This is a genomic window from Bradyrhizobium sp. MOS002, from assembly GCF_003020115.1.
In the GTDB taxonomy this organism is placed as follows: Bacteria; Pseudomonadota; Alphaproteobacteria; order Rhizobiales; family Xanthobacteraceae; genus Bradyrhizobium.
On the sequence record NZ_PYFX01000004.1, the window covers coordinates 559,009 to 615,885 of the forward strand.

The following is a 56,877-nucleotide window of genomic DNA, read 5'->3' on the forward strand; positions in this document are numbered from 1 at the left end:
AGCTGATCGTGACCGGATGCTTCGGCCTTTGTCCGAAACAATCGATCGTGATCGCGAGCGGCGCGAGCTTGGCGCGGCAGGAATATGTGCTGGTTGCGGATCGCGATCAGGTGCCGCGGGCGCTCGCGCTGTTGGATGGCAAGCCCGGCACGTGACGGTCGCGCTGCGCCGACACGACGGGACGGCCGGCATCGGTCATTCCGGCAAAGCTTGATTGCAAATTCGCTTGCCTTGCCTGGCGTCCTTTTGCACTCTGGCGGGAAGGAGACCAACGCATGAAGATCATGACTGTCGCGTGTTCGCTCGGAACCGCCCTGGTGCTGTGCAATCTCGGGATATCGGATGCCGAAGCCCGGACGCGGAAGGCTCGAGTGGTGGATGAACAACGGCTGAGGGTGGATGTCCCCGTGCTCAGGCCGACGCCGTGGGATTACAATATCGTTCCGCGCTATCGTTATCGCCCGGAAGACGACCGGGTCGATCCCTACGGCCCGCCTTTGGTGTCGTCGTATGTCCGCTATGAGGGCTGGCGCTGGCCGTATTGGTGGTGAGCTGACGCGGGACTGATGGGCGTCCGTAGCCCGGATGGAGCGAAGCGTAATCCGGGGCCGGACCATCCGCATCGCGTGACCGCCTGCATGGCACGAATCCCGGATTGCGCTTCGCTCCATCCGGGCTACTTTCTCAACCGCCGTCATCCGCAGCCAGCCGCACAAACTGCCGCTTCATCGCGTTGACCCTGGCGACGTAGCTCGCGACCAGGTGATCGCCGCAGCGCTCGTCGGCGATCATCGCAAACTTGCGGCGTGCGTAGGCCGTGGCGGGACCGGCGCCGCAGAGATGGATGAAGGCGGCGAGATCCTGCCTCTCGCGCGCACCCGCTTTCACATCGCCCGCGCGGGTTAAGACATCAGCGACATTGCGGTCCAGATACACCGATGCCAGCTCGATGGCGTGGCTCGGGATCGCGCGGACATAGAAGAAGTGAGAGCCGCAGCCGGCCTCCGTGACCGCGTTGCCACGAATACAGAACCGCGCGGCGTCGGCGTAGGCCGCGTCCAGCATCTGGAACAGGCCGACGGCGCTGGAGGCGGGCCGGTAGATCGCGAGCGGATTGAGGCTCCATCGCCAGCGCCAATAGGTGCGCGCGAGCGGATTACCCGCTGTCTCGACCTGCGCCAGCGCGGCCAGCAATTCGGGCGTGATCGTCGCCGTGGAATGCTTGCGGAACAGCGGCCCGTATTGCCGCCACGTCTCCGATGGATCCTTGTCGAGGGCGTGGCCGACCAGGACGAACAGCTCGGTCGGCTTGCGCATTGTTTGATAGGCGATGTTCACGAGCACGACGATCGCAAGCAGCATCGCCGCGCCGCCCGCGATCCGAACCATCCGCGGTGCACGTGCGAAAGTCTTTCGCACCCACCGCGCGCGGCGTAGGACCCTGCGAAGACGAGGGAGGGGGCGCTTGCTTCTTCCTGGCATCGGTCTTGTGGGAGTGCATTGCGGAGGCTTTGCAGCTGGTTAACGCGGTCTCCAGGGCTGAAATCCGGCTTCTTTTCCCTGTTGGCGCGTCTTTTCAGATCGCCGCTCCGTCCTCCCACGGCAGCTCGCATCCTTGATGGAAATAACCCGAGGTTGTAGTGTGCGCCGCAACAGGGTTAATTTTGTGTGAATGGATCGGCTGGAATGACCGTAATCGAAGGCGTGATATCGGCGGAAGCTGCGGAGCGGAAAATGCCGCCGGGCGTGCTGGTCGAAGGGCCGGTGGTCGACGCCAAGTTTCGCGATTCCTACATCTCCTTCGTCATCATGATCGGCGGTTCGATCGCGGCACTGGTCTGGGCGTTCTGGCAGGGCATCGGCTGGGTGGAGGTTTCGGTCTTCGCCGGCACCTTCGCGCTCTCCACGGTCGGCATCGGATTCATGCATCGCTATTTCGTCCACCGCAGCTTCCGCTGCGGTCCGGTGATGCGGACGCTGTTCGCGGCCATCGCCACCATGGCGGTGCAGGGCTCAATCCTGAAATGGGTGAGCAATCATCGCCGGCACCATCTGCACTCCGACAAGCCCGGCGACGTCCACAGCCCTTACTATGACGGCGACGGCAATCCCTATGTCACTTTCGCCAAGGGCATGATGCATGCGCAAGGCGGCTGGGTGTGGGACCAGGCCACCACCGATGCCGGATATTACGCCAAGGATATTCTGGCCGATCCGATCGCGATGTTCTTCACGAGGACACGCTGGTACTGGTACGCGCTCTCGGCGGTGATCATTCCAGGCGCGATCGGCTACGCCTTCGGCGGCGTGCACACGATGACCGGCTGCATCCTGTTCTCCGGCCTGTTCCGCAGCTACCTCATGACCATGGCGACATCGATGGTCAACTCGGTCTGCCACAGCGACGGCCGCTACGGCTACCGCCGCTTCCAGCTCGATGACGGCACCACCAACGAGTTCGTGACCACGATCCTCACCTTCGGTGAAGGCCTGCACAACAACCATCACCGGTTTCCGCGCGACGCTTACATTTCGCACGCCTGGTACGAGATCGACATCAACGGCCTCATCATTCTGGGGTTGGGGAAGCTCGGGTTGGTGCACGACATTTTCGCGGCGGGAAGCCGGACGCCTCGCTCCGGAGATTCGGAGGACGGGAAGAGTCCAGTGGCAGATACCGAAGCGATGGTCTGACGGGGGCCTGTAGCCCGGATGGAGCGTAGCGCAATCCGGGACCAGACCAGCTTCGCGCGAGATCCCGGATTTCGCTGCGCTCCATCCGAGCTACGGTCCTTAACCACCACAAGCCGCAGAAACTGCCGCTTTATCGCGTTGACCCGCGAGCCGCGTTCAATTTTTTTGACGGACGCCATCGGTGAAATCCAGACATAAGTTGTGTTCGGAGGGAACTCTGGCCGAATGGGGCCGTTAACCCATTGATCCCCGAGCGTAGCGAGATCGAACCTCCGATCCTCGTCTGAATAAAGACCGCAGTCGCCTTGTGAGAGCGGCTCGGCGCGAAGCGTACTCCGTGCGTATCAACCGGAAACCTTCATGAACAGCCCCGATGTTCGCAATGCCATTCAGATCGACCGCGGCTCCAGCCTGGCGATCTCTCATGAAATAGCAGACCGCCTGCGGATCAAGCTTCGCGGCGAACACGACCCATTACCGCAACATCTGAAGGCCCTGGTCGAGCGGATTGCGCAGATCAGCAGGCATTCGAACCAAGCGATCGAGGTCACAAAATGAGGATGTCCGGCGAAAGCCTTTTGGTCATCTTGTTTGTCGGTCTCGTCGCCGGCTGGTTGGCGGGCCAGATCGTCCGCGGCACCGGCTTTGGGATCGTCGGCGATATCATTATCGGAATCCTGGGCGCGTTTGTCGGCAGCTGGTTGTTGCCTCAACTCGGCGTGCATCTTGGCAGCGGCATGATCAGCGCGATCGTCAACGCGACCATAGGCGCCATCCTGCTGCTCTTTGTCGTCCGGCTGGTCCGCGGTGGCGGTGGATGGGGAAGCAGCTGGCGCGGGAGCTGGGGCCGACGCTGGTGACCCAAGCGCTGGTGACACATGCGCTGGTGACACTTGCGCACGCAGCGGCAACAGGCGCCGCTGAGACGCCGACGACAAAGACGCTCATGATGACCTCCGGATCGGATCCAGCATGTTAGACTTTTCGAATGCATCTTTTACGCCTGAAACCATCGGCCTGATGAAAACTGCGCTGGACACGGCGGTTGCGTCACTGCCGGCCCCGGTCAGCTCTGCGCATGTCCGGTCGATCGCGGAAACAATTCTTCGCACGGCGAAGGAGGGCGAGCGAGACCCCGCTGTCCTGGAGCGCATGGCGTTGATGGAGCTTCAGATCTCGCCGCGTGATTGATGCCGGTCCGCAAGCTTGCGTGCCGGCGCGCGTGCCCGCGTTGATTGCCTTGCCCCGATGCTCGACGGAACTCTGGGGCCGCGGAAGCATTCACATCTGCAGCCGCGATCACGCGGCTCCTGGAGAATCCCCAACATGATACGTCATTTGTTGATCGGCGTTGCCGCGTGCGCAATCGCGGCAATGTCGACACTATCCGCGTCTGCCATGCCCCGGGTTGCGGCGGAGACGTTGGTCGCCGGCTCCGACAGTCCGGTGATTCTCGCGCGCGGCGGTCATGGACACGGCCACGGTCACATGGGACGTGGCGGCCACGGTCATCACTATGGCTGGAGCAGGGGCCGTCATCGCGGCTGGCGCTAACCGCAAACCCGCGCAACATCCGGAGCCGCCTTCGGTTGGCAGCTCTGTAGAGGCCGGATCGATCATCTGGAAGAGGCCGACGGCGCTGGAGACGGGCGCCGATCGAGGTCAAAAGGCTGGCGGGAAGCGGGCAGCTCGCCAGCGAGCGGCGGGCGGCTCATGCGCCCTGTGGGCTCACCAATCTTGATCGGGATCAATTCCGTCCGCGCGCACTGGCCTACGCTTGCGAAGCTGCCAAGCAATGGCGAGGTGTGGCTATGTCGCGGAGCATTCGCAGGTATGTCGGCCTCGCCATCCTGATCGCGTTGTCGGGGCTGTTTGTCGTCATGATCGTCCACGGCGCCGGCGGAGCATCCAGGGCCGCCGTGCGCACGGCATCGGAGGGGCATCGTCTTGCGCAAGCGTGGTGCCAGACGTGTCACGCGGTCGAGCCCGGCATGGCCGGACTGTTCGATACGGCCCCGAGCTTCGAAGCCATCGCAAAGCGCAACGGCACCACCGCGCTTTCGCTGAAGGTGTTCTTGAAGACCAGCCACCAGAACATGCCGAATCTGATCATCGCGCCCGATCAGGCCGATGCGCTGGCGAGCTACATCCTGAGCCTGAGGAACGACTAGCCGCGGTTGACAGGTGTCGCTTCGCTCCATGAGCCTCGAGATTTGAGGCCGTATCGCGGATTGCGGCGATGTGCGTCGAAGCTACATCGGCAAGTTAAGTGCACTGGCACCGTAATCGCCGGCCATCAATAGCGGTTGCCGTTGCCCTTTTGTTGCGTGATCCAGTCCGACAATGTTCTTTTCGGTGTCGATCCCGCAGTCCGGCCCGGTGATGCCTTCGAATTGTCGCGAACGCCTTTCGTCGGACGAGTGCGCGGCGCTTCGGTTCCGTTGACGCTCTTCGAGCCAGCCGTCGATGCTTCCGCGGCTTCCTTCTCGAGGCGCAGCTGTTTCAACCGCGCCATCTTGATGCGCTCGGCCTCGACTTCGGGTCGTTCGGACAGCAGCGGCCTGTGTTGAGCAAGCTCGGCCGGGACGATGACACCGATAATGGTTGTCTCACCGAGCGCCTTGCTGGCCTCTAACCGATGCAGTCCCTCGACCAGAACGAGGCGGTCTCCGTCGGGCCGAACGGAAATGGGCGTCTGTTGTCCGATGTCCAGCATACTTTCCGCGATCTCCCCGACGATCTCGGGCTTGATGGCTTTCCTCATTTTCGTGGGAACAAAAATCTTCTCGATCGGGAAGCTCTCGGGTGTTGGCATATTTTGACTCCGCGTCTACCAGGCCCGTCGGAACCCATGCCGGTGGTGTCGGGAGTTTAGAAGGGAAGGGCTCGACCGCAAAGGCAATTCGGTGACAGGGTGTTGATGAGCAGCGAAGCTGGGCTCACCAATCCGGATCGCCGTAGTAGGGATCGACCATATAGGGCGGTGGCATCCAGGGTCCTCGCGGCGGCGGCCTGGGCCGCCGGGGTGCGGCCGCTTGCATGTGCGGCCGTGCAGGCGCAGCCGTATCGTTGTTGATCACGCTCCGCACGACGGGTTTCGCGGGTGCAGACGCTGATGAAGCCGTCAGTTGCGTTTGCAGCGCCTGGACCTGCGCGGCGAGGCGCGCATTGGCTGCCGCATCCTTCTCCTGCGCCGCCTTGAGCTGTTGAATGGTGTCGGACTGCTCGCGCAGCGTCTGCTCGTTGCGGCTTTTCAGTTGCTCGAGCTTTCCGTTGATATTCGCGAGTTCGCTGGTGATGGTCTTGAGCGATTGAGCGAGATCGGACGACGACGGGTCAGGCGCTGTGGCGCCAGGTCTTGATGCGTCAGGTCTTGACGCATCGGCTCTTGGTGCGTCGGGTCTTGAAGCGTCAAACCCTGCATTGTTCTCCGTGTCCTTGCCGACCGGCGGCGCGGGCACCGTGCCGGGCTCATCGGCGGCAGCCAGTCGCACGGCCGGCGGTTGCGCCGGACTTTCAACCGCGGACGCTTGCGGAGGTCTGGCGGCCGGCGGAGCCCATCGCGCCATGATCGACTTGGTCATCGACTTTGTCATCGACTTGGCCTCATCGCGATAGTGCGAAGCGAAGGCGGCTCCCAGGATGCCGATCGCCAGCACGAGACCAATCAAGGCGCGCCGCATGGTCCGATTTCCGTTCAGGCCCTGATCGCGAACCTTGCTATCCGGCGCCGGCGCCGCGGCCTTGGGGGTCTTGTCCTCAGGCGTTTTGTCCTCAAAGGTCTTGTCCTCAAAGGTCTTGTCCTCGGAGGTTTTGGCTGCCTCCGCCCCGGCGCTTGCTCGCGAGGCCCGTGGGCCTTCGCTGCCGCGTTCCATTCCGGAAACCAGCCGGTCCAGCCGCGCAAGGTCTTCTTCCGCGCTCTTGATCTGGCCGTAGGCCCGCGCCAGCCCGCCATCGGCGCGCCCCGCATCCGGCTTGGGGGCGTCAGGCTCGCGGTCAGCAGGATTGTGGTCGTCAGGTTTGGGGTCGTTCGTCTCGGGCACCGATGCGCTCTCGATCCAGTCGGCGTCAATGGGAGTGCGGCAGTCCGATCGCTGGAACGATAGGCCGCGCCGCTGTCCCACACAACGCGCATGCGAAGGAGAAATTATGGCGTGCCCGGGAGCGGGGCGGGTCGCGGGGAATGCAACGGGCCGCCTCTTGATCTGGATCAAGCATGCAACCCCCGACCGCTTCCACCGTGCAGACATTCATCGGAAGGAAAACATGATTCAGACAAGAGCGATCGTCCTTGGTGCCTTCGCGGCCCTGCTGCTGACCCTGCCGGCCAAGGCCCAGGTGCTGGTCGACGTTTCCAAGATCAGCTGCGACCAGTACATCACCCAGCGCATCACCCACACGCAGACCGTGAACGTCTGGCTCGCCGGGTTCTACGCCGGCCGCCGCAACAATCCCGTCGTCGACACGCAAGCGCTGAACAAGAACGGCAACAAGCTCTCGCGCTTCTGCGAGTCGCATCGCGAGATGCCGCTGCTGGACGCGGTAGAGGCGAATACGAAGTAGGGGCGGGGTTGCCTAGCCCTGTTCTATTTCGAATTAGGGTGACAGACCGAGCCGAGCAGCTCGTAGGATGGGTTGAGCCCTTGCGAAACTCATCATCGTTTTTGAACGACTGATGATGGGTATCGCTTCGCTCCACCCATCCTACGAGCTAATCGATATCTTTAATTTGAACACCTCAACAAGTCACGGATGCGGCTTCGCTCATCCGAGCTGCCACTGCTAAATGGTTGAACTGGGTCGTCATCCAACGACTTTGTTCATATTCCAAAGCCTATCCTGAACGTTGTTTTCGAGTGAGATCATTATGTCTTTCGCTTCGGCAAGTGCGTTGTGAGCCTTGCGAAGACGGGGGCGAATCTCTTCGCGTTCGTTGAGTTCGTATTCGATGAGCGCTTCGTAAGTCAGCTTATCAAGTTGGACGAACTGAGATTTGATCGGCTCAGGGATGAATATGCCGTTCTTGCGAAAATAGACGTGAAACTCGCGGCATGCCTCTCTCCCTTCGGTAACTTTGTGCCAAGTGAGGGCCTTCCGATAATAATCGGTCTTCTTGTCTGTAAGGCGAATTTCTTCTTTTTGCCATTTGGCCATAAAGCTGTCTTGGAGGAATTCGTCGAGTTGAGGTTTGCCGATTCGATCGAGATCTGGATACTGCTGAAATGCAGAAGTGATAGCTGTGACTACTCCGCAGGAGGTGTTGAGCTTGCCCCACGATTCCGGGATCACATCAAACTCTTTCTGATGGAGTTTTACGGTGCGGTCCATGAGCGCGTTAATCCTGTACCGCAGCTCTTCCAGTTCCTTTCCTTGAGCATGTTTAAATGCCGCCAGTCGTTCTTCGAACTTGGCGTTCATCCATTTCTCGCCGAAGAAACGGAGCAGCGCATAAGCAACAACAGCAACTCCACCGCCGGCTCCAAAAATTAAGCCGACGAACGTTAGAAGGGACCTCGCCGCTTCCTCCATTGTTGCCTTTCAGCCTTGTAAGAAGCATCGGGCCGCCCATGCGAGCGGCCCGTGCGTTAATAAGCGCTAAATCTTCGATGACTATCAGCTGCACCCCGTCGTGCTGCCGCAAGTATCGCACTTCATGCAGGTGCCATTCCGCACCAGCGTGAAGTTGCCGCACTCGCTGCACATCTCGCCTTCGTAGCCCTTGGCTTTGGCTTCCGCGCGGCGCTCGGCCTTGCTGGGCACTGCGACTTGCGCGCTGCCGGCCTTGCTCCACTGCAGCGCCTCCAGCTTCTCGGTGGGCGAGAGGTCGTGGGCCACGTCCTGCTTCAGCGCGACCGCGCCTTCCAGGACGTCGCCGGCGCGGACTGCGCCGTGCGAGGCGAGCGAGGTGACCTTGCTGCCGCCTGATGGTGCGCTGTCGTTGCCTTGGGCGACCGCGGTCGAGCCGCCGCGCATCACCACGAGGTTGTCGGTGCGGGAGCGGGTGAGGCCGCGCGACACCAGCTTGGAGGCGCGCTGGCCGTGATCATCCGGCTCCTTGCCTTCCTCGACGCCCTTGCCGAGCACGTCGAACCCGGTCTCGCTGGGATCGACATGGGCGAGGTCGAAGCGGCTGAGATAGCTCACAGCCAGTTCGCGGAAGACGTAGTCGAGGATCGAGGTCGCGTACTTGATGCTGTCGTTGCCCTGCACGGGGCCCGCCGGCTCGAAGCGGGTGAAGGTGAAGGCGTCGACATATTCGTCGAGCGGCACGCCGTACTGGAGGCCCAGCGACACCGCGATGGCGAAGTTGTTGATGAAGGAGCGCAGGGCCGCGCCTTCCTTGTGCATGTCGATGAAGATCTCGCCGATGCGACCGTCGTCATATTCGCCGGTGCGGAGATAGACTTTATGTCCGCCGACGACCGCCTTCTGGGTGTAGCCCTTGCGGCGATCCGGCATCTTCTCGCGCTCGCGCATCACGATGATGCGCTCGACCAGCTTCTCGACGATCTTTTCCGAGACCTGGGCGGTACGCGCCGCCATCGGCTTGTCGTAGAGATGCTCGATCGCATCGTCCTCGTCCTCATCGTCGCTGATGAGCTGCGAGTTGAGCGGCTGGCTGAGCTTGGAGCCGTCGCGATAGAGCGCGTTGGCCTTCAGCGCCAGCTTCCACGACAGCATGTAGGCGGACTTGCAGTCTTCCACGGTCGCGTCGTTCGGCATGTTGATGGTCTTGGAGATCGCACCCGAGATGAAGGGCTGCGCCGCCGACATCATGCGGATGTGGCTCTCGACCGAGAGATAGCGCTTGCCGACCTTGCCGCACGGATTGGCGCAGTCGAACACCGGATAGTGCTCGGCCTTGAGATGCGGAGCACCTTCCACCGTCATCGCGCCGCAGATGTGGACGTTGGCCGCCTCGATCTCGCGCTTGGTGAAGCCCACGGCCTGGAGCAGGTCGAAGCCGGGGGTCGCGATCGCCTCGGCGCCGATGCCGAGCTGGTCGCGAATGAAGTCCTCGCCGAAAGTCCATTTGTTGAAGGCGAACTTGATGTCGAAGGCGGTCGGCAGCGCCTTCTCGACCTTGGCAATGGCTTCATCAGTGAAGCCCTTGGCCTTCAGCGTCGAGGCGTTGATGCCGGGCGCGTTGGAGAGCGAGCCGTGGCCGACGGCGTAGGCCTCGATCTCCGCGATCTCGCTCTCGCGATAGCCGAGCGCGCGAAGTGCTGCCGGGACCGCGCGGTTGATGATCTTGAAGTAGCCGCCGCCGGCGAGCTTCTTGAACTTCACCAGCGCGAAGTCGGGCTCGATGCCGGTGGTGTCGCAATCCATGACCAGGCCGATCGTGCCGGTCGGCGCGATCACCGTGGTCTGGGCGTTGCGATAGCCGTGCTTCTCGCCGAGCTCGAGCGCCGCATCCCAGGCGGCTTGCGCATGGGTGACGAGGTCGGTCTGCGGGCAGGACACCAGGTCCATCGGCACGGGATTGACGCTCAGCGCCTCGTAGCCGTTGGACTGGCCATGGGCGGCGCGGCGGTGGTTGCGGATCACGCGCAGCATGTGCGCGGCGTTCTTCTTGTAGCCGGGGAAGGTGCCGAGCTCGGACGCCATCTCGGCCGAGGTCTTGTAGGTGATGCCGGTCATGATCGCGGTCAGCGCGCCGGCGATGGCGCGGCCTTCCTTCGAGTCATAAGACAGGCCCATGGTCATCAGGAGGCCGCCGATATTGGCGTAGCCGAGGCCGAGGGTGCGGAACTCATAGGAGAGCTCGGCGATCGACTTCGACGGGAACTGCGCCATCATCACGGAGATTTCGAGCACGACGGTCCAGAGCCGGCAGAGGTGCTCGTAGCCATCGACGTCGAAACGCTTGGAGGGGATGTCGTAGAACGTCAGCAGGTTCGCCGAGGCGAGGTTGCACGCCGTGTCGTCCAGGAACATGTATTCCGAGCACGGATTGGAGGCGCGGATGTCGCCGGACGCCTTGCAGGTGTGCCAGTCGTTCATGGTGGTGTTGAAGTGCAGGCCCGGGTCGGCCGACGCCCAGGCGGCGTAGCCGATTTTTTCCCAGAGGTCGCGCGCCTTCAGCGTCTTGGTGACCTTCTTCGTGGTGCGGCCCACGAGATTCCAGTCGCCGTCGGTCTCGACCGCGCGCAGGAAGTCGTCCTTCAGCGAGACCGAGTTGTTGGAGTTCTGCCCCGAAACCGTGAGATAGGCTTCCGAATCCCAGTCGGTGTCATAGACGTCGAACTGGATGTCCTTGTAGCCTTGCTTGGCGAACTGGATGACGCGCTTGATGTAGTTGTCGGGCACGAGGCTGCGGCGCGCGAGCTTGATCTCGCGGCGGAGCGCCGGATTCTTCTCGGGATCGAAGCAATCGTCGCCCGAGCCTTCGCAGTTGACGCAGGCCTTCAGCACGGCCTTGAGGTGCTTCTGGTTGATCTTGGATCCGGTGACGAGAGCGGCGACCTTCTGCTCCTCCTTCACCTTCCAGTCGATATAGGTCTCGATGTCGGGGTGATCGACGTCGACCACGACCATCTTGGCGGCGCGGCGCGTGGTGCCGCCCGACTTGATCGCGCCCGCGGCGCGGTCGCCGATCTTGAGGAAGCTCATCAGGCCGGACGAGCGGCCGCCGCCGGAGAGGCGTTCGCCTTCGCCGCGCAGGCGCGAGAAGTTGGAGCCGGTGCCGGAGCCGTATTTGAACAGGCGGGCTTCGCGGACCCAGAGGTCCATGATGCCGCCCTCGTTGACGAGGTCGTCACCGACGCCCTGGATGAAGCAGGCATGCGGCTGCGGATGCTCGTAGGAGGATTTCGACCGGGTCAGCTTGCCGGTGAAGGGGTCGACGTAATAATGGCCCTGGCCGGGGCCGTCGATGCCATAGGCCCAGTGCAGACCGGTGTTGAACCATTGCGGCGAGTTCGGCGCGACCATCTGCATGGTCAGCATGTAGCGGAGCTCGTCGTAGAAGGTCTGGGCGTCCTCGTCGGAGGAGAAGTAGTTGCCCTTCCAGCCCCAATAGGTCCAGCAGCCGGCGAGACGGTCGAACACCTGCTTGGCTGAGAGCTCGCTGACGAAGCGCTCTTTCTCGGGCAGGAGGGCGAGCGCCTCGGTGTCGGGCACGGAGCGCCACAGGAAGGAGGGAACGGACTCTTCCTCGACCTTCTTCAGGCGCGCGGCGACGCCGGCCTTGCGGAAGTACTTCTGGGCCAGGACGTCGGAGGCGACCTGCGACCACGCGGTCGGCACCTCGACATTGTCGAGCTTGAACACGACCGAGCCGTCGGGATTCCTGATCTCCGACGTGGTCAGCCGGAAATCGATGCCGGCGTAAGGTGACTGTCCCGAAGTGGTGTGGCGCCGCTCAATCCGCATGGTCTTGCCCCGTCCTAATCTTTGACCGGACCGCCTCCGTTCAGGCGTGCCGGGTCGACATTTCATTTCGCGGTGCTCGAGGCCGGCTGGCCCTTGGCACCACAGTTCAGCCGGTGGACCCGGCCCGTTTTCTCCCGACGCGATTCCTCGATGCGCGCACCGATCATCCGCCGGCACGTCCAGACCCATCCGCCCCAAAGGGATGAGCCCGACATGCGTTCAACGCCCCACAACGTCACGTCTTCAACCATTGCCATCCGGGCCTGTTGCCAGCCCGTTCAGGCGCCCGAAAAGTCCGCTCTCGCCGGGCAGACAAGCCCGTATCCCGCTGCCTTTGTCTGGCTTGGCGGAGTGCTGTTTTGCAGACCCTTTGGGGGAGTGCCGGCGGGACGCAAACACACTCGCGCCGAACGGATCGAAAACTAGGACTCTCCGTTACGCCCGTCAAGAACTAGTGCGAGTTCCTGAATCAAATACTAAATATGGTGGATTGTGGGGGATAACAGGGGGCAGGTCCGCGCCTGTTGTTGAGCCAAGTATCAGTGAGTCCTCAGGGATTCCCAACCGAAAAAATTTGCATCTGGTGGTGCCGGCGAGGCTTCACCCCGCTGTTCACAGGGCAGGTATATTTTTGAATCGCGGGGTTGCCTCCGGGGGACTCACGTAGGGCTACGGAAGGTGAGGGCAGGCATGCCCGCCGGGGTGGTGGTGGGGGGCGCGAATCCGCGCCAAGCTGAGCCCGATTTTGCCGGACTGCCCACATGCTTGATTCGACCCGCCGGGATGCGCGAGCGCGCATCGCCCCGGCCGGCCTGATGTTCCTCGCCATCACCTCGGTGGGCTGGGGCTTCAACTGGCCGGTGACGAAATTCCTGCTCTCCGAGCTGCCGCCGCTGACCCTGCGCGGGGTCACCGGCGTGCTGGGCGCGGTGCTGCTGGCGGCGCTGGCGCTGATCCGCGCCGACAGCCTCAGGGTCCCGCGCGAGATCTGGCCGCGCCTCGTGACTGCCGCGGGCCTCAACGTCACCGGCTGGATGGTGCTGATGGGCCTGGCGCTGCTGTGGCTGCCCGCGAGCGAAGCCGCGCTGATCGCCTACACCATGCCGGTCTGGGCCTCGCTGATCGCCTGGCCGGTGCTGGGCGAGCGGCCGACCTTGTTGCGCACCATCGCGCTGGTGATGGCCTTTGCCGGCCTTGCCTCGATCATGGGCGGCAACGGCTTTGCCGCCACCGCCGACAAGCTGCCGGGCATCATCATGGCGCTGTGCGGCGCGATCGGCTTCGCCGCCGGCACGGTGTTTTCGAAGAAGTATCCCATCCGCCTGCCGCCGATCACCGCCGCGGCCTGGCAGATCGGGATCGGCTGCCTGCCGATCACCATCATCGGCCTCGCCGTCGAGACCACGCATCTGGAACTGGTGACGCCGGTCGGCTGGTGGCTGCTGGTCTATTCGACCGTGGTGCAGTTCTGCATCGCCTATGTCAGCTGGTTCGCGGCCCTGGCGCGCCTGCCGGCCTCCGTCGCCGCGATCGGCACCATGGCGGTGCCTGTCATCGGCGTGGTGGCGTCGGCGATCGCGCTGGGCGAACCGTTGGGGGCGGGGCAGATTGCAGCACTGATCTTCACGCTGGCGGCGGTGGTGCTGGCGACGCGGTAGAGCGAGTCCTCTCTTTCTCCGGACAATGTGGCCCGAATTCACACGAGCTTTTTCTCCGCTCCTCCCCGCGACCCAGGCGGCGCATCGGCAAGATCGGATGGTTGTTGTCCTGTGCTCTCCGCGAGCATGAACCTCGCAAGAGCATCTTCGGGAAACGCCTTCAGGATGTCTCGATAGGCGCACTCTGCGGCGAGACAGTCTCCGGCCTCGAATGTTTGCGAGGCTTGCCAGGTCATTGCGCACAATTGCTCGTCCCGATCGCGGACCCTTAGTTCAGGATCGTCACTCGCGCGAAGGCCGAGCAGTTCGTAGATCATGAAGCTGGTCTTGCGGCCTTTCACCTGAACCCGCTTCATCGGCCTTGCAACGATGTCCGCCTTTGCCTGGTCATAGATGCTGTCACTGATGCAGATCGTGGTGCCAAACAGCTTGTTGATGCCTTCGAGCCGGGCGGCCACGTTCACGCCGTCGCCCAAGGCCGTGTAGTTCAGCCGGGTTGAAGAGCCGACATTGCCGACGAGGACGTTGGCGCAATTGAGCCCGATCCTCAGGCGGATTCGCGGCCGCCCTTCCGCCTGCCAGACATCGTTGACGCGTTCCATGCGGCGCGCTGCCCGCAATGCGGCGGTGCAGCCGCGCAGAACGTGGTCGGGGCGTTCGACCGGGGCGTTCCAGAACGCCATGACGCCGTCGCCGATGAATTTGTCGACGGTACCGCCTTCGGCCGCGATCGCAGAAGAGACTTCCTCCAGATAGGTCGAGATCTGGACCAGGAGGTCATCAGGCGCGAGCGTTTCGGCGTGGCTGGAAAAATTCTCGAGATCTGAAAAGAACACGGTGAGGAACCGCGGCTCGACCCCGGGCGTCAGCGGGACACCAGACTTGATCAGTTGGCGGACAACATCGAGGGGGACGAACGAGGAAAAGGATTTCAATGACGTTCGCAGCAGCGAAGCCGCCGACTCCAGCTGCGCAATCTCCTCGATATGCGACGGCGGACGCACGGGTGCATCAAAATTGAGGCTCTCAATGTCCTGCAATTGCCGGGACACGTTTTCGACCGGACGCGATAGTCGGCTCGAAGCGAAGTAGATGAAGAACAACTCCACCATTGTGAGGGCAATGATCACCGCCATCATCAATCGATTCGCGCTCTTCAGCGTGCCCACGAAATCGTCGATCGGCGTCAACGTGATCACCTGCCAGGGCTGCCCGAAGCCGCCCGGGAAATTGGCGAAGGCTGCGACGAACTCGTCTCCGTTCGTCGGCGATCGAAATTCGAACCTGTCGGCGCCCGTACGACCATGTTGCCGATGAGCCTCGCGCACCACGGAATCGTCGATGTCAGTCAGGGTTGCGATCCTGAGCGCTCCGTTATCGATCCGAACGGCCTTCTGCTTCTCGGGAAAAGCGATGATCTTGCCGTTGTTGCGGTCCGCGACGAATGTCGTGCTGCCAGCGCTCGCCCGATGCCTATCGAGAAAGCGCGACAGGACGTCCACGGTGATGTTGGCGGACGCGCAACCGAGGAATTCGACGCCGCGAAAGATCGGAATGCGCACCGAAATAACGGGAGAGCCGGTATCGGGATTGATTGAAGGTTCGGTCACGACAAGGGTGCGGGTCGTCTTGGCAGACTGATAGCCGGGCAGGGTGCGGATGTCGGTGTCGCTGGCCGCGTTATATTTCCCGACCTCATGGGGCCATATGTCCAGGAATGTCCAATGGCGCATCCGCAGCAGGGCATACGTGATTGCGTCGATGTAGCTGGAATGCCAATTCGCAGTCGCGGGAATCCGCGGATCGGCGCGCCGGCGGTCCTCGTCGATCCGCGTGACCACCCGATCGTAACCGTCCTCGAAGCTGACGTGAACGCCGTCGATATGCGCGGCCGAGGTCAGGGTGCGGTACAACAGATCGCGGCTTTGTTCGGTGCGGAAATAGCCGGGATCGGTGGCAGCCAGTTCGGCGATAAAGCGAAGCGAGCTCTCGGTGTTGTCAATCAGATCCTGGGTGCGTTCAACGCCGGCCTGGCTGTTCTGCGCGACCGCCTCGTCCAGGATCGAGACGACGCCGGCCGAATTCTTGTTGTAATTATAGATCAGGATGAAAATGAGGACCGGGATGCTGAGGCCGATGAACAGCAGTGACATGATCAGGCTCAGTCTCGGCCGCCCCATCCCGGCCAACGGATTCAGTGTGCTCAGGCGCGCTGTCGTGACCCGCAAGGTACGGCGGTTTCGATACGCGAGCAGTGCCGCACTCGCCGATCCGGCCATGGCGAGCAGGAGAGGAACTAGCCAGCGCCGACGGCTATCTTCATCTTCATTCCAGATCAGTGCAGGGGGGAGCGTATCGTCGGTCAGCAAACCAAGTTGCCGATAGACCGCGGCGATACGTTGCCAGCGCGCAGGATCCTGCTCGCCGATCCGGGCGGGATCTCTTCCGACCAACGCCGCGGTCTGCTCCGCCTCAAACAGCAGTGCGTCTCGACTCTTTTTCGCCGAGTACCTGCGCAGGATCAGATCGGCTGTGGCCTCCTTGTGCGCAAGGGCGTAGGCCCAACCTCGCAGGCTAGCCGCCCTGAATGACGCGACTCGATCCGGATGAGTTTGCACTTCCACTTCGGAAGTGCACAGATTATCGCCGTAGAAATCGATGCCGGATGCGGCAGGCGAGAAGGTGCGGTAGGCCGCGCCGAGCTGTTCAAGGACGAACGGCTCGTTGGTGCTGTAGGCAATCATCGCGTCGGCCCGGCCGGCCAGGAGGTCGCGCGGGTTTCCTTCGTGCTGGACGCGCAGCATGGATTGATAGTCGATCCCCTCGCGCTTCAGCATCGCAGCGATGTCATCGCTTCCCGGCGTGTCCATGAGCCCGCGGCCGCGCAGATCCGCTACGCTGCTGATGTCCGCTCGCCGCGCGACCAGGATGACGGCCGCGGAATGCTGGAAGATGGCGGCGAGCACGACCAGCCTGCGGCCTGCCGCCCAGTCCCGCAGAACGCTGGCGCTGCAGACCCCGAAATCCGCCTCGCCGCCGGCAACCAACTCGGAGACCTCGATGTCGGGGCCGCCTTCGCGAATGGTAACGTCGAGGCCGGCGTCGCGATAGAAGCCTTGCTGGAGGGCCTGGTAGTAGCCCGCAAACTGAAATTGATGCTTCCATTTGAGCTGAATTGATACGGCATCGAGCGCCGCGGCAGGATGCGCTGCCGCCAGCACCAGCGAAGCGGCCACGATCAGCCGTCTCAACAACGCCAGATTTGGCATGGCCAAGCCAAAGTAATTGCGTGACTTGCCCATCGCGCTGTCAGGTGCCGGGTCCGGACTCTTCCTCTGGTCTTTACTCGTAGCGAGCGCAAACGCCTGCGTTCCACCGTAGGCACCTGCGGACCTCTCGGCGGGCGTGACGGACCGTTGTCCTTGCCACGCACACGCCGCCCACTCGTGTTCGGCCTACGCCGCAGGCGGCCGCGACTTGCGTGATCAGGCTGTCCGGCTGAGCAATCGGCGCAGGCGTCAGAGCAAGCGCCGGGGTTGCGACCGACAGGGCAAATCCAGCAATCATAATCAACCTGATCATCTGATCCTCCCAACCGTAGCGACGGTTTCGTCGACCAGCGACTGAATAGTCGGCCGGTATAGAGGAACACGCATGGGCCGTTTCCGAAGGTCCGAGCGTACACCTCCGTTCAGCCTGGGTCCGGATCTGGGCCTTGACTTGATTCAGATCAACAGATGTCCACCTCCCATGCCTAGCGTCAGGCCAGACCACGTCATCGGAGAAAGAAGATGGTGAAGCGTTCGCCGGTCATCCTTCTTTTGCTGATGATCCTCTTGGCGGTCCATTCCCCAGTCGCGGCAGATGATCGAACTGCGGGACCACAAATCCAGGAGGAAATCTGGGCGCTGCCGTTTCCGCTACCTGTGCTTGCTTTCCTGGTACGGCCGGTCGGAGATGGCCCTTTCCCCCTGGTGATCATGAACCACGGCATTTCTCTCGATGCCAATCAGCGGACGATGTTTCCGATGATCGAATATCGGGACGCGGCACGTTGGTTTGCGCGTCGCGGTTATGTGGTCATCTCGCCTATCAGGTACGGTGCCAGCAGTCTCGATGACAAAGATCAGGGGCTCTACGGAGCTGTCTTTGCTCACGTCGGTAGCTGTGACAACCCGAACTTCCGCGGTCCCGGGCTCGCTATCGCCACTCTGAACGAGTGGGTCATCGACTACATGAGCAAGAAGAAGATGATCCAGCCTGGTAAGGTCATCGTCGTTGGCCAGTCGGGCGGCGGATGGGGCTCGATTGCCCTTGCGAGCCTGAACCCGTCATCAGTTCAGGCCATCATTACCTTCGCGGCGGGCCGTGGAGGCCGCGTTGATGGCAAACCCAACAATAATTGCGCACCCGACAAGCTCGTTGCCGCCACCGGCGAGTTTGGACGCACCGCGCGGATACCGATGCTTTGGATCTACGCGGAGAACGACACCTATTTCGGGCCGGAATTGACGAAGCGGATGCATCAAGCTTTTGTCCAAGAGGGCGGCAATGTCGAATATCGCATGCTGCCCCCCTTCGGAAGCGACGGACACTTCATGATCGATTCCGCGGACGCAGTGCCGATCTGGTCGCCTTTCGTAGCCCAATTTATCGAGAAGCATTCAGCAACCGCCACGTCGTCGGGACAAGTCAGCAACGCTTCACCCCAGCAGCAGCCTCGGGCGAAGCCGCCGCGACTGCGCCTACCTGAAAACATTCGCTATTCAAACTGGGAAAAACTTTGCTTCGGCTCTTCCGATGGGACCACGATATGCCGAACGACCTCAACCGGCACGGACGACCTCGATCAGGTGGTGGTGCGTGTGGATCTGATCCAACGGGCCGACGGTCCGGCTCGCTTGCAGCTCTTCGTTCCGCAAGGGGCGAACCTGCAGCAGGGTGTCAAAGTGACGATAGATCAGGGCAGCCCTGCCCAGATTCCCTTCAATTGGTGTCTCACCAACATCTGCATCGCGGCACGAGGAATCGAACCCACCTTGGCTGCTCAGATGGAAGCCGGGCAACAGCTCAAACTTGAACTCACCGACCTCAACTCGTCGTCAGTTGCGATAAATCTACCACTCGATCAGTTCGCCAAGGCTCGCAAAGCGCTCCACGCCAAAACGTTCGATTTCGCGTCGGATGAGGAATGAGCGACGTTGCGGAGGCAGTCAGGAAGCCGACGACCGCTTTGGGTCACAAGCAGACCTCAGGTAAAAAGGGCGCATCTGATGCGAGCCCCTGCGGCCGTGAACGCAAGGTCCCATACAAAGTGGTCTAAATGGGAACTGCCTCGATGACTTGGAAGTGCGAGCCCGCGCGATTTGTGCCGCGCATCTCAAATCCGGCCGTCTGGCATAGCTCGGAATACTCTTCGTAGCTCCGTTCCAGCGCACCAAGCATGACGAGCATATTCAGGTCACTGAATTTCGAGATTGGCCCCTCATTCGGCGGCTCCACCACACGTTCAACAAGGAGCAACCGGGCATCAGGAGTCATAGCGCGGCGACAGGTCCTCAGGATAGAAATCGCTTCCTTATCGTCCCAATCGTGGATGATCGCCCGCATCACATAGGCGTCAGCCCCCTCCGGGATGGTCTCGAAGAAACTGCCTCCAACGATTTCGCATCTGTCGGCGACACCATGTTGATTCAGAACTTCAGCCGCCTTGCCAACCACGTGCGGCTGATCGAACAGCGTTCCGCGCAGGCCCTTGTTTGCGGCGAGAATTCCCGCCAGCAGTTGACCTTGGCCACCCCCGATATCCGCGACGTGACGAAAACGGCTGAAATCGTAGGCGGCGATGGTGGCTTCGATGGCGCCGCGAGAATTGGCCGTCATGGCCCGGTTGAAGATCGCGTTCTCATCTGGACGGGTGCTGCGATATTCCCATACGCTCTGACCGTTGAGATGCCGAAAGGCATTCTCGCCGGTGCGGACGCTGTGTTCAAGATGGCTCCAGGCCTGCCAGGCGTAAGGTCGGCCGACATATGCGGCCCAGCCGTCGAGTGGAGTCGGCGAGTCAGAACGAAGACACTCGCCCATCGGGGTGAGCGAAAACGTTTCGTTCTCGGTCTCATGGAAAACACCGGCTGAAGCCAGCGCCCGCAACAGCCGATAAAGTGTCCTCGGATGCGCTCCGCTCAGCCGAGCAAGTTCATTGCTGCCTAGCGGCCCGAGCCTAAGGTGGTCGGCTATGCCAAGCCGGGCCGCTACGTGAATGGCCTGCGAAATCTGATAGCCATTAATCAGCCGCGCAAGGTCCGAGAAAGCATTTGTGGTCATGGTTTCATCTCCTCCCGCGGCCACGCGCGCAGTAAAGATGCATCGAGTGCGGGTGATCGTGCAAAGGGATGATATAGCAGAAATTGCGGTACGCGCGCTGGATCACAACGAAGGCCCGAAGATTTGACGCCCGCTTAGGGTCACAAGCGGACCTCGGTTCAGGAAGCTCCACCGCTCCACTTTAGGGCAATCCCTTGTCAGTTCTTACTGTCGGGGACCTTTGGTGGCGAACCGAAGCACATCTCGCAAGGCGAAACCGGTTCGCATTCGACACGATCACCTTGCTCAAGCGGCCGATGAACGCCGCCTCTAAGATATATAGTCCCTTTGTAGTCATCCTCTCTGTTTATGCCTCCAAACACGAACACTCCGTACCGTGAGAATGTGACAGCAAACACGTTCCAGTCTCCCCATTGTCCCTTCCTGTCTTTGTGCTTCAAGAGTCCGCAAACCCGCTTTGGTTCTGAAATCGAACGAATGAGCCCACTCAGCATCGCTCCCGACGAGGCGTCTGTTACTCCCATCAAATCGACGCGCAACTCTTCAGAGAGCTGATGCTGCTCTTCCGACGTCAGAACGTGTCGAGACCAGTCCGGGAGCCGGGCTGAAGTACGCAAGGGGTCAGAGGCTGCCCTCGAATACCAGCGCTACCGTAGTCAGCTCACCTTCCGGGAGCGGACGTCGTGTCGCTCAGAACTAAGGTCAGCGACGGGCCAATAGCAGAAATGGACTTTGCTCAGCGAGGGCTAAATCCCAGCCCGTGCCCGACGTTCGCGCGTTTCGGTGCGGCGTTTACTCGCGACTCTTGGCTGGCCTTAATTGCAGACTTCGACAAGGCCTCCAACAGCTCCGTTGGCCGGCACCATCACTCCACTTCTGACATTCTCAAGACGACATCCAGGTCGTACCGGGCGGCAAAGGGAACTGTTGCAGTAGATTTGCCCAGAGGGCTTTGCCTCCCGCTTCGGTGGCGTGGCCTCCATTTGTTTGCGCTCGGTGTCACGCTTGCTGTTATCGTCACGGGTGGCGACAGGCTTCTTGTCCTGCACCTTCTCGCATTCATTGTCGTCGTTGACACGATAGCCGGCACGGCAAGCCATCTTCACGCAGGCGTCGCCATCGGCCCTGAAGCCGTGGTCGCACACCAATGGGCAGACGCGTCCCGGCTTGGCCTTGATCACGTCCAGCGCATCGAAGCTCGCGAGCTTGGTCTCGAGCTTCGTGCCGGCGTACTTGTTGAACAGCGTCAGTGAGCGTTGTGACGAAGCGTTCCAGTCGCCGTCTGCCGAGGCGGTCAGACAACCGACGCGGCGGAGTTCTGACTGCACCAGCTTCGTCGTTTCCTGCGCCGACATCGCCGGCGGGGTCGAAGAGGGCGCGACAGCCGCGACCTTCTGTTCTGCATTGGGAGAGGCTTGCTTCTCGGCTGCGTGCTTCAGCTCGGCGGCGGCCTTGTCGCTCGCGAGCCTCTCGGCGAGCGCCTTCTCGGCGGCCAGCTTGTCGGCGAGCGCCTTCGCCGCTGCCGCCTCGGCTTCCTTCCTGCGCTGCTCGGCTGCGGCCGCCTTGGCTTCCTCGACTTGCTTGGCCTTTTCGGCGGCAACCCGGGCGTCCTCGGCCGCCTTGGCGACGGCCGCCGCCTTTTCCTGTTCGGCCTTCCTGGCTCGCTCGCCGACGAGTCGGGCCTTCTCATCTTCGGCCTGCCGGGCCTTCTCTGCGGCCGCAGCACGCGCTTCCTCGGCAGCAATCCGATTTAGCTGTGCCTTGGCGAGGTCGGTGTAGAACCCGCTCGGATAGCGATTGAGAAAGGCCGTCCACACATCGCGCGTGCCAAGCTGGAGCGCCAGTTCATAGTCGCGCCGGATTTCGCTGTCCGGGTTTGCCTGCGGCCCGGCAACGACCGGCTTGGCAGGGACGAGCGGTACATCGTCGCCCCCGAGCGAGCCGTAGACATAGGGCTCCTGCTTGTAGCCGGTGTTCTTCAGCACATCGTCGCGAACGAAACCGAACGCCTTGCGCAAATCGAGACCAGGTGTCGGCAGCCGCTCGACGAGCGCTGCGGCGAAGGGACTATTCTTTGCATCGCCATCTGAGGCTGTCGAGCCGGCCTTCGCCGCGAACGCGATCATGGTGTTCGGGCTTGTCGGCTCAATCTTGGCAAGGCCGCGACCGATCGCGCGCGAGGCGATGGTGCGCTTCATGGTCTTGGCGAATGGATTGTCGCGACAAGCATCCAGAATGATGAGGCGTAGCTGCTTAGCGGGCTCGACGGCAAACATCGCGCGGTCAAGCGGAAGCGTTTCGTCGAGAACGTCGCTGTCGGTCTCCAGCGTCGCGTCCGTGGGGATCAGGTAGTTGGTGCCGTCCAGTTCAATGCCGTGGCCGGCGTAATAGATCACGGCCACCTCGGCGTCGCGTGCCTTGCCGCCGAACTCGCGGAGCGCCTTGCGCATCTCGCCCACGTTGAGGTCAAGCCTGACATCGACACTGTCGAACCCGGCCTTCCTGAACATCCCGCCGACCAGCGTTGCGTCGTTGGCTGGGTTGGCAAGCCGGGGCACGCTCTTGTATGCGGAGTTGCCGATGACCAGTGCAACGCGCCGCTCGGCATGCGCTGAGCCGCAAGTCAGCAAGATGAAAAAGACTAATGAAACCCAGCGAAACGCGCCCATCGCAGCCCCGAACAAATATGTGCGCAGCGTATGTTGAGTCTGCCAAAAGGCAAGCTTCGGCTCTGTGACGTTGATCACAATTATGATCTGGCTGGTCGTCGAACGTCTGTAACGGGTCACAAGCCGACGATCACGTGTGCAGAATGTTGGGCGATCTGAGCAGCGCGGATCATCTGCAACGCCATTGGATGTGTCGCCAAGCAGACGCGCTAGCCGGCCGGCATGTCTCCCAGCGCCTTCCGGATCATCTCGGCGAGCTGGTTGCGGCGATAGGGTTTTGTCAGCAGCATGACGCCGTCGTCGAGCTTGCCGTGGTGGACGATGGCATTGTCGGTATAGCCGGAGGTGTAGAGCACCTTCACGCCGGGGCGGATCGTCGCCACCTTGTCGGCGAGCTCGCGCCCGCTCATGCCGCCGGGGATGACGACGTCGGTGAACAGCAGATCGAACGGCTGGCCGGCCTGGATCAACTCGAGCGCGGCCTTGCCGTCGGGCGCGGCGACGGTCTGGTAGCCGAGGCTCTGGAGCTGCACGGTGACGAAGTTGCGCACCAGTGGATCATCCTCGACCACGAAAATGGTCTCGGCGCCGCCTTCCGGCTGCGGCGTCGTGGTGGGGGCCACCTCGGCCATGCCTTCGCCCGGCGGCAGATAGAGCTTGATCGTGGTGCCGTGGCCTTCCTCGCTGTAGATCTTGATGTGGCCGCCGGACTGCTTGACGAAGCCGTAGACCATGGAGAGGCCGAGGCCGCTGCCCTTGCCGACTTCCTTGGTGGTGAAGAAGGGCTCGAACGCCTGCTGCTGCACCTCGGCCGGCATGCCGGTGCCGGTGTCGCTGACGGCGAGCATCACGTAAGGGCCGGGCCGCACGTCGGGATTGCTTTGCGCATAGGCCTGGTCGAGCACGACGCGGTGGGCCTCGAGCAGCAGCTTGCCGCCGTTCGGCATGGCGTCGCGGGCGTTGATGGCCATGTTGAGCAGGGCGTTGGTGAGGCGGGACGGATCGATATGCGCGGTCATCTGCCCCTGTTCCAGCACGGTCTCGATCTCGATCTGCTCGCCGAGGGTGGGGCGCAGGAGTTTCGCGATGTCGCCGACCGCGGCGTTGATCTCGACATTGCGCGGCTGGAGCGGCTGCCTGCGTGCGAAGGCGAGCAGATGCTGGATCAGCTCGGCGCAGCGTTCGGCGGCCTCGTCGATCAGGCGCGCTACGCGCTGGAGGTCGGGCTGCTGCTTCAGGCTTGCCACCAGCGTCTCGGTATTGCCGGAGATCACGGTCAGCATGTTGTTGAAGTCGTGCGCGACGCCGCCGGTGAGCTTGCCGATGGCATCCAGCTTCTGCGACTGGTACAATTGCCGCTCGGTCTCGCGCGACATGGTCGCGTCGTGATAGACCAGCACCGCGCCGGAGACTTTGCCTTGCCCGTCCAGCATCGGCCGGCCGCTGATCATGAGATGACGGGGAGCATTGCCGCTGTGCGGGCGGACGATCATCTCCATATTCTCGAACGGCTCGCCGCGCAGCACGCGTGCCGACGGCAGCTCGTCGGGCTTGAGCGGGGTGACGCCGTCGCCGTGAAGCACGTTGGACAGCGCGCGCAGATTGCGCAGGTTCATGCCGGTCCGGTGCAGCAGCATGCGCTCGGCGGCGGGATTGGACAGAAGGACGTTGCCCTCGGCGTCGATGACCAGCACCGCTTCCGCCATGCTGTGGAACGTGCTCTGGAGCACGTTGACCGACAGGCGCAGCTCGTCATGCGCGGTGACCAGATGCTCGGTGCGCTCGGCCACTGCGGCCTCGAGCTGCTGGTTGGCGGCCGTGGTCTCCAATAGCGTGCTCTTGAGTGCGCCCTCGGTGCGCCGGCTCTCGCGCATCATCATCACGACCAGCAGCAGGATCACCAGCGCGCCGGCGACGTCGATGCCGAGCAGCACGATGCCGGTGCGGCGCGAATCCTGGGAGCGCGCCGCGAGCAATCGTTCTTCCTCTGCGCTCAAATGATCGAAATTGCCCATCACCGTGTCCATGAGGCCACGGCCCTCGCCCTTGCCCTGGACCGCCGCAACGCCGGCCTGGTCGTTGCCGGCGCGCAGGCGCATCACGTCGGCGGCGATCTCGATCCGGCGCAGCGCCAGCGGCTCGGTGCCCTCGAGCAGCGCGACATGTTCGGGAGTGTCGCGCACGCTGCGCTTGAGGTCGGCGAGTGCCGGTGCGATCCGGCCCTGGACCGCCTGGAATTCTTCGCTGAAGCTCGGGTTGCGATAGATCTCGTAGCCGCGTGCGGCGCTCTCGGCGCTGCGCATCAGCACGCGCAGATCGGAGATCTTCTTCAGCACCTGGACGGTATGATTGACCCATGCCGCGTCGGACCGTGACTTGACGTCGAGGCCGATCGAGGCTGCGGTGATGATCAGGAGGATGGCAAGTCCAGCACCGAGAATGACGCGCTGCGTTGGGATCAAGGGGCTTCTTTCTTGTCCTTCGGCTGTGAGCCATCGCCCGGCTCGGCGATGCATTCCCGGATCGTGGTCAGCAGCGCGTCCGGCGTGAACGGCTTGCGCAGGCAGCGGGTCGCGCCGAGCTCCAGCGCCATCCGGAGGAAGTCGGGAGAGGGCGAGGCGGATGACGCGAAGGCGTAGCCGGACATCGCGATGAGCGGAACCGCCGGCGCCCGCTCGTGAAAGATGCGAATGGACTCGAAGCCGCGCATATGCGGCATGAAGATGTCGACCAGCATCACGTCGAAAGTCTGGGTTTCGAGCGCAGCCAAACCCGTTTCTCCGCCGTCAGTCAACGTGACGTCGAAGCCCTGACGTTGGAGGAGGACCTCGATGGTCGCACCGACCATCGGATCGTCATCAACCACGAGGATACGCGGCATGACACTTCCCAGTCATCGAAGTCCCCATTGCCAAGTTGATACAGGTGAATCGCGCGTCGGGTCAATTTGGGATTGGATCGGGGTAGGTATGCACGGTGAGGTGAATAAAGGTCCGCTCGCATCGGATATACGCGACAATCGCCGATGACGAACATGAGGCGAGCGAAACAGGTAAGGCGCCCGAATGCGAAGAAGGCGCCGCATCGCTGCGACGCCTTCTTCTTCACGTGTTGCAGGTCGTGTTACGGGCAGGGATGGCGCTGGCCGTCATAGCCGAGATACGTGCCGGACGCCGGATCGTAGGACTTGTAGCGCTGCGCGCAGTAGCCCGCGGAGTCGCCGCCGCTATCTGGGACCACGGCCACTGACGGCTCATCATAATAGCTGTCGTCGCCATAGTAGTAGGGGTCGTTGTAATAGCCGCCGCCGTAATAGGCGTACGAGCCGAGGCCGCCGATCGCAGCGCCTGCCGCGACACCGGGCCAGAAGCCGCCGCCGCGATGGCGCCAGCCGCCGCCGTGCCAATGACCGCCGCCGCCATTCCAGTGCTGACCCCCGGCTGCTGCGAAGCTGCGCCCGCCGCCGTTAAAGGCCGCGCCGCCACCGGGACGCATAGCTGGACCCGCCGCGAAGTTACCACCGCCGCCGCCGATCCGCGCGCCGCCGAAATTGCCGCCGCCCATGCGTGCGCCGCCACCACCGAAGTGAGCGCCGCCGCCGCCGAAGTGGGCACCGCCGCCTCCGCCGAAATGGCCACCGCCGCCACCGCCATGTCCGCCGCGACCTTGCGCGAAGCTTGGCGTCGCCAACGGGAGAACCAGCGCCACGGCCGCAGCCGCGCTCAAGACTTTCAGACTTTTCATGATCAAAACTCCTTTTCCCGGAAGCAAACCCCATGAAAGGGCTGGAGTTCCTGGGATCACGACGGTTTGCGTGCGAGCACAAGCTTTCATGGGGAGGCTGTATCCGGCATGAACGGATCGCGTCCGCTTTGCGGCAGCGTCCGTGCCGGGAGACCGCATCTGCAGCGGGCCACCTCTGGACCCGCCGAACTGGACATTTCGCCGTCCGGATGGCATCAGGACCCGACGAAGCAGGGCCCTTGCCGCATGAAACAGTTCTTCCTCAAGTTCTTCACCTGGTGGAATGGCCAGACTTTTGGCACCCAACTCTGGACCAAGCGCTACGGCGAGCTGGTCGGCCAGGACGAGCAGGGCAATCTTTATTATCGCACCCGTGGCGGGGTGATCGACCCGACGCTCGGCTTCGAGCGGCGCTGGGTGGTCTATAACGGCTATGCCGAGGCCAGCCGTATCCCGCCGTCCTGGCATGGCTGGATGCATCACACCGTCGACGTGCCGCCGACGGAGGACAATTACCAGCCGCGCGAGTGGGAAAAGCCGCACCAGCCCAATCTCACCGGAACGGCCAACGCCTATCGTCCCTCGGGTTCTACGCTCGCCAGCGGCAAGCGGCCGAAGGCGACCGGCGACTATCAGCCCTGGACGCCCAGCTAGGCCTCCGAACCCGTCTCAATCCTTGTCGTGGGAGTGGATGCACCCGCATCCGCGTCGCTCTGCTGTGGACAACGGGAACAGCGGGGATGATTGCTGCGCGCTGGTTGCAGCCACGCCAGCGATGCGGCTCAATGGTCGCATCTTACGGAGATGGGAGACCATCGCGTTCGGTTCGGGCAACAGTTCGCGACTGTCCCGAAATGCAGCGGCCGCCGACCAGGACTCGATCGGGAGATAGGCCCCCGGTCTGGAAGTTCCGAAATCGCCCGATGAAATGTGCAGCCGCCGTAAGACAGGAAAGGCCGCTCGGGAAACCGGGCGGCCTTTTTCTTTGGGGACACGCGAGCAACTACATCATCCGCTCAGCTGCGCGCTTTACCGCTTCGAGGCGGTGAGCCTGGTTCGCTGCGCCGCGCTCCCTGAGTAATGCCAGCACCTCGGCCGGCGCGGTGTCGGGCGAGCCTGCATTGAACGGCGGGGCCGGATTGTATTCGAGCTGAAGCTGGATCGCCTCCGCGGTGGTGCGATCGACCATGATCGACACCAGGGTCAGCGCAAAATCGATTCCCGCGGTGACGCCGCCGCCGGTGATGCGGTTGCGGTCGACGCAGACGCGCGTCTTGGTCGGCGTCGCGCCGAACTGACTGAGCATCTCCATCGCGCTCCAATGCGTGGCGGCGCGGTAGCCCTTCAAGAGGCCGGCGGCGCCGAGCGCCAGCGATCCCGTGCAGACCGAGGTGACGTATTTGGCGCCCTCGGCTTGCCGGCGCAGGAAACCGAGCACCTCCTCGTCGTTGAGCAGGTCGTTGGTGCCGCCGCCGCCGGGCACGCAGATCACGTCGAGCTGCGGGCAGTCGCCGAATGTCGTGGTCGGCGTCAGCGTCAGCACGGAATCGCTCGGCACCGGCTCGATCCGTTTCCAGATCAAATGCAGTTTTGCGCCCGGCACGGAGGAGAACACCTGCAAGGGACCGGTAAAATCGAGCTGGGTGACGCGCGGAAACACCAAGAGACCGATCTGGAGCGGGGACGACATGAGAGCCTCCAATTATGAGCTTGACGGACGCAGCCTCTCATGATGCCCTTCTGTCTAAAATGGCGTATTTCCCTCGCTTTCGGACATGACCATGATCGGCATCCTGATCTTCCCGGACTTCCAGTTGCTCGATGCGGCCGGCCCGATCTCGGTGTTCGAGATCGCGGCGCGTGCCACCGGCAAGGCGCCTGCGATCCGGGTGCTGGCGCTGAACGCGGGGCCCGTGCGCAGCTCGTCCGGCGTGGAGATGATGGCGCGCGACTTCAAGTCGGCGAATGCGATCACGACGCTGGTCATCGCGGGAGGCGCGGGCGTGACGGATGCCGCGCGCTGCGCGGTCACGCGCGCCTTCGTGCAGCGGCTGGCGCGGCGCGGCGTGCGGGTCGCGAGCGTCTGCTCGGGTGCCTATGTGCTGGCCGAGGCGGGCCTGCTCGACGGCCGTCGCGCCACCACGCATTGGGGACGCACGCGCGATTTCGTCGCGCGCTATCCCAAGGTGAAGTTCGAGCCGGACCAGATTTTCACGCGCGACGGCCATGTGTGGACGTCGGCGGGCATCACGGCGGGGATCGACCTCGCGCTCGCGATGGTCACCGAGGACCATGGCGAGGAGATCGCGCAGCAGGTCGCGCGGCAGCTTGTGCTGTACCATCGCCGCAGCGGCGGCCAGTCGCAGTTCTCGTCACTTCTGGAACTGAAGACGCCGAACGGCCGCTTCGGTGCGCTGCTGTCCTGGGCGCGCGAGAACCTCGACGCCCGGTTGACGGTCGAAGATCTCGCCGACCGCGCCGGCATGAGCGCGCGGCATTTTGCCCGCGCCTTTGCCGCCGAGACCGGCACGACGCCTTCGAAGGCCATCGAGCGCTTGCGCATCGAGGTCGCGCGCGAGCGCGTGCAGTCCTCGCGCGAGGCGATCGAACTCGTCGCGGAGGCGACCGGATTCGGCGACCCCGAGCGCATGCGGCGCGCCTTCATCCGCGCCTTCGGCCAGCCGCCGCAAGCACTTCGGCGCGCGGCAAGGGCCGGGTAGCGAGAATTCATCAATTTGGAGAGGCCGGTTTAGCGGATCAACAGACTCGTATATTGCCCTGCCTTCCGCCTTTTGATCCGGAACGGACCTCGTCCAAGCAAACGCGCCCGTTGCGGACGATCGGTACAACACGTACCGTCGCCGAGACCGATGCAAGGAACCCCAATGACTGATCGAGAAAAGATTCTAATTGCCCTTCGCGAAAAACCTCTGAAGACGTTCGACATCATGAAGCGCGTGAACATCAAGAATCAGGACGACTGCCAATCGCTCCTGTTGAAGATGCGTGACGACGGTGCCGTGAAGTTCGACATTCACAAGGGACATTGGCTCGTCGCGTCATGACTTGCGTGCTGGTTCAGCCCGATGCGGCCTTGCCGCCGGTCGCCGCGGCGCCCGAGGCCTGCGCGCGCGCCGTCAAGCGCCGCGCGATCGGCATCAGCATGTATGGCGCCAGGTGAATCGGAAACTGCGTCATCGCGAAATAGAGCCAGGTGGTGGGCGGCAGCGCGCCGGCGGTTGCGGCGAGCATCAGGCCCAGATTGCGCTGTGACACCATCAGCCCGAGCGCCAGCGCGCGCTCATAGCCGATGCGGCGGAACAGCAGCGTGGTGACGGCGAGCAGCGTGAAATAGATCGCGAAGGCGAGAGCTGCGAAGCCGATGGTGGCGACGGGCCGGGCGACGAGATCGCTCGCGACGTCGCCCATGATCGCGGTCGCGAAGACCAGCAGGATGACGATGTTGAAGCCGTCGATCGGCTGCCTGTGGCGCTGGATCGCGGCCGCGCCGAAGGTCCATCGGATCACGGTCGCGGCCAGCAGCGACGTTGCGAGGATGCCGAGCAGCTTCAGCCCCAGCGCAGGCGGCGAGATGCTGAGCATGTCGCCGAGGAACAGGCTCGCGAACAGCGATGCCGTGAACGGCACCAGCGCGGTCGCGCTCACCAGCGTGACCAGCACCAGCGTGGCATCGAGGCCCATCAACGCGGCCAGCGCCGGCGCGGCCATCATCGGCGAGGCCATGCTCTGGAGCATCAATGCCAGGGCAAGGTCGGGTGCGCGCGCCGTCAGCCCGGTGACATGGACGATCAACCCGACGATCACAGGCACGCCGATCATGGTCCAGACGGTCGCGGTCCCGACCAGCGCCGGCCGGCGCAGATGGCCGGTGAGCGCGGCGAGATCGACCCGCATGAAGGAGATGCAGAGCAGAACGAAGATCGCCTCGGTGACATAGGGGCGCAGCAACGCACCGAGCGGCGGCACCGCGAGCGCGATGAACACGACGGCAGCCACCGCGCGGGTGCCCTGGCCGCCAAGCCATGTCAGTCCGCGCAGGGGGAGGGCGAATATGCTTTGAAGAACGGGTGGCATGGGGAACGGCGCTTCAGCCCAATCCTTTCAGCCACGCGCCGATGTCGCTCGCGGCGACATTGGCCTCTCGCAGCAATTTCCCCATCGTGAAGAAGCCGTGGAACTGGCCGGGATAAGGCTTGGTAGCCACGGGCACGCCAACCTCCGGGAAAGCCTTGTAGACGGCGGCGGCATCGGGATCGAGCACGACGGGCATGGGGGGCGACCTCTGGGTTTCCAGTTATGGTTGGAGTTCTTTTGGGGCGGCGCCGCCTCGGCCCCCTAGGAAGGGTGCTCGACTATCCCATCCGAGGGCCGATCTGGCCAGACCGGGCCGGGAAGGGCAGGGATGCCGCCCTTCCCCCGCCGTATTCGCCGTGTTAACCGGATGGCCTGCGAGCGGCGGTATCCCCTGTAGAATGTCCAGCAAGCCCGATTCGCTGTTGAAGCCGCGCGAGATGTTTCGAACATTTACCCTGACAGGTCTTGCGGCGCTTCTGGCCGCCACCGCACTGACGGTTGCGACGCCGGCGCAGGCGCAGATCGGCACGATCTTCTCCGACCCGCCGCCATTGCGGCCGCCCGGCAATATTCCGCGTGGCCAGCCGCAGCCGCAGCCGCAGATGCCCGACGACGACGAAGAAGTGCCGGAGCTGCCGCCGCAGGGCCGTGTGCTGCCGTCGCGTCCGATGGCGCCGCCGCCGGGCCGGCAGGGCAATGTGATGCCGGGGCCGGTCGAGACCCAACCCCTGGCGCCGCCGCCCGGTTCTAGCGCTGCCCCGCCAAACCAGCCGCCGTCCGTCGCGGTCGCTCCGCCCAATCCGCAAGGCGCCCCGCAGCCGGGCGCGCCCGGTCAGCGTCAGCCGCAGCAGAAGGGCGGGCCGGGCGGCGCTGTCCCCCAGACGCCCGCGAGCCTTCAGCCGGGCGACGAGGTCGTCACCGAGCCGCCGGCCCAGAAGATCGTGAACAAGAAGGCGACGTTCTCCGGCCTCGACAAGATCACCGGGCGCATCATCAATTTCGACGAGGAGATCGGCGAGACCGTGCAGTTCGGTGCGCTGCGCGTCAAAACCAACGCCTGCTACACGCGGCCGGCGACCGAGGCCGCCAACACCGACGCCTTCGTCGAGGTCGACGAAATCACCTTGCAGGGTGAGGTGAAGCGCATCTTCTCGGGCTGGATGTACGCGGCAAGTCCGGGCCTGCACGGCGTCGAACACCCGATCTACGATATCTGGCTCACTGACTGCAAAGAGCCGCAGCAAACTATTGCGACCGCGGCACCGGATCCCGGCACCAAGCCGGTAGCACCGCCGCCGCCGGCGCAGAAGAAGGCTGCGCCCAAGCAGGTGCAGCAGCGTCCGCCGCAGCCGTTGCCGCCGATCCAGCAGCAGCAGCCGGCACCGCCGCCGCCACCTCCGCCGCCCGAGCAGCGGCCGGGTCTGTTCGGCATCCCCGGGTTTGGCCGCTAGGCCAAATCCCCCCGGGTTTGGCCGGCAATATCCCTGATTATTGCCGCGCGGCGATGATCTCGAGCGCGCGTGCACCCGGGATCGCTTCGCCAGTGGAGAGCCTCAGGAAATCGCCGGGCTCGCCCGCGAGCGCCTTGTCGAGCAGCGCCGTGTAGCGCCGCCGCGAAATCTCGGCCGCGCCAAAACTCTTCAGGTGCTCGGTGACGTACTGGGTGTCGAGCAGCTCGAAGCCGCCATGGATGAGCCGCGCGACGAGATGCACCAGCGCGACCTTGGAGGCATCGCGCGCGGTGTGGAACATGCTCTCGCCGAAAAAGGCGCGCCCCAGGCTGACGCCGTAAAGCCCGCCGACGAGGTCCTCGCCCTGCCAGGCCTCGACGCTGTGGCAATGGCCAAGCTCGTACAGCCCGCCATAGAGGTCGCGGATGCGCTTGTTGATCCAGGTGTCTTCGCGCCCCGCCTGCGGAGCGGCGCAGCCGGCGATCGTGGCCTTGAAGGCGGTATTGACGGTGACGCGGAATGAATCCGAACGCACGGTGCGCGCGAGCCGCGAGGCCACCCGAAATCCGTCGAGCGGGATGACGCCGCGCAACTCCGGCTCGACCCAGAACAGGGTCGGATCATCGGCGCTTTCGGCCATCGGAAAGATGCCGCAGGCATAGGCGCGCAGCAGCACGGCCGGCGTGATTTCAGATGGGGCAGAGTCGCGCGAAGTCATGGCTCGCCACAATAGCAGGATCGCGATGCGGTTGCGATGGGCGGTGCGGATCAGTTCGCTGCGGCAGCAGCCGGCTTGCCGGCGGCAGCGGGGACACGGCGGAACATCAACATGACGCGGGTTCCGGAGTGGGTGGGGTCGCGCTCGACCGAAGCGTCGAGCTTGGTGGCCATGGCTGCGACGATACGCTGGCCCATGCCGGTGGAGCGCGGATCGGCCTTTACGTTGTCGCCGACGCCATCGTCGCTGATCGACAGCAAGAGATCGTCGCCCTGCGAGGTCAGCTCCACATGGATCGGGCCGGCGCCATCAGGATAGGCGTATTTCACTGCGTTCATCACCAGCTCGTTGACGATGATGCCGACGGCGACCGCACGGTCCGGATCGATCTCGATCGGTTCGGCCTTCAGCGTCAGGCGCGACATCCGGTTGCCCTCGGCCGAGCGGCGCAAATCCTCGAGCAGGGAGTCCAGATACTGGTTCAGCACCACGCTCTTCAGATCCTGCGAGGTGTAGAGGCGGCGGTGCACCTGCGCAACCGCGGCGACGCGGCCCATCGCATTGGTCAACGCCGCCTTGACCTCGTCCTGCGCGGCGGAGCTGGCCTGCAGATGCAGCAGCGAGGCGATGATCTGGAGCGAGTTGCCGACGCGGTGGTTGACCTCGCGCAGCAGCATTTCGCGTTCGGCGGCGAGCGCAGCGTAGCGGTCGCGCGAGGCATGGATCTCGGCTTCGGCTTCCTCGCGCGCCTTCTGCATTTCGGCCTGGCGCAGCGCGCCCTCGGCCGCGACGTGAAGCAGGGGGATGAAGTCGCCCTTGACGTCCTTGACGAGATAATCGGCCGCGCCCGCCTTCAGCGCCGTCACCGCAATGCTGGAATCCTGCGACGCCGTGACGAAGACCACGGGAGGTGCGCCCGGGATCGCCATGATCTGCTCAAGCGTCTCCAGCCCGTCGAGGCCGGGCATGTACTGGTCGAGCGCCACGACGTCGATGCCGCCGGTCGTGCCCGCGCGGCGGATGAGCTCGAGGCCTTCCTCGCCGCTGGCGGCATGAACGACCTTGTAGCCGCGCCGTGTCAGGCCGCGATCGACGAGGCGCGCAAGCGCCCCGTCGTCGTCGATGTAGAGCAAGGTGGGCATGCGCTGGTTCATGAGGCGGCGGGCGGGACCTGGATGACCGAGAAGAACAAGCCGAGCTGCCGGATGGCATTGGCGAAATTCTCGTAGTTCACGGGCTTGGTGATGTAGACGTTGCAGCCGAGCTCGTAGCAGCGCTTGATTTCCTGGGAATCGTCGGTGGTGGTCAGCACCACCACGGGCGAGGCCTTCAGGTATTTGTTCTCCTTGATCTGCTTCAGGATGTCGATCCCGGTCATGTCGGGGAGGTTGAGATCGAGCAGGATCAGGAGCGCATTGCCCTTCTGCACGAGCCCGCTGCCATCGGGTCCGAACAGGTGTTTCATCGCGTCCGTGCCGTTGGCAAAGGAGATGATCTCGTTGTTGACGCCGGACCTGCGGATGTTCCGCTCGATCAGCCGCGCGTGTCCTTCGTCGTCCTCGATCATGATGATGCTGACGGGTTGAGTCATTGATCCGCGTTCCGGTTGCTGGCGTTCCAGGTGATGGGCAGCGTGATGGTGAAGGTACTGCCCGTATTCAGTTCCGATGATACCGACATGGTGCCGCCGAGGCGACGCACAAGTGCACGCACATGCGCAAGACCGATGCCCTGACCGGGCTTGTCCTGGGTTCCGGCCCGGCGGAACAGGTCGAAGATCCGCTGGTGGTCCTTGGGGTCGATGCCGCGGCCGTTATCGCTGATCTCGAAGATAGCGTAGCCGAGCTTGGTACGCCCGCGAATTCTGATCTCGCCGGGGACGCCGGGCTTGAGATATTTGACGGCGTTGTCGATCAGATTGGAGAAGATCTGCTCCAGCGCCAGACGGTCGCTGACGAGATCCGGCAGCGGGGCGACGTGGATTTCGGCCTGCGCCTCGGCGGCCTGATGCGCCAGCGTCGACACGATGGCTTCGATCAGCTCGCGCGTGTCGATCTTTTCCGGCTGGAACGCGCGCCGGCCCTCGCGGGTGAGATTGAGGATCGCCGAGATCAGGCGGTCCATCTTGGCGATCGACGACTTGATGAAGCTCAGCGCTTCGGAAAAATCCGCTGAAAGCTGCTTGTCGGGACCTTCGAGCGCGATCTCGCCGGTCGAAGGCGGCGGACCGTCGGCCGGGACGTGGGTCAGGCCGCCGATACGGCGGAAAATGTCGCCGCCGAGCTCCTCGAGTTCGCTGGTGAAGCCCATGATGTTGACGAGTGGCGAGCGCAGATCGTGGCTGACGATATAGGCAAAGCGCTGGATCTCGTTGTTGGCTTCGCGCAGATCGGCCGTGCGTTCGTCGACCACGGCCTCCAGATTGACGTTGGCATCACGCAAGCGCGCCTCGGCGTCGTCACGGGCGCGGGCCGAGCGCCGCACCAGCCAGATCGAGATCAGCGCCAGCAGCACGACGAGGCCGGAGCCAATTCCGGTCATCGAGGCGGCAAGGGTCTGGCTGCGGTCCGAATTGACCGTTCGAAGCCGGAACAGCCGTTCCTCCTCCTGAATCATCACCGTCGCGACCTTGGCGATCACGGCTGTGGCGTCCGTGGAGGCGACCTCGCGGACCAGCGCTGCGGCCTTCTCCGGCTCACCCCGGCGGACGAAGTCCATCTCCTGCGCGAACTGGCCGAGCCGGGTCTCGATCGCCGCGCTCAGCTTCTCGATGTTCTCGCGTTGCGCCGGATTGTCGCCGGTCAGGCGCGTGAGCTTGTCGAGAGCCGGGATGATGGCCGCCACGGCCTTGTCGTGGTCGCCCTGAAAATCCGCCGCTTGCGTCAGAAGGTAGCCCCGGGCGGCACTCTCGGCCCGCCGGATTTCCAGCAGGAGGGCGTTGATCTGGTTCTCCGCCTCGATGGTGTGAACCACCCATTTGCTGTCGTCTCTCGCCTTGTTGACGAGGTAGACGGAGCCGGCGCTGATTACGGTCAGCACCAGAAGTCCCGCCGCGAACAGCAGGATCTGCCAAAATGTACGCCGCCGCTGCGCGTCAGCGATCACGACGGTCTCGCTCGATCAGGATTCCCGGACTTCAAAACGCCCCCTCGGAACTGTCCCCATCGTCCCAAACGCGATTGGGGCCAAAGGGTTCCATGCGGAGGGACGACTACTTCGGGGCGGGTTCCACCTTGCCGGCGAGATATTGTTCCAGCCAGTGGATGTGGTAGTCGCCGTTGATGATGTCGTCCTCGCGCACCAGAGCGCGGAACAGCGGCAGGGTGGTCTCGATGCCCTCGACCACCATCTCGTCCAGCGCCCGGCGCAGCCGCATCAGGCACTCGCCGCGGGTCTTGCCGTGCACGATCAGCTTGCCGACGAGCGAGTCGTAGTAAGGCGGGATCGTGTAGCCCTGATAGACCGCGGAATCGATCCGCACGCCGAGCCCGCCGGGCGGGTGGTATTGCGTGATGCGGCCGGGCGAAGGACGAAAGGTCTGCGGATTCTCGGCGTTGATGCGGCACTCGATCGCGTGGCCGATGACCTGGACCTCGTCCTGCCTAGCCGGCAGGTCGCCGCCGGCGGCGATGCGGATCTGCTCCAGCACGAGGTCGATGTCGGTGATGCTCTCGGTGACGGGATGCTCGACCTGGATGCGGGTGTTCATCTCGATGAAGTAGAACTCGCCGTCCTCGAACAGGAATTCAATGGTGCCGACGCCGAGATATTTCATCTCGCGCATCGCCTTGGCGCAGGTCTCGCCGATCTTGGCGCGTGCGGCCGCGGTCAGCACCGGCGAGGGGCCTTCCTCCCAGACCTTCTGGTGGCGTCGCTGCAGCGAGCAGTCGCGTTCGCCGAGATGGATCGCGCCGCCACGGCCGTCGCCGAGGATCTGGATCTCGATGTGGCGCGGCTTCTGCAGATATTTTTCGAGGTAGACGGAGGCATCGCCGAAGGCGGATTTGGCCTCGTTGGCGGCCGTCGACAGCGCGACCTGAAGATCGGCCTCGCTCTCGGCCACCTTCATGCCGCGGCCGCCGCCGCCCGCCGCGGCTTTGACCAGCACGGGGAAGCCGATCTTCCTGGCGATCGCCATCGCGTCGTCGTTGGGGCCGACCCCTCCGTCGGAGCCGGGCACCACGGGAATGCCGAGCTTCTTGGCAGTCCTCTTGGCCTCGATCTTGTCGCCCATCAGGCGGATGTGCTCGGCCTTCGGGCCGATGAAATGCAGATTATGCTCGGCGAGGATTTCGGCGAAGCGCGCGTTCTCCGACAGGAAGCCGTAGCCGGGATGCACGGCATCGGCACCCGTGATCTCGCAGGCCGCGAGCAGCGCGGGCACGTTGAGATAGCTGTCCTTGGACGCCGGCGGCCCGATGCACACGCTCTCGTCCGACAGGCGCACATGCATGGCATCGGCGTCGGCGGTGGAGTGCACGGCGACGGTCGCGATCCCGAGCTCCTTGCAGGCCCTGAGGATGCGAAGGGCGATCTCGCCGCGATTGGCTATGAGGATCTTGTCGAACATGATGTCCTTAAGGGACTGACGCGCGGGAAGCGGCGAGGGCGATGAGACGCCCTCACTCGATGATTACGAGCGGCTCGCCGTACTCGACCGGCTGGCCGTCCTCGATCACGATCTGCGTCACCGTGCCGGCGCGCGGCGAGGGGATCTGGTTCATGGTCTTCATGGCTTCGATGATCAGCAGCGTCTGCCCGACCGAGACCTTGCTGCCGACCTCGATGAACGGTTTGGCGCCGGGCTCCGGCGCCCAATAGGCGGTGCCGACCATCGGCGAGGTCACGGCGCCGGGATGCTTCGAAAGATCGGCAGCGGCGGGCGCGGCGGCAGCTGCGGCTGCCGGGAGGGCGGCGGGGGCGGCCGCCATCTGCATCGGCATGGTCGCGGCGACGCTGATGTTGCGGGCGACGCGCAGCCGCAGGCCGGCACGCTCGATCTCGATTTCGGTGAGGCTGGTCTCATCGAGCAGCAAGGCGAGCTCTCGGACGAGGGCGGAATCCTCGCTGGAAAACTTTGCGGCTGCTTTGTCGTCTGGCTGGCGCGCCATGTTGTTTGATCCGAATGTTCTGTGTGAAGGGAGAGCGTCAGGCTTTGGGCTTGATGCCGAGCTTGGCGGCAAGGCCCTGGATGGCGAGGCGATAGCCCTCGATGCCGAAGCCGCAGAGCGAGGCGAAGGCCGCGCGCGCGGTGTAGGAGTGATGGCGGAAATTCTCGCGGGCGTGGATGTTGGTGACATGCACCTCGACCGTCGGGATTTGCACCGCGAGCAGCGCATCGTGCAGCGCGATCGACGTGTGCGAATAGCCGCCGGCATTGATGATGATGCCCTTCATCTTGCGGGCGTGCGCCTCGTGGATGAAGTCGATCAACTCGCCTTCGCGGTTGGACTGCCGGCAATCGGCCTTGAGGCCGAACGTCGCCGCCGTCTCCCGGCACAGCGCCTCGACGTCGGCCAGCGACGCATGCCCGTACTTCTCGGGCTCGCGCGTCCCCAACATGTTGAGGTTCGGCCCGTTCAGGACAAGGATCGTGTCGGTTGCTGGTTCGGCCATTCCAATCCCGCAAGAGGTGCTTCGGCGTGGCGGGGGTTATAGGTAACAAAGCGCGTGAGGGGAAGCCTTGAAGGACCTCCGAGGTGGCTTCAGATACCTCATCCGGGGTGCAAAAATCTGTGCGGAAGCTACGGAAATTGCTTGTTAACCAGTTCTAATCGTGGCTGCCGGACGGGACAGGCGGGGGAGGAGTGCCCTATAGCCCAAAAGCCCCTGCCGATCTCTCGGCAAGGGCTCATTTGGGCATCAGCGAGGCAGCTTAGCCTTCGATGACGTACACGATCTCGCGCGTCTGCGGACGAACGATGATGTACTGGCCGTGCACGAAGATCACCTCGTAGCCGCGCCACTCCGGATAGATCTCGACGATCCGGGGCGGGAGCGGATGGAAACGAACGCTCGCCGGGATGGTCGTGCCGACCGAGATGTTGAAGTTGACGTTGGTCGTTTCCTCGATCTTGGTCGACTTGATCACCGAAGAGATCTCGGTCCGCTTCTCGGCCGGCGGTGCAGCAGCAGTCGCGGGGGCCGTGCCGGTCGTCGTCTGAGACTTGGTATCGGCGGCCTTGCCGTCTGCGCCCTTGGTCTGGGCGTTCATGTTGCCGCTCTTGGTGTCAGTCTCCGTGCTCTTGGACTTGTCCGTCTGGGACTTGTCCATCGTGCTCTTCGACTTGTCCTGCGCTGCCTTGTCCTGCGCTGACTTGTCATGCATGGATTTGTCCTGCATGGACTTGTCTTGCGCGGACTTGTCCTGCGCGCCCTGGGCGTGCTCACCCTTCGCCGCGCCGGCCTTGTCGTCGGCCGCGTTCTTGTTCATCGCGCCGGACTTTTCCATCCCGCCCGACGACTTCTCCTCGGCTGCTCCGCCGGGCTTCATGGCGCCGCCAGTCTGGCCGACGGTGCCCTTCTCCTGGGCGGATTCGCGGCCCATCGAGCCGCCGCGCTCGGCGGCGCCGGACGGCTGCGAATGCTGCGTCGGCTGCGCGCCTGCACCGCCACCGCTGTCGCGGTTCATGGTGCCCTGTGCGTTCGCCAGACCGGTGCCGGCGACGAGCGCGAGTGCGGCGACCGAGATCATAAAGCGGTTAGACATTGAATTCTCCTCACGTGTTTCTTTGCGTCATTGCCCGCGCCGACAACGAAAGGACGTACCAGGAGTTCCGGAACATTGGCGGTTCCGCGGCATTTGTTTGTTGAACGCCAGATGAACGCGCGCGCCAGATTTCGGCGCAATGAAAAGGCCGGCTTTTCAGCCGGCCTCATTGCATTCGTGAATTGTAGACTTGATCGGCAGGTCGCCTTGTCAGCAAGTCGCCTTGTCAGCAAGTCGCCTTGTCAGCAGGTTGCCTTGCCGCAGCGGGCCACAGCGATCTTTTCCTTCAGGCTTTCGACACCCACGGCGCCGACGACGATCTGCTTGCCGATCACGTAGCTGGGCGTGCCGTTCATGCCCATTGCCTCGGCGAGCTTGAAGTTCTCCTCGATGGTGGTGCGCACCTCGGCGCTGCCGATGTCCTTCTCGATTTTAGCGGTATCGAGGCCGGCTTCCTTGGCCGCCTGAAGCGCGCGCGCCTTGTCGGCAGCGCCACGGCCGCCGAGCAGCTTTTGATGGAAGTCGAGGTACTTCTTGCCGGAGGGATCCTGCATGCGCACGGCGACGGCGACCTGGGCTGCTTCGACCGAGCCCTGGCTCAGCACCGGAAACTCCTTCAGCACCACCTTCAGCTTCGGATCGGCCTTCATGAGGGTCAGCATGTCGTCCATCGCGCGCTTGCAGTAGCCGCAATTGTAGTCGAAGAACTCGACGAAGGTGACGTCGCCGTCCTTGTTGCCGAGCACGACCTGGCGCGGCGAGTTGAAGATCGCATCGGAATTCTGCGCGACGCTGGCCTCGTGCTTCTGCGCCTCGGCCGTGGCCTGGCGCTTGGTGAGCTCGGCCATCGCTTCCTCGAGCACCTCGGGATGGGTGACGAGATAATTTTTGATGATCACCTCGATGTCCGTGCGCTGGGCATCGGAGAAGCTGTCGGCCGACGCGGGCGCGGCTGCGCCGAACATGGCGAGCGCAAACAGCGCGGGAGCAAGCAGGCGCAGCGAAGGCATAGGCAAATCCTCTTATCCAAAGCAGGTTTCGGAAAACGTCCCGGCGGACTTAAGCTTGGTGACGTGACGTCGTTTCGTAAGGCGTCGTGGTAGGCGTGGTCCTGGTCTTGTCAGTTGCGCGACGGTTTCGACGCCACGATGTCGTCGGCCTTGACCCATCCGGGCGTGCCGACGGCGAAACGGGTTTTCGCGCGCGTCGCAAGCTCGCGGGCGGTCTTGTTGTCGCCGCGCAGATAAGCGGCCTGCGCCGACGCCAGATCGGCCTCGGCATAGTCGCCCTTCCGGCCATAGGCCATCGCGAGCTGCATGTAGCCGAGAATGGCCTCCGGTTCCCGTGCGACCGCGGCCCGGAGAATCCGAACGGCGTCATCGGTGTAGGCCTTATTATCGGACCCAACCAGAGCCTGCCCAAGTAACATCTCGATGAGGGGCGCGTTGTTCGAAAGCTGGACCGCCTTGCGCAGGGCAGGGATCGCCTCGGCCGGCTTGCCGCCCTCCAGCAGGGCCTGGCCGCGCACCTCGTAAAAATACGCATTGTTGGGCTGGACCTGGATCAGCGCGTCGATCTGGGTGAGCGCGCTGCGCAAATCCCCGTGCAGATAGGTGCTGATGGCGCGGGCGTAGCGCGCCGGCATGCTGTCGTTGGTCAGGGGATAGCGGCGGTACACCGTCTCCGGTCGCTCCATGAAGGCGGAGATCTTGGCGCGCACCATGTCGTGGCGCAGCTGGAGCGCGGCATCGTCCTTCTTGTCCCAATAAGGGCTGGAGCTGGCGAACTCCTGCAGGGAGGCGACGCGCTCGGCGGGCATCGGGTGCGACTGGAGATAGGGATCGGCGCCGCGTGCCGCGAACAGGCTCTCGCTGGTGAAGCGCTTGAAGGTCTCGTACATGCCCTTCGGCGACTGCTGGGTCGCAGTCAGGAATTTCACGCCGGCGCGATCGGCGTTCTCCTCCTGCTGGCGCTGATAGGACAGCAGCGTCCGGCGGATCATCTCCTGCGGGCCGGCGAGGGCCGCGGCTCCAGCATTGGCAAGGCCATTGTTGCCGGCGCTGCCGCTGCCGCGGGTGCTGCCGACAGCCATCGCGCCTGCGCCGAGCAGCATGGCGATGATCATCTGGGTCTGGGCGTTGGCAAGCTGCTCGCGCAGCTTGGACAGATGGCCGCCTGCCAGATGCCCGGTCTCGTGCGCGAGCACGCCGATGATCTGGTTCGGCGTCTCCGACTGCAGGATCGCGCCGTAATTGACGAAGATGCGGCGTCCGTCCGCGACGAACGCGTTGAACGAACCCTCGTTGACGATCACCATCTGGATGTTCTGCTTTTCCAGACCGGCGGCGCGCAGGATCGGGCGCGTATATTCGCGCAGCAGCTGTTCGGTCTCGGTGTCGCGCAGGACCGGCGGCCCCTTGGCCTGCGCATGCGCGGCTGAGAACGGCGTCAGCGCGATCGCAGCCGCCGCGACGAGGGAGGTGAGGGCGGTGGACTTCTTGCGCAATGCGATCTGGAACAACATCAAGCGGTCTGGGTCAAACGGTCTTGTCAGCAGGCTTGTTCAAGCATTCTTGGTCAAGCAGTTCAGTGATTGGTTTTGGCGATTGGCGGCGGACCGGATACGCGATATGCCCCTTTGAGCCGTACCCCTTATGAGCCGTACAATGCGGCCAGTCTGGGGCGCAAGCACCCCGTTTCCCGGGCCGGACCGATCGGCCCGCCAGCGAAATAGCAGAAATCGATGCACGATGCGACATTGAGGAACCGGTTGGGGCAGTGGCTCGCGCCCTCCCGCCGCAGCGATGTTCCCCCCTTCATGGTGATGGACGTGATGGCTGCGGCGGCCCGAATCGAGGCGGCTGGGGGCCACGTCATCCACATGGAGGTTGGCCAGCCCGCCGCCGGCGCGCCGAAGACCGCGATTGCGGCAGCCCATGCGGCGCTCGCGGCAGGGCGGATCGATTATACCTCGGCGCTGGGCATCCCCTCCTTGCGCGAGCGCATCGCGCGGCATTATCGCGACGCCTATGGCTGTGACGTCAGTCCGGAGCGGATCGTGGTCACCACCGGCTCCTCCGGCGGGTTCATTCTGGCCTTCCTGGCGATGTTCGAGCCGGGCGACCGCGTCGCCGTGACCGTGCCGGGTTATCCGCCGTACCGTCATATCCTCACCGCGCTCGGCTGCGAGCCGGTGCTGATCGAGACCACGAACGAGACGCGCCACGCGCTGACCGGCGAGGCGCTGCTGGCCGCCCATCGCAAGGCGCCGCTCAAGGGCGTGCTGGTCGGCAGCCCCGCCAATCCGACCGGGACCATGATGTCCCGCGAGGCGCTCGCCGGCTTGATCGCGGCGGCGGAAGACGCGGGCATCCGCTTCATCTCGGACGAGATCTATCACGGGCTCGACTACGCGTTTCCCGCGGTGACGGCTGCGGCGCTGTCGGACCAGGCGCTCGTGATCAATTCGTTCTCGAAGTATTTCTGCATGACGGGCTGGCGCGTCGGCTGGATGGTCGTGCCCGAGATTCTGGTTCGGCCGATCGAGCGACTGCAGCAGAACCTGTCGATCTCGGTGCCGTCGCTGTCGCAGATCGCGGCCGAAGCCGCCTTCGACGGCGCGGCCGAGATGGAGGAGATCAAGCACGGCTATCAGGAAAACCGGCGCATCCTGATCGAGGGATTGCCCAAGGCCGGCCTGACCAGGTTTCTGCCGGCCGACGGCGCATTCTATCTCTATGCGGACGTCTCGGACTTCACCTCCGACAGTTTCGAGTTCGCCAAGCAGATGCTCGAACAGGCCCAGGTCGCGGTCACGCCGGGGCTCGACTTCGATCCCATCCATGGTCGTTCATTCATACGGCTCTCTTATGCGCGTTCGGCTGTGGAGATGCGCGAAGCAGTTGACCGGATCGCTCACTGGCTTAAATAGCCGCCAGTTTTCGACAGCCTTCTGGAGTGCAACTTTGTCTGACCGTTCCGTCCCGTCTACCGCCACGCATTCTCCTCTCGCCGCATTGATGTGGCCAGTCCGGCCGGGTGAAACCGTCGGCGCCTTGCGCGCTGTCGTGCTCATTGCGCTCGGCACCGCCTTGATGGCGCTGTCTGCCAAGGTGAACCTGCCGCTGCCTTACGTACCCATGACATTGCAGACGCTGGTCGTGTTGATGATTGGCGCCGCCTATGGCTGGCGGCTTGGCAGCGCAACCATGATCGCCTACCTCGCCGAGGGCGCAATGGGCCTGCCGGTGTTCGCCGGCCCCGTCGGTGGAATTGCACCGCTGGTGGGCCCGACCGCGGGCTACCTGTTCGGCTTCGTCGGCGCCGCCTTCGTCACCGGCTGGCTCGCCGAGCGCGGCTGGGATCGCAGCGTAATGCTGCTGTTTGCAGCCATGGCGGCCGGTCACATCCTCATTCTGGCCGCGGGCTTTGGCTGGTTGGCTTTCGGTCTCGGCCTGGGCGCCGCGAAGGCGTGGCAGGTCGGCCTGCTGCCGTTCGTTGCGGCGTCGCTGGTCAAGAACGCGCTCGGCGCGACGTTGATGCCGGCGATACGCCGGGCGGTCGATCGCGGGTAAAGCGCGCAATATCGAGCAGTTCCGATTGACAGGGCCGGCCAAGTTGATCTTGGCTGGCCTGGCGTTTTGAGGGGGAGTGAAACAATGACGACGACGACGATGGTGGGAGCGCCGGTCGCGCCGCCCGCCGCCAAGCCGTGGTACAAGGTGCTTTATATCCAGGTGCTGATCGCAATCGTGCTCGGCGCCATCGTCGGCTGGCTCTGGCCGTCAGTCGCCACCAATGAGTGGATCAAGGCACTCGGCGACGGCTTCATCAAGCTGATCAAGATGGTGATCGCGCCGATCATCTTCTGCACCGTTGTCTCGGGCATCGCCCACATCCAGGACGCCAAGAAGGTCGGCCGCATCGGCGTCAAGGCGCTGGTCTATTTCGAGATCGTCTCGACCTTCGCACTGGTGATCGGACTGATCATCGGCAATGTGGTGAAGCCGGGCGCGGGCTTCGGCGGCGCCGCCGCCAACGCGCAGGCCGTCGCCAACTACGCCAAGCAGGCCGAAGGCCAGAAGTCGGTCGACTTCGTGCTGCACATCATTCCGGACACCGTCGTCGGCGCCTTCGCGCAAGGCGAGATCCTGCAGGTGCTGCTGTTCTCGGTGCTGTTCGGCTTCGCCATCATGGGGCTCGGCGAACGCGGCCACACCATCCGCAGCTTCATCGACGACGCCGCGCATGCGGTGTTCGGAGTTATTTCCATCGTAATGCGCGCGGCCCCGATCGGCGCCTTCGGCGCGATGGCCTACACCATCGGCAAGTTCGGTACCGGGGCGATCCTCAACCTGGTCGGCCTGATCGCGACGTTCTACGTGACCGCGGCGCTGTTCGTGTTCGTCGTGCTCGGAATCATCGCGCGCGTCGCCGGCTTCTCCATCTTCAAGTTCCTCGCCTACATCAAGGACGAGCTGCTGATCGTGCTCGGCACCTCGTCCTCGGAAAGCGCGTTGCCGTCCTTGATGGAAAAGCTGGAGCGCCTCGGCTGCTCGAAGTCGGTGGTCGGCCTCGTGGTGCCCACGGGCTATTCGTTCAATCTCGACGGCACCAACATCTACATGACGCTGGCGACCCTGTTCATCGCGCAGGCGCTGGGCTTCGATCTCACCTTCGGCCAGCAACTCACCATCCTGGTGGTGGCGATGCTGACCTCGAAGGGTGCCTCCGGCATCACGGGCGCGGGCTTCATCACGCTGGCGGCGACGCTCGCCGTGGTCGATCCGCGCCTCGTGCCGGGCATGGCGATCGTGCTCGGCATCGACAAGTTCATGAGCGAGTGCCGCGCGCTGACCAATCTGTGCGGCAACGGCGTTGCCTGCGTGATCGTCGCCTGGTGGGAGGGCGAGCTCGATCGCGACAAGCTCAATGCCAACCTCGCCAGGCAGATCGATCCGACCGACATGGAAACGGCCGTCACGACGGACTGATCTGCAAGCTGTCACCGACGGCGCGCCGTCAGGTGTTGAAATAGCAGGGCTGGTCGAGATCCTCGATCAGCCCTTTTTCTTGCGGCGACCAGTCGAGCGCAGCGCGCGTCTTCGCGCTCGATGTCGGAACGTCGGCGCCCGCGAACTGTGCGAACCAGCCGAAATGCGCAGCCGCTTCCTCGGGCGATTTGGACACGACGGGCACGCCGAGCCGCCGGCCGATCACCTCCGCAATCGCCTTGAACGGCACGCCTTCCTCGGCGATCGCGTGATAGTGCTTTGCGGTTGCGCTTTGCTCCAGCGCCAGCCGGTAGACGCGCGCGGCATCGAAGCGGTGCGCGGCGGGCCAGCGGTTGCTGCCATCGCCGACATAGGCCGATAGGCCTTTCTGGCGCGCAAGGTTGATCAGGATCGGGACGAAGCCGTGGTCGCCCTCGCCATGTGTGGACGGCGGAAGACGTACCACGGCTGCGCGGACGCCAGCCAGCGACAGCGCGGTCGATTCCGACACGCGTGGAAAGCGGTGCGATGATTCATCGTCCTCGGTGGCGAGGCGTCCGGGCGCAAGCAGCGCGACGCCGGAGGTGACGATGAGAGGGCGACTGGAGCCCTTGAGCTCCTCGCCGATCGCCAGGATCGCGCGGCGGTCGAGCTCGCAATTGTCCAGAAACTTCGAGAAGTCGTGATTGAAGCCGAGGTGCAGGACGCCGTCGGAGGCGGCCGCGCCGCTACGCAAGGACGCGTGATCCTCCAGCGACCCGCGATGGACCTCGGCGCCCATCGCGGCCAGCGCCGCGGCTCCCGCGTCGGAGCGGGCGAGGCCCGAGACGCGGTGGCCGGCGGCGATCAGGTCGCGGACGACGGCGGAGCCGACGAAGCCGGTGGCGCCAGTGACGAAAACACGCATGAGTATCTCCAGAGTTGGTGGAGACGACCATCTGCGCTAGGATTATCCAGGTAAAGCAGTGACATTATCAGGGCATAATGGCTAACAGGATGAGCGACACCGCGACAGCTGAGAACCTCTTGGGGACCTATCTGAAGGACCGCCGCACCCGGCTCGATGCCGCCGCATTCGGCTTCGCGGGTAGCCGCAGGCGGACGCCGGGACTTCGCCGCGAGGAGGTGGCGCAGCGCGCCAATATCAGTCCGACCTGGTACACCTGGCTCGAGCAGGGCCGCGGTGGCGCGCCGTCGCCCCACGTGCTCGACCGCATCGCGCGTGCGCTGATGCTGACCGACGTCGAGCGCGAGCACCTGTTCCTGATCGGCCTCGGCCGCCCGCCCGAGGTGCGCTACCAGGCGAACGAAGGCGTCTCGCCGCGGTTGCAGCGCGTGCTCGATGCGCTCGAATTCAGTCCGGCCCTGGTGCGGACCGCGATCTGGGACGTCGTCGCCTGGAACAAGGCCGCAAGCGCCGTGCTGACGGACTACGGCGCGATCCCGCCGGAACAGCGCAACATCCTGCGCTTCATCTTCTGCGATCCGCGCGTCCGCGCCGCGCAATACGACTGGGACAGCGTGGCGCGGTTCGTGGTGGCGGCGTTCCGGGCGGACGCCGCGCGCGCGGGCGCGGTCTCGCATGTCGCCGATTTCGTTGATGAGCTGTGCCGCACCAGTCCGGAATTCGCGGCGCTCTGGCGCGACAACGACGTGCGCCATCATGGTGATGGCACCAAGCGGCTGCGGCACCCCGTTCACGGCACGATGTCGTTCGAATATTCGAGCTTCAATGTGGAAGGCCGCTCCGATCTTAGCATGATCGTCTACAACCCCGCGACTCCCGAAGACGCCGAACGCATCCGGACACTGCTCGCCGAGCGCGCGGTGCTTGCCGTCAACACCGGGGGTTAGAACCGCTCCGGCCGGTACGGCGTCGGATCGATCGCCGGCGTTTCGCCGCTCATCATCTCGGCGAGCAGGCGCCCCGTCGCGGGCCCCAGCGTAAAGCCCTGGTGGCCATGGCCGAAGTTCATCCAGAGGCCGGGATGGCGTGGGGCCGGGCCGAGCACCGGCAGCATGTCGGGCGTGCAGGGGCGGGTGCCGAACCATGGGTCGGGCTCGACGCGCTTGCCGAGGTCGATCAGCTCGCGCGCCGAGGCTTCGGCGCTGGCGAGCTGCACGGGCGTTGCGAGCGCGTCCAGGCCGGTCAATTCCGCGCCGGTGGTGATGCGGATACCCTTCGCCATCGGACCCATGGCGTAGCCGCCGGCCTTGTCGACCAGCGGCAGATCGAGCGACGCGCCGCCGCTGTAATGCATGTGGTAGCCGCGCTTGCGCACCAGCGGGATGCGATAGCCGAATTTGAGCAGGAGATCCGGCGACCACGGCCCGAGCGTCACGACGGCGTGGGCGGCGTCGATGCGTCCAACGTCGGTCCCGACCGACCAGCCGGTTGCGGTTTGCTGCAAGGTCTGGGCATCGCCAAGCACGATGGTGCCGCCGAGGCGTTCGAACAGGTCGGCATAGGCCGTGACCAGCGCGCCGGGATCGGACACGGTCCAGGTGTCGAGCCAATGGATCGCGCCGGGCAGGTCGTCGCGCAGGACAGGTTCGGCCTTGGCGAGCTCGGCGCCCGAGAGCGCACGAAACCTCACGCCGAATTCGCGCTGGTCCTCTTCCGCCGCCTTGACGGCGAGATCGAACGAAGCTGCGTCGCGATGCAGGTGCCGGTATCCCGCGCGGCGGATCAGATTGTCGGCGTGGGCTTCGCGAATGAGGATGTCGTGCTCTGCCGTCGCGTAGGCGATCAGCCGCGCCCAGGCGTCGATCGCCTCGCGATGCCGCTTCGGCGCCGAATGCCACCAATACCGCAGCAGGGGCTCGATATGGAGATGCAGCGATGACAGGCTGTAACGCACGTCGTTTGTGCGGCCGGTCGCGATCTTCAGGAGCGTGGCGAGGTCGCGCGGCATCGGATAGGGGCGCACCGCTTCCGCCTGGATCATGCCGGCATTGCCGTAGCTGGTCTCGCGGCCCGGCTCCCTGCGGTCGACGAGCGTGACGGTCCAGCCGCGCTGCTGGAGGTGCAGTGCCGCGCTGACGCCGATCATGCCGCCGCCGAGGACGATCACGCTTTGCATTTGAACTGACCTCTCCAAATCAAAACCGCCCGGCTTGGCCGGGCGGTTTCAACTGTCTTGTTCGCTCTATTCGCCGCCGCCGAAGCGGCGCGACCACCAGCCGGCACGACGCGGTGCGGCCGACGTTTCACTTGCCGCTGCGGGCGCGGGCTCCGGAGCCGGTGCGGGCGGGGCAACCGGCTCGGCCGCCTGTGCAACCGGCGCCGGTTCGCTCTGGCTGCTCGACATGAAGCTCACCTTTTCCCGAACCGTCGAACGGCGTCGTGCGGCCTTGTCGTCGGCGTGCTCTTCGTCCGCGGCAGCAGGAGCCGGCTCAGGCCGGGCCGTTGCCTCGATGCTTGCCTCGATCTTTGCCGCGGCGCGCGGCTCTGGCTGGGTGACCTGCGGCTGCGAGGTGTGCTCGGCCTGCGCGATCGAGGGCGCAGCCTCGCCGCTGAACCTGTCGAAATCGGCGACTGCGTCGGTCGCTTCCGACGGCGCATTGGCAGCGAGCTCGTCGCCGATGGAGCCGGCGAGACCTTCCTCGCCAGGACCGCGACGGCGGCGGCCGCCACGGCGACCACGCCGGCGACGGCGATCGGCGCTGCCCTGCTGCTCGCCACGGGCTGCCTGTTCCTCGCTTTCCTCGCCTTCCGGCTCGGCCTCGGCATCCTCTTCGCCTTCGCCGGCCGCCATGGCCGTCTCGGCAAGAGCGGGAGCGCCATCCTCGCGCGTCTCCTCGTCGCGCGGGCCACCGCGACCGCGGCGACGACGGCGACGCTTGCGGCGCTGGCTGTCCTGCTCGGTAGCGGCGTCGCCTGCAGTCTGTTCCTCGACGAGGCCTTCGGTCTCCTCGGTCTCGACCTCGGATTCGGTCTCGGGATCGAATTCCTCGTCGTCATAAGCCTCTTCGACCAGGGGCGGCGGGCTTGCGGCCGCCTGCGCCGCTAGCAGAGCCTTGGCGGCTTCCAGCGTATGCACCTGCTCGCCGCGGTCGATGACATAGGCCTGCGGTCCGCTGACGCTCGGGTCGGCGATGACTGCCAACGTGACCTTGAAGCCGTTCTCGAGGTCGCGCAGATGGCCGCGCTTGTGGTTCAGCACGTAGAGCGCGACGTCGGTGCGGGTGCGGACCACGAGATTGTGGGTTGCGCCCTTCATCAGGATCTCTTCGAGGCCGCGCAGCAACTGGAGCGCAACCGAGGACACCGAGCGCACATGGCCGGTGCCGCCGCAATGCGTGCACGGATCGGTCGAGGACTCCAGCACGCTGGCGCGGATGCGCTGGCGCGACATCTCGAGCAGGCCGAAATGCGAGATGCGGCCGACCTGGATGCGCGCGCGGTCCTGCCGGAGGCAATCGGACATCTTGCGTTCGACCGCGCGATTGTTGCGCTTCTCGTCCATGTCGATGAAGTCGATGACGATCAGGCCGGCGAGGTCGCGCAGCCGAAGCTGACGCGCGACCTCCTCGGAAGCCTCGAGATTGGTCTTGAGGGCGGTGTCCTCGATATGATGCTCGCGCGTCGAACGTCCGGAGTTGACGTCGATTGAGACCAGCGCTTCGGTCTGGTTGATCACGATGTAGCCGCCGGAGCGCAGTTGCACGGTCGGCGAGAACATCGCATCCAGCTGGCTTTCGACGCCCATGCGCGAGAACAGCGGCTGGCCGTCGCGATACTGCTTCACCGCGCTCACATTGGCGGGCATCAGCATCTTCATGAAGTCGCGCGCTTCACGGTAACCGGATTCACCGGCAACTGAGATCTCGTCGATCTCCTTGTTGTAGAGGTCGCGCAGCGAGCGCTTGATTAGCGAGCCTTCCTCGTAGACGAGGGTCGGGGCCTGCGACTTCAGCGTCATGTCGCGCACCGTCTCCCACATCCGGATCAGGTACTCGAAATCGCGCTTGATCTCGGGCTTGGTGCGGGCGGCACCGGCGGTGCGCAGAATGATCCCCATGCCCTCGGGCACGTCGAGATCCTGCACCACTTCCTTCAGGCGCGAACGGTCCTGCGCACTCGTGATCTTGCGGCTGATGCCGCCGCCGCGTGCGGTGTTCGGCATCAAGACGGCATAGCGGCCGGCGAGCGAGAGGTAGGTCGTCAGCGCCGCGCCCTTGTTGCCGCGCTCTTCCTTGACGACCTGCACCAGCATCACCTGGCGGCGCTTGATGACTTCCTGGATCTTGTACTGGCGGCGGGGGCGGAAGGTGCGCTCCGGCACTTCCTCCAGCACATCGTCGCCGCCGACGGATTCAACGACGTCCTCTTCGGCTTCCTCGTCGTCCTCGTCTTCGTCGTCATCCTCGGCCGTCGCTTCGGAGTCGTGATGCGGAGCCTGCGCAGTGTCGCCGGGGGCGTACACGGCGTCGGCAGGCTCAGTAGCCGCTGTCACGGCCTCGGCAAGATCGTGAGCGTGGGTGTCGGAGGCAACCTCCTGCGGCTCGGCGACGGTCTCTGTGGCGACCGCCGGCTCGGCGCCGATTGCCGCGACAGGCGCAAGTGTCTCGTCGGCATGGTCATGGTCGTGATGATCGTGCTCGCCATGATGACCATGGTCGTCATGATCGTGGGCGTGATGATCGTCACCATGGGCATGATGATGATCGTCGTGGTCATGTCCTTCGTGGCCATGTCCTTCGTGGTCATGGCCTTCGTGGTCATGTGCTTCGTGGCCGTGATCGTGATGATCGTGGCCTTCGTGCTCGCCGTGATGCTCTGCGGCGTGCAGGTGCTCGCCCTCGTGCGAAGCGCCTTCGGGCAGGGCTTCGCCCTGGACCTGCCGGGCGGCGGGATCGGTGCCTTCGACGATGTCGCTGCGGACGCGCTCGCCCTGACTACGGCGGCGGGAATTGCGGTGGCGCGAGCGGCGGCGGCCCTGGGAGCGGTTCTCGCTCTCTTCCTCGGCCTCGCGATGGGCCTGCTCCTCGGCTTCGATCAGTGCCTGCCGGTCGGCAACCGGGATCTGGTAGTAGTCGGGATGGATTTCGCTGAAGGCGAGGAAGCCGTGGCGGTTGCCGCCATATTCGACGAAAGCGGCCTGGAGCGAGGGTTCGACTCTTGTGACCTTGGCGAGGTAGATATTCCCGCGCAGTTGCTTGCGTTGCGCGGTCTCGAAATCAAATTCTTCGACGCGATTGCCGCGGACCACGACGACCCGGGTCTCTTCCGGGTGGGTGGCATCGATCAACATCTTGTTGGGCATGTCTTAACTCTTGGCGGCGGCGGGCGCGATTCACCGTGGGCGCCATCAGCGCTGCCGGGTGACGCGACGGTCCACCTGATTCGGGGGTGAGGGGAAGGCCGAAACACCGTCTCTCGCGCCTTGCCGAACCGGAAGCCGGAGGACCCAAGCGGCGCGCGGAATTGTCACTCCGCAGCGTCGCGAATGGTCCTTCAGAATTGGTCGGCACAGTCTGGCGCATCAAGCGTCGGCCCGTATGAAACATTGGGCGGCGGGGCCGCCCCTCAATCAGTTGCTGTTGGCCAGGCATGGCGCGAGCGCGCTCGCCTTGGGTATTACGAACCGCTCCCTTGGGATTAAGGGACCGGGTAACGGGTTGCGCCGCTGTCAGAACCGTCCCGGAAACGTGGTGGTAACCGGGGACCGTCCGCCGCCGGGGCTTGCCCCGCTCCACCTCGCTGCCGCGCACCGCGCTGGACTTAGAGGGGAACGGAAAAACGCTGGAATTCCCAAACCTTGAGAGTTCCGGCGCTGCACCGGGAGGCTGAATGCGACACAACCGGAAATATCGGCCGTCAGCATTCCGTACATACGTGGATTGGGCCATCCGTGCAAGGAGCGTCGCATGGCGGTCACAGTCAGCGAGTTTCGCGCGCCCGTCATTAAGGATCGTTTAACCCTGTGGTTCTATTGCGTTAAAGAGGCTGCTCGGAGGCACGGAATCGGTGGCGAGCCGCGCAAATCAAAGGATCCTGCTGGGATGCGTGCTGCTCTGCGCGGCGGCATTGCCATGTGCTGATTCCTCGCGCCTGAAGGCCGCGGAAAGTCAGCCTCAACCCGCTGTTGCATCAGCGAATTTCCCAACGGCCTCGGCCGCCCGGCTGGCCGGTGACGGCAGGCAGACTCGCTTTGTCCTCGACATCGATCAGACCGTTACCTTCCGCGCCGTCACCTTGGCCGACCCGTATCGGGTGGTGGTCGACGTGCCTCAGGTCAATTTTCAACTTCCCGCCGGCACCGGGTCCGGCGGACGCGGACTGGTCAAGGCCTTCCGCTATGGGCTGGTGATGCCCGGCGGCTCTCGAATCGTGTTCGACCTGACGGGACCGGCAAAGATCGCCAATTCCTACGTGGTGGAGGCCGCCAACGGTCAGCCGGCGCGGCTGGTGCTCGAACTGGAGGAGGTCGAGCGCACCGCCTTCGTGCCGTCGCTGGCTCCGGAGAACCGTCCTGAGCTGCGGCCGGCCATTGCCGACCCGCTGCCCGCGACGGTTCCAGCATCTGCACACCCTGAAGCCGGGCAGAAGGCCGATGGCCGCGCGGTGGTCGTCATCGATCCCGGCCATGGCGGCATCGACAACGGCACCCAGTCGAGCGGCGAGAGCGAGAAGAATCTGGTGCTGGCCTTTGGCCTGGCACTGCGCGAACGGCTGGAAAAGACCGGCAAGTATCGCGTGGTGATGACACGGGACGACGACACCTTCATCCCGCTCAACGACCGGGTCAAAGTCGCCCGGAACCTCAAGGCGGCGCTGTTCGTCTCGATCCATGCCGACGCGCTGCCGCGCGCCGAGGGCGATGCGCAGGGCGCGACCATCTACACGTTGTCCGACAAGGCCTCCGACGCCGAGGCGCAGCGGCTGGCGGATGCGGAAAACCGGGCAGACGCCATCGCCGGCTTCAACCTCGCGGAGGAGCCGACCGATGTCGCCGACATCCTGATCGATCTCACCCAGCGGGAAACCCGCACCTTTTCAAGTCGTTTTGCCCGCCTGTTGATGGGCGAAATGAAGTCTACGGTGCGGATGCACAAGCATCCTCTGAAGTCGGCCGGCTTCCGGGTGCTGAAGGCGCCCGACGTGCCGTCGGTCCTGGTCGAGATCGGTTATGTCTCCAACAAGGGCGACCTCGAGCATCTGGTCTCCGAGGGATGGCGGTCGCGTGCCGTGGGCTCGATGGCGCAGGCGATCGACGGGTTTTTGGCCAAACGGATGGCAACGGCCGGATCATCGAACTGACGACCGGCCGGATCGTCGAATTGACGCCCGGGGGATCATCGAATTGACGACCGGGGGGCGTCGAATTGAGAAGGGATTTTCCGTCCCGCCGCAAAAGCCCTAGTTTGGCCACAGCGGGCGCTTTATAAAAACGCCGCAGGGGGGGTCCGGAATCGGCGAGAATCCCGCTCGGCAAGCGTTTTGGGTTCGGCACTGATAGTATTGAGTAAGGCCGGTGAATTCGCGACGTGGGTTGGCGCTGTTTCGGGTGCCAAGTGCCGAACTTGGGCTGATCTTTGGGCTGATCCAGAGTTTGAACGGATAAACAGATAATGCGCTTGCTGGTGCGGTTCATGGGCTTCCTGTTCGCCGCGGGAACGGTGTTGTTCCTTGTCGGGGTCGGTGCCATCGCAGGCCTGATCTGGCATTTCTCCAAGGACTTGCCGGACTACTCTCAGCTTCAGGATTACGAGCCGCCGGTGATGACCCGCGTGCACGCGACCGACGGCTCGCTGCTCGGCGAATACGCCAAGGAGCGGCGGCTGTACCTGCCGATCCAGGCGGTGCCGAAACTCGTGATCAACGCCTTCCTCGCGGCCGAGGACAAGAATTTCTACGAGCATGGCGGCATCGACTACACCGGCATGGCACGCGCCGGCGTGGTCTACATCCAGAACTACGGCTCCAACCGTCGTCCGCAGGGCGCTTCCACGATCACCCAGCAGGTCGCCAAGAACTTCCTTCTGACCAACGAGGTCTCCTTCGCCCGCAAGATCAAGGAAGCCTTGCTGGCCATGCGGATCGAGAAGACCTACTCGAAGGACAAGATCCTCGAGCTGTATCTGAATGAAATCTATCTGGGCCTCGGCGCCTACGGCATCGCGGCCGCGTCGCTGGTTTATTTCGACAAGTCGGTGAACGAACTGACCGTTGCAGAAGCGTCCTATCTCGCGGCGCTGCCGAAGATGCCCGCGACGCTGCATCCCGTCCGCAACCGCGACCGCGCCATCGAGCGCCGCAACTACGTGATCGACCGTCTGGTTGAGAACGGCTGGGTCAAGCAGGCCGACGCCGACAAGGCGCGCAAGGAGCCGCTGGCCGTTACCAGCCGTTCCAACGGCGCCCACACCTTCGCCGGCGAATATTTCGCCGAGGAAGTGCGCCGCGATATCTTCGAGCGTTACGGCGAGAAGAAACTTTACGAGGGCGGCCTCTCGGTCCGCACCACGCTTGATCCGAAGATTCAGGTCATGGCGCGCAAGACGATGGTCGCCGGTCTCGTGAACTATGACGAGCAGCAGGGCTATCGCGGTGCCATCAGCAAGCTCGACATTTCCGGCGACTGGGGCGTGAAGCTCGCCGAGATCAAGTCGCTGTCCGATATCTCGCCGTGGCGCATGGCGGTGGTGCTGGAGACCAGCGACCAGTCGGCGCGCATCGGCTTCCAGCCGAGCCGCGAACTCGGCGGCGCCATCAGCAAGCAGCGCGAGACCGGCCTCATCACGCTCGACGGCATCAAATGGGCAAGAGCGGCCTCGGGGGCCGCGAAGGGCAGGGCCGCCAGCGCGGTGTCGCAGGTGCTCCAGCCTGGCGACGTGATCTACGCCGATCCGCTGTACAAGGACGCCCAGCCTGTCGAAGGCCAGTACCGGCTGCGCCAGATCCCGGAAGTGTCCGGCGCGATGGTGGTGATGGATCCCTGGACCGGCCGCGTACTGGCGATGGTCGGCGGCTTCTCGTTCGACCAGAGCCAGTTCAACCGCGCCACGCAGGCCTATCGGCAGCCCGGTTCGTCGTTCAAGCCGATCGTCTATTCGGCCGCGCTCGACAACGGCTATACGCCCTCGACCGTCGTGCTCGACGCCCCGATCGAAATCGACCAGGGCCAGGGCGCGGGCGTGTGGCGTCCCGAAAACTTCTCCTCGGGCAAGTTCCAAGGGCCGGTGACGTTGCGCAACGCATTGCGGCAGTCGCTCAACACGGTGACGGTGCGCCTCGCCCAGGACATCGGCATGCCCCTGATCGGCGAATATGCCCGCCGCTTCGGCGTCTATGACGAACTGCCGAACTATCTCTCCTACGCGCTCGGCGCCGGCGAGACCACGGCGATGCGCATGGTCACGGCCTATTCGATGCTCGCCAATGGCGGCCGCCGGGTGAAGCCGACCCTGATCGACCGCATCCAGGATCGCTATGGACACACCATCTTCAAGCACGACCAGCGTGAATGCCGCGGCTGCGACGCACCGGGCGGCTGGAAGAACCAGAACGAGCCGCAGCTGATCGACCGCCGCGAGCAGGTGCTGGATTCCATGACCGCCTATCAGATCACCGAGCTGATGGAAGGCGTGGTCCAGGCCGGTACCGCGACCGTGGTCAAGCAGGTCGGCAAGCCGATCGCGGGCAAGACCGGCACCACCAACGAGGCCAAGGACGCCTGGTTTGTCGGCTTCTCGCCCGACGTCGCCGTCGCCATCTATATGGGCTACGACAAGCCGCGTCCGCTCGGCAAGGGTAACGCCGCGACCGGCGGCCATCTCGCGGCTCCCATCGCACGCGACTTCCTCCAGCTCGCGCTCGCCGACAAGCCTGCGGTCCCGTTCAAGGTGCCGGCCGGCATCAAGCTGGTGCGGGTCGTCGCCAAATCCGGCATGCGCGCCGGCCCGGGCGAGACCGGCGGAACCATCCTCGAAGCCTTCAAGCCGGGCACGGCGCCGCCGGATAATTATTCGGTCATCGGCGTTGCCGATGCCGACGGCCGCACGCCGGCGTCGCAGCAGCAGCAGCCGGATTCCGGTTTCTTCATGCGGCCGGGCACCGGCGGCTTGTACTAGGGCTTAGGACAAGACAGACGTTCTGTGCGGCGGCGGTTGCGCTTTGCAGCCGCCGCCGCTACATCCCGTTGTCATTGGACGCGGAACAATACCGCGAGATCAGAGAACCACATGCGCGCCGAAATCGAACGGTTGGTAGAAGAGATCAAGCAGTCTGTCGGGCTGCTGAGGAGGCATCTTTGACGTCGAGAAATCGACGGCGCGCCTCGCTGAGCTGAACAAGCTCGCAGAAGATCCCAACCTCTGGAACGATCCCCAGAAGGCCCAGAAATTGATGCAGGAGCGCACCTCGCTGGAGGATTCGCTCTCCGGCATCGGCAAGGTCGAGCAGGAGCTCGAAGACGACATCGGCATGATCGAGC

The 56,877-nt window shown here is 64.1% G+C and carries 49 protein-coding genes and 1 pseudogene (2 of these 50 cut by a window edge); 23 read left to right on the top strand and 27 right to left on the bottom strand.

The genetic code is table 11. The annotated features are described in order from the left end of the window. A protein-coding gene (locus C7G41_RS15670; protein ID WP_245446545.1) for a (2Fe-2S) ferredoxin domain-containing protein crosses the window boundary here: on the top strand, positions 1 to 155 show its 3' portion. It extends 139 nt beyond the left edge of the window; 155 of the gene's 294 nt are visible here — the last part of the coding sequence; the start codon falls outside the window, past its left edge; the stop codon is at positions 153 to 155. 120 nt (positions 156 to 275) lie between these two features. Then, on the top strand, positions 276 to 551 hold the full coding sequence (locus C7G41_RS15675) for a hypothetical protein (RefSeq protein ID WP_106943401.1): 276 nt from the start codon (positions 276 to 278) through the stop codon (positions 549 to 551). A gap of 133 nt (positions 552 to 684) precedes the next feature. On the opposite strand, the gene C7G41_RS15680 is transcribed toward C7G41_RS15675, so the two are convergent. Continuing rightward, complete coding sequence (locus C7G41_RS15680; protein WP_106943402.1) at positions 685 to 1,482, bottom strand: transglycosylase; 798 nt, start codon at positions 1,480 to 1,482, stop codon at positions 685 to 687. Between the two features lie 204 nt (positions 1,483 to 1,686). Here C7G41_RS15680 and C7G41_RS15685 point away from each other — a divergent pair, with 204 nt between their 5' ends. From C7G41_RS15685 to C7G41_RS15705, 5 genes are all read left to right on the top strand, one after another. Beyond that, entirely contained in the window at positions 1,687 to 2,694 is a 1,008-nt protein-coding gene (locus tag C7G41_RS15685) for an acyl-CoA desaturase (protein ID WP_106943403.1), read from the top strand. A 360-nt stretch (positions 2,695 to 3,054) separates the two neighbouring features. Continuing rightward, a complete protein-coding gene (locus tag C7G41_RS15690; RefSeq protein WP_106943404.1) occupies positions 3,055 to 3,252 on the top strand; it encodes a hypothetical protein in 198 nt (65 codons plus the stop codon). Continuing rightward, complete coding sequence (locus tag C7G41_RS15695; RefSeq protein ID WP_106943405.1) at positions 3,249 to 3,554, top strand: GlsB/YeaQ/YmgE family stress response membrane protein; 306 nt, start codon at positions 3,249 to 3,251, stop codon at positions 3,552 to 3,554. The genes C7G41_RS15690 and C7G41_RS15695 overlap by 4 nt, the downstream gene beginning before the upstream one ends. Positions 3,555 to 3,666: 112 nt before the next feature. Then, a complete protein-coding gene (locus C7G41_RS38275) occupies positions 3,667 to 3,885 on the top strand; it encodes a hypothetical protein (protein ID WP_106943406.1) in 219 nt (72 codons plus the stop codon). A gap of 620 nt (positions 3,886 to 4,505) precedes the next feature. Then, the gene (locus C7G41_RS15705; protein WP_106943407.1) at positions 4,506 to 4,865 is read left to right on the top strand and encodes a c-type cytochrome; all 360 of its coding nucleotides are present in this window, start codon (positions 4,506 to 4,508) and stop codon (positions 4,863 to 4,865) included. A gap of 125 nt (positions 4,866 to 4,990) precedes the next feature. On the opposite strand, the gene C7G41_RS15710 is transcribed toward C7G41_RS15705, so the two are convergent. After that, complete coding sequence (locus C7G41_RS15710; protein ID WP_106943408.1) at positions 4,991 to 5,509, bottom strand: ParB N-terminal domain-containing protein; 519 nt, start codon at positions 5,507 to 5,509, stop codon at positions 4,991 to 4,993. 124 nt (positions 5,510 to 5,633) lie between these two features. Continuing rightward, positions 5,634 to 6,737 (bottom strand): hypothetical protein, encoded by a 1,104-nt coding sequence (locus C7G41_RS15715; RefSeq protein ID WP_199198395.1) that lies wholly within the window; start codon positions 6,735 to 6,737, stop codon positions 5,634 to 5,636. A gap of 223 nt (positions 6,738 to 6,960) precedes the next feature. On the opposite strand from C7G41_RS15715, the gene C7G41_RS15720 reads away from it, so the two are divergent. After that, positions 6,961 to 7,257 carry an HdeA/HdeB family chaperone gene (locus C7G41_RS15720; protein ID WP_245446547.1) on the top strand — a complete coding sequence of 99 codons (297 nt, stop codon included), beginning with the start codon at positions 6,961 to 6,963 and terminating at the stop codon, positions 7,255 to 7,257. Between the two features lie 240 nt (positions 7,258 to 7,497). On the opposite strand, the gene C7G41_RS15725 is transcribed toward C7G41_RS15720, so the two are convergent. Together C7G41_RS15725 and C7G41_RS15730 are read right to left on the bottom strand one after the other, a co-directional pair. Next, positions 7,498 to 8,223: a hypothetical protein gene (locus C7G41_RS15725; protein ID WP_106943410.1), complete on the bottom strand. Its 726-nt coding sequence runs from the start codon at positions 8,221 to 8,223 to the stop codon at positions 7,498 to 7,500. An 84-nt stretch (positions 8,224 to 8,307) separates the two neighbouring features. Continuing rightward, positions 8,308 to 12,072 (bottom strand): vitamin B12-dependent ribonucleotide reductase, encoded by a 3,765-nt coding sequence (locus tag C7G41_RS15730; protein ID WP_106943411.1) that lies wholly within the window; start codon positions 12,070 to 12,072, stop codon positions 8,308 to 8,310. A 761-nt stretch (positions 12,073 to 12,833) separates the two neighbouring features. Here C7G41_RS15730 and C7G41_RS15740 point away from each other — a divergent pair. Further along, entirely contained in the window at positions 12,834 to 13,730 is an 897-nt protein-coding gene (locus tag C7G41_RS15740; protein WP_106943413.1) for a DMT family transporter, read from the top strand. 38 nt (positions 13,731 to 13,768) lie between these two features. Here the strand turns inward: C7G41_RS15740 and C7G41_RS15745 are convergent, their stop codons facing one another. Continuing rightward, positions 13,769 to 17,032 carry an ABC transporter substrate-binding protein gene (locus tag C7G41_RS15745; protein WP_106943414.1) on the bottom strand — a complete coding sequence of 1,088 codons (3,264 nt, stop codon included), beginning with the start codon at positions 17,030 to 17,032 and terminating at the stop codon, positions 13,769 to 13,771. 489 nt (positions 17,033 to 17,521) lie between these two features. On the opposite strand from C7G41_RS15745, the gene C7G41_RS38760 reads away from it, so the two are divergent. Further along, positions 17,522 to 18,925: an invasion associated locus B family protein gene (locus tag C7G41_RS38760; protein ID WP_106943416.1), complete on the top strand. Its 1,404-nt coding sequence runs from the start codon at positions 17,522 to 17,524 to the stop codon at positions 18,923 to 18,925. Positions 18,926 to 19,049: 124 nt separating this feature from the next. Here C7G41_RS38760 and C7G41_RS15760 read toward each other — a convergent pair whose 3' ends face one another. The 5 genes from C7G41_RS15760 to C7G41_RS15780 form a co-directional block, all read right to left on the bottom strand. Then, complete coding sequence (locus tag C7G41_RS15760) at positions 19,050 to 20,057, bottom strand: methyltransferase (RefSeq protein ID WP_106943417.1); 1,008 nt, start codon at positions 20,055 to 20,057, stop codon at positions 19,050 to 19,052. 815 nt (positions 20,058 to 20,872) lie between these two features. After that, positions 20,873 to 22,726: a caspase family protein gene (locus tag C7G41_RS15765; RefSeq protein WP_106943677.1), complete on the bottom strand. Its 1,854-nt coding sequence runs from the start codon at positions 22,724 to 22,726 to the stop codon at positions 20,873 to 20,875. A 209-nt stretch (positions 22,727 to 22,935) separates the two neighbouring features. Continuing rightward, a complete protein-coding gene (locus C7G41_RS15770) occupies positions 22,936 to 25,188 on the bottom strand; it encodes a CHASE3 domain-containing protein (protein WP_106943418.1) in 2,253 nt (750 codons plus the stop codon). Beyond that, entirely contained in the window at positions 25,185 to 25,607 is a 423-nt protein-coding gene (locus tag C7G41_RS15775) for a response regulator (RefSeq protein ID WP_106943419.1), read from the bottom strand. Before C7G41_RS15775 ends, C7G41_RS15770 begins: the two co-directional genes overlap by 4 nt. A 242-nt stretch (positions 25,608 to 25,849) precedes the next feature. Further along, a complete protein-coding gene (locus C7G41_RS15780) occupies positions 25,850 to 26,470 on the bottom strand; it encodes a BA14K family protein (protein WP_106943678.1) in 621 nt (206 codons plus the stop codon). Between the two features lie 246 nt (positions 26,471 to 26,716). Between C7G41_RS15780 and C7G41_RS15785 the strand changes: the two genes are divergently transcribed. After that, positions 26,717 to 27,124 carry an NADH:ubiquinone oxidoreductase subunit NDUFA12 gene (locus C7G41_RS15785; RefSeq protein ID WP_106943420.1) on the top strand — a complete coding sequence of 136 codons (408 nt, stop codon included), beginning with the start codon at positions 26,717 to 26,719 and terminating at the stop codon, positions 27,122 to 27,124. Between the two features lie 349 nt (positions 27,125 to 27,473). On the opposite strand, the gene C7G41_RS15790 is transcribed toward C7G41_RS15785, so the two are convergent. Next, positions 27,474 to 28,160, bottom strand: coding sequence for a DJ-1/PfpI family protein (locus C7G41_RS15790; RefSeq protein WP_106943421.1), 687 nt, complete (start codon positions 28,158 to 28,160; stop codon positions 27,474 to 27,476). 91 nt (positions 28,161 to 28,251) lie between these two features. Here C7G41_RS15790 and C7G41_RS15795 point away from each other — a divergent pair, with 91 nt between their 5' ends. Together C7G41_RS15795 and C7G41_RS15800 are read left to right on the top strand one after the other, a co-directional pair. Next, positions 28,252 to 29,190 (top strand): GlxA family transcriptional regulator, encoded by a 939-nt coding sequence (locus C7G41_RS15795; RefSeq protein ID WP_106943679.1) that lies wholly within the window; start codon positions 28,252 to 28,254, stop codon positions 29,188 to 29,190. Between the two features lie 165 nt (positions 29,191 to 29,355). Then, a complete protein-coding gene (locus C7G41_RS15800; protein ID WP_106943422.1) occupies positions 29,356 to 29,535 on the top strand; it encodes a hypothetical protein in 180 nt (59 codons plus the stop codon). Positions 29,536 to 29,548: 13 nt separating this feature from the next. Here C7G41_RS15800 and C7G41_RS15805 read toward each other — a convergent pair whose 3' ends face one another. After that, positions 29,549 to 30,565 (bottom strand): Na+-dependent transporter, encoded by a 1,017-nt coding sequence (locus C7G41_RS15805; RefSeq protein ID WP_106943423.1) that lies wholly within the window; start codon positions 30,563 to 30,565, stop codon positions 29,549 to 29,551. A 13-nt stretch (positions 30,566 to 30,578) separates the two neighbouring features. After that, positions 30,579 to 30,710 (bottom strand): annotated as a pseudogene (locus C7G41_RS15810) (alpha/beta hydrolase); the annotation flags it as partial. Between the two features lie 253 nt (positions 30,711 to 30,963). On the opposite strand from C7G41_RS15810, the gene C7G41_RS15815 reads away from it, so the two are divergent. Further along, a complete protein-coding gene (locus tag C7G41_RS15815; RefSeq protein ID WP_199198396.1) occupies positions 30,964 to 32,016 on the top strand; it encodes a DUF2155 domain-containing protein in 1,053 nt (350 codons plus the stop codon). 37 nt (positions 32,017 to 32,053) lie between these two features. Here C7G41_RS15815 and aat read toward each other — a convergent pair whose 3' ends face one another. From aat to C7G41_RS15865, 10 genes are all read right to left on the bottom strand, one after another. After that, the gene (gene aat, locus C7G41_RS15820; protein ID WP_027569823.1) at positions 32,054 to 32,734 is read right to left on the bottom strand and encodes a leucyl/phenylalanyl-tRNA--protein transferase; all 681 of its coding nucleotides are present in this window, start codon (positions 32,732 to 32,734) and stop codon (positions 32,054 to 32,056) included. Positions 32,735 to 32,784: 50 nt separating this feature from the next. Continuing rightward, positions 32,785 to 33,888 (bottom strand): sensor histidine kinase, encoded by a 1,104-nt coding sequence (locus tag C7G41_RS15825; protein ID WP_106943425.1) that lies wholly within the window; start codon positions 33,886 to 33,888, stop codon positions 32,785 to 32,787. Beyond that, positions 33,885 to 34,325: a response regulator gene (locus C7G41_RS15830; protein ID WP_007591617.1), complete on the bottom strand. Its 441-nt coding sequence runs from the start codon at positions 34,323 to 34,325 to the stop codon at positions 33,885 to 33,887. Before C7G41_RS15830 ends, C7G41_RS15825 begins: the two co-directional genes overlap by 4 nt. Further along, positions 34,322 to 35,839: a CHASE3 domain-containing protein gene (locus C7G41_RS15835; RefSeq protein ID WP_106943426.1), complete on the bottom strand. Its 1,518-nt coding sequence runs from the start codon at positions 35,837 to 35,839 to the stop codon at positions 34,322 to 34,324. The genes C7G41_RS15830 and C7G41_RS15835 overlap by 4 nt, the downstream gene beginning before the upstream one ends. 106 nt (positions 35,840 to 35,945) lie before the next feature. Further along, complete coding sequence (gene accC, locus C7G41_RS15840) at positions 35,946 to 37,304, bottom strand: acetyl-CoA carboxylase biotin carboxylase subunit (protein ID WP_106943427.1); 1,359 nt, start codon at positions 37,302 to 37,304, stop codon at positions 35,946 to 35,948. Positions 37,305 to 37,356: 52 nt separating this feature from the next. Next, positions 37,357 to 37,845 carry an acetyl-CoA carboxylase biotin carboxyl carrier protein gene (accB, locus tag C7G41_RS15845; protein ID WP_007591611.1) on the bottom strand — a complete coding sequence of 163 codons (489 nt, stop codon included), beginning with the start codon at positions 37,843 to 37,845 and terminating at the stop codon, positions 37,357 to 37,359. A gap of 37 nt (positions 37,846 to 37,882) precedes the next feature. Beyond that, complete coding sequence (gene aroQ, locus C7G41_RS15850; RefSeq protein ID WP_007591609.1) at positions 37,883 to 38,350, bottom strand: type II 3-dehydroquinate dehydratase; 468 nt, start codon at positions 38,348 to 38,350, stop codon at positions 37,883 to 37,885. A gap of 259 nt (positions 38,351 to 38,609) precedes the next feature. Beyond that, the gene (locus tag C7G41_RS15855) at positions 38,610 to 39,443 is read right to left on the bottom strand and encodes a DUF1236 domain-containing protein (RefSeq protein WP_106943428.1); all 834 of its coding nucleotides are present in this window, start codon (positions 39,441 to 39,443) and stop codon (positions 38,610 to 38,612) included. 242 nt (positions 39,444 to 39,685) lie between these two features. Next, the gene (locus C7G41_RS15860) at positions 39,686 to 40,453 is read right to left on the bottom strand and encodes a DsbA family protein (protein WP_106943429.1); all 768 of its coding nucleotides are present in this window, start codon (positions 40,451 to 40,453) and stop codon (positions 39,686 to 39,688) included. Positions 40,454 to 40,563: 110 nt separating this feature from the next. Continuing rightward, positions 40,564 to 41,967 (bottom strand): M48 family metalloprotease, encoded by a 1,404-nt coding sequence (locus C7G41_RS15865; RefSeq protein WP_106943430.1) that lies wholly within the window; start codon positions 41,965 to 41,967, stop codon positions 40,564 to 40,566. Positions 41,968 to 42,186: 219 nt separating this feature from the next. On the opposite strand from C7G41_RS15865, the gene C7G41_RS15870 reads away from it, so the two are divergent. From C7G41_RS15870 to C7G41_RS15880, 3 genes are all read left to right on the top strand, one after another. Then, complete coding sequence (locus C7G41_RS15870) at positions 42,187 to 43,374, top strand: pyridoxal phosphate-dependent aminotransferase (RefSeq protein WP_106943431.1); 1,188 nt, start codon at positions 42,187 to 42,189, stop codon at positions 43,372 to 43,374. Between the two features lie 88 nt (positions 43,375 to 43,462). After that, positions 43,463 to 44,017, top strand: a complete 555-nt coding sequence (locus C7G41_RS15875; protein WP_106943432.1) for a biotin transporter BioY — start codon at positions 43,463 to 43,465, stop codon at positions 44,015 to 44,017. A gap of 84 nt (positions 44,018 to 44,101) precedes the next feature. Continuing rightward, positions 44,102 to 45,436: a dicarboxylate/amino acid:cation symporter gene (locus C7G41_RS15880; RefSeq protein WP_106943433.1), complete on the top strand. Its 1,335-nt coding sequence runs from the start codon at positions 44,102 to 44,104 to the stop codon at positions 45,434 to 45,436. 28 nt (positions 45,437 to 45,464) lie between these two features. On the opposite strand, the gene C7G41_RS15885 is transcribed toward C7G41_RS15880, so the two are convergent. Continuing rightward, positions 45,465 to 46,343, bottom strand: a complete 879-nt coding sequence (locus C7G41_RS15885; protein WP_106943434.1) for an SDR family oxidoreductase — start codon at positions 46,341 to 46,343, stop codon at positions 45,465 to 45,467. Positions 46,344 to 46,432: 89 nt separating this feature from the next. Between C7G41_RS15885 and C7G41_RS15890 the strand changes: the two genes are divergently transcribed. Beyond that, positions 46,433 to 47,290, top strand: coding sequence for a helix-turn-helix transcriptional regulator (locus C7G41_RS15890; protein WP_106943435.1), 858 nt, complete (start codon positions 46,433 to 46,435; stop codon positions 47,288 to 47,290). On the opposite strand, the gene C7G41_RS15895 is transcribed toward C7G41_RS15890, so the two are convergent. Beyond that, on the bottom strand, positions 47,287 to 48,519 hold the full coding sequence (locus C7G41_RS15895) for an FAD-binding oxidoreductase (RefSeq protein WP_106943436.1): 1,233 nt from the start codon (positions 48,517 to 48,519) through the stop codon (positions 47,287 to 47,289). The two genes, C7G41_RS15890 and C7G41_RS15895, sit on opposite strands and share 4 nt — an antisense overlap. 66 nt (positions 48,520 to 48,585) lie before the next feature. Continuing rightward, positions 48,586 to 50,895 carry a ribonuclease E/G gene (locus tag C7G41_RS15900; RefSeq protein ID WP_306768037.1) on the bottom strand — a complete coding sequence of 770 codons (2,310 nt, stop codon included), beginning with the start codon at positions 50,893 to 50,895 and terminating at the stop codon, positions 48,586 to 48,588. A gap of 15 nt (positions 50,896 to 50,910) precedes the next feature. Here C7G41_RS15900 and C7G41_RS38765 point away from each other — a divergent pair, with 15 nt between their 5' ends. From C7G41_RS38765 to prfB, 5 genes are all read left to right on the top strand, one after another. Then, complete coding sequence (locus tag C7G41_RS38765; protein WP_306768038.1) at positions 50,911 to 51,795, top strand: hypothetical protein; 885 nt, start codon at positions 50,911 to 50,913, stop codon at positions 51,793 to 51,795. Between the two features lie 514 nt (positions 51,796 to 52,309). Further along, positions 52,310 to 52,483, top strand: coding sequence for a hypothetical protein (locus tag C7G41_RS37815; protein WP_199198443.1), 174 nt, complete (start codon positions 52,310 to 52,312; stop codon positions 52,481 to 52,483). Next, entirely contained in the window at positions 52,410 to 53,702 is a 1,293-nt protein-coding gene (locus C7G41_RS15905; protein WP_106943438.1) for an N-acetylmuramoyl-L-alanine amidase, read from the top strand. The genes C7G41_RS37815 and C7G41_RS15905 overlap by 74 nt, the downstream gene beginning before the upstream one ends. A 311-nt stretch (positions 53,703 to 54,013) precedes the next feature. Beyond that, positions 54,014 to 56,515, top strand: coding sequence for a penicillin-binding protein 1A (locus C7G41_RS15910; protein ID WP_106943439.1), 2,502 nt, complete (start codon positions 54,014 to 54,016; stop codon positions 56,513 to 56,515). Positions 56,516 to 56,626: 111 nt separating this feature from the next. Then, a protein-coding gene (gene prfB, locus C7G41_RS15915) for a peptide chain release factor 2 (RefSeq protein WP_106943440.1) occupies positions 56,627 to 56,877 on the top strand; the annotation gives its coding sequence in 2 pieces (ribosomal slippage) (positions 56,627 to 56,695 and positions 56,697 to 56,877; 1,131 coding nt in all); it runs 881 nt beyond the window's last position.

What these genes read in the sequence shown, in the direction of transcription:
- C7G41_RS15805 (WP_106943423.1), bottom strand. Translation starts at nt 30,565, where the DNA reads ATGCCACCCGTTCTTCAAAGCATATTCGCCCTCCCCCTGCGCGGACTG.
- C7G41_RS15775 (WP_106943419.1), bottom strand. Translation starts at nt 25,607, where the DNA reads ATGCCGCGTATCCTCGTGGTTGATGACGATCCGATGGTCGGTGCGACC.
- C7G41_RS15910 (WP_106943439.1), top strand. Translation starts at nt 54,014, where the DNA reads ATGCGCTTGCTGGTGCGGTTCATGGGCTTCCTGTTCGCCGCGGGAACG.
- C7G41_RS15760 (WP_106943417.1), bottom strand. Translation starts at nt 20,057, where the DNA reads ATGACCACAAATGCTTTCTCGGACCTTGCGCGGCTGATTAATGGCTAT.
- C7G41_RS15800 (WP_106943422.1), top strand. Translation starts at nt 29,356, where the DNA reads ATGACTGATCGAGAAAAGATTCTAATTGCCCTTCGCGAAAAACCTCTG.
- C7G41_RS15780 (WP_106943678.1), bottom strand. Translation starts at nt 26,470, where the DNA reads ATGAAAAGTCTGAAAGTCTTGAGCGCGGCTGCGGCCGTGGCGCTGGTT.
- C7G41_RS15870 (WP_106943431.1), top strand. Translation starts at nt 42,187, where the DNA reads ATGCACGATGCGACATTGAGGAACCGGTTGGGGCAGTGGCTCGCGCCC.
- accB (WP_007591611.1), bottom strand. Translation starts at nt 37,845, where the DNA reads ATGGCGCGCCAGCCAGACGACAAAGCAGCCGCAAAGTTTTCCAGCGAG.
- C7G41_RS15890 (WP_106943435.1), top strand. Translation starts at nt 46,433, where the DNA reads ATGAGCGACACCGCGACAGCTGAGAACCTCTTGGGGACCTATCTGAAG.
- C7G41_RS15745 (WP_106943414.1), bottom strand. Translation starts at nt 17,032, where the DNA reads ATGGGCAAGTCACGCAATTACTTTGGCTTGGCCATGCCAAATCTGGCG.
- aat (WP_027569823.1), bottom strand. Translation starts at nt 32,734, where the DNA reads ATGACTTCGCGCGACTCTGCCCCATCTGAAATCACGCCGGCCGTGCTG.
- C7G41_RS38275 (WP_106943406.1), top strand. Translation starts at nt 3,667, where the DNA reads ATGTTAGACTTTTCGAATGCATCTTTTACGCCTGAAACCATCGGCCTG.
- C7G41_RS15705 (WP_106943407.1), top strand. Translation starts at nt 4,506, where the DNA reads ATGTCGCGGAGCATTCGCAGGTATGTCGGCCTCGCCATCCTGATCGCG.
- C7G41_RS15880 (WP_106943433.1), top strand. Translation starts at nt 44,102, where the DNA reads ATGACGACGACGACGATGGTGGGAGCGCCGGTCGCGCCGCCCGCCGCC.
- C7G41_RS15690 (WP_106943404.1), top strand. Translation starts at nt 3,055, where the DNA reads ATGAACAGCCCCGATGTTCGCAATGCCATTCAGATCGACCGCGGCTCC.
- C7G41_RS15680 (WP_106943402.1), bottom strand. Translation starts at nt 1,482, where the DNA reads ATGCCAGGAAGAAGCAAGCGCCCCCTCCCTCGTCTTCGCAGGGTCCTA.
- C7G41_RS15865 (WP_106943430.1), bottom strand. Translation starts at nt 41,967, where the DNA reads ATGTTGTTCCAGATCGCATTGCGCAAGAAGTCCACCGCCCTCACCTCC.
- C7G41_RS15675 (WP_106943401.1), top strand. Translation starts at nt 276, where the DNA reads ATGAAGATCATGACTGTCGCGTGTTCGCTCGGAACCGCCCTGGTGCTG.
- C7G41_RS15710 (WP_106943408.1), bottom strand. Translation starts at nt 5,509, where the DNA reads ATGCCAACACCCGAGAGCTTCCCGATCGAGAAGATTTTTGTTCCCACG.
- C7G41_RS15855 (WP_106943428.1), bottom strand. Translation starts at nt 39,443, where the DNA reads ATGTCTAACCGCTTTATGATCTCGGTCGCCGCACTCGCGCTCGTCGCC.
- C7G41_RS15740 (WP_106943413.1), top strand. Translation starts at nt 12,834, where the DNA reads ATGCTTGATTCGACCCGCCGGGATGCGCGAGCGCGCATCGCCCCGGCC.
- C7G41_RS15685 (WP_106943403.1), top strand. Translation starts at nt 1,687, where the DNA reads ATGACCGTAATCGAAGGCGTGATATCGGCGGAAGCTGCGGAGCGGAAA.
- C7G41_RS15885 (WP_106943434.1), bottom strand. Translation starts at nt 46,343, where the DNA reads ATGCGTGTTTTCGTCACTGGCGCCACCGGCTTCGTCGGCTCCGCCGTC.
- C7G41_RS15795 (WP_106943679.1), top strand. Translation starts at nt 28,252, where the DNA reads ATGATCGGCATCCTGATCTTCCCGGACTTCCAGTTGCTCGATGCGGCC.
- C7G41_RS38760 (WP_106943416.1), top strand. Translation starts at nt 17,522, where the DNA reads ATGGTGAAGCGTTCGCCGGTCATCCTTCTTTTGCTGATGATCCTCTTG.
- C7G41_RS15730 (WP_106943411.1), bottom strand. Translation starts at nt 12,072, where the DNA reads ATGCGGATTGAGCGGCGCCACACCACTTCGGGACAGTCACCTTACGCC.
- C7G41_RS15830 (WP_007591617.1), bottom strand. Translation starts at nt 34,325, where the DNA reads ATGACTCAACCCGTCAGCATCATCATGATCGAGGACGACGAAGGACAC.
- accC (WP_106943427.1), bottom strand. Translation starts at nt 37,304, where the DNA reads ATGTTCGACAAGATCCTCATAGCCAATCGCGGCGAGATCGCCCTTCGC.
- C7G41_RS15785 (WP_106943420.1), top strand. Translation starts at nt 26,717, where the DNA reads ATGAAACAGTTCTTCCTCAAGTTCTTCACCTGGTGGAATGGCCAGACT.
- C7G41_RS15765 (WP_106943677.1), bottom strand. Translation starts at nt 22,726, where the DNA reads ATGGGCGCGTTTCGCTGGGTTTCATTAGTCTTTTTCATCTTGCTGACT.
- C7G41_RS15860 (WP_106943429.1), bottom strand. Translation starts at nt 40,453, where the DNA reads ATGCCTTCGCTGCGCCTGCTTGCTCCCGCGCTGTTTGCGCTCGCCATG.
- C7G41_RS37815 (WP_199198443.1), top strand. Translation starts at nt 52,310, where the DNA reads ATGGCGGTCACAGTCAGCGAGTTTCGCGCGCCCGTCATTAAGGATCGT.
- C7G41_RS15895 (WP_106943436.1), bottom strand. Translation starts at nt 48,519, where the DNA reads ATGCAAAGCGTGATCGTCCTCGGCGGCGGCATGATCGGCGTCAGCGCG.
- aroQ (WP_007591609.1), bottom strand. Translation starts at nt 38,350, where the DNA reads ATGGCCGAACCAGCAACCGACACGATCCTTGTCCTGAACGGGCCGAAC.
- C7G41_RS15695 (WP_106943405.1), top strand. Translation starts at nt 3,249, where the DNA reads ATGAGGATGTCCGGCGAAAGCCTTTTGGTCATCTTGTTTGTCGGTCTC.
- C7G41_RS15720 (WP_245446547.1), top strand. Translation starts at nt 6,961, where the DNA reads ATGATTCAGACAAGAGCGATCGTCCTTGGTGCCTTCGCGGCCCTGCTG.
- C7G41_RS15825 (WP_106943425.1), bottom strand. Translation starts at nt 33,888, where the DNA reads ATGAACCAGCGCATGCCCACCTTGCTCTACATCGACGACGACGGGGCG.
- C7G41_RS15790 (WP_106943421.1), bottom strand. Translation starts at nt 28,160, where the DNA reads ATGTCGTCCCCGCTCCAGATCGGTCTCTTGGTGTTTCCGCGCGTCACC.
- C7G41_RS15815 (WP_199198396.1), top strand. Translation starts at nt 30,964, where the DNA reads ATGTCCAGCAAGCCCGATTCGCTGTTGAAGCCGCGCGAGATGTTTCGA.
- C7G41_RS15875 (WP_106943432.1), top strand. Translation starts at nt 43,463, where the DNA reads ATGTGGCCAGTCCGGCCGGGTGAAACCGTCGGCGCCTTGCGCGCTGTC.
- C7G41_RS15725 (WP_106943410.1), bottom strand. Translation starts at nt 8,223, where the DNA reads ATGGAGGAAGCGGCGAGGTCCCTTCTAACGTTCGTCGGCTTAATTTTT.